49 protein-coding genes (1 of these 49 only partly in view) are annotated in these 57,439 nt (G+C 72.4%); 26 read left to right on the forward strand and 23 right to left on the reverse strand.

Features of this window, described 5'->3' with window-relative positions; translation table 11 throughout:
* Positions 1-138: 138 nt before the first annotated feature.
* The 3 genes from ACIBFB_RS15860 to ACIBFB_RS15870 are packed head-to-tail and all read right to left on the reverse strand — an operon-like array spanning position 139 to position 2,967.
* Positions 139-414: an Lrp/AsnC family transcriptional regulator gene (locus tag ACIBFB_RS15860; protein ID WP_397230641.1), complete on the reverse strand. Its 276-nt coding sequence runs from the start codon at positions 412-414 to the stop codon at positions 139-141.
* A gap of 50 nt (positions 415-464) precedes the next feature.
* Positions 465-1,229, reverse strand: coding sequence for a rhomboid family intramembrane serine protease (locus tag ACIBFB_RS15865; RefSeq protein ID WP_397230643.1), 765 nt, complete (start codon positions 1,227-1,229; stop codon positions 465-467).
* Entirely contained in the window at positions 1,207-2,967 is a 1,761-nt protein-coding gene (locus tag ACIBFB_RS15870) for a DEDD exonuclease domain-containing protein (protein ID WP_397230645.1), read from the reverse strand. Before ACIBFB_RS15870 ends, ACIBFB_RS15865 begins: the two co-directional genes overlap by 23 nt.
* 127 nt (positions 2,968-3,094) lie before the next feature.
* On the opposite strand from ACIBFB_RS15870, the gene ACIBFB_RS15875 reads away from it, so the two are divergent.
* The 5 genes from ACIBFB_RS15875 to ACIBFB_RS15895 all read left to right on the forward strand — a co-directional run bounded on the left by ACIBFB_RS15875 (position 3,095) and on the right by ACIBFB_RS15895 (position 8,661).
* Positions 3,095-3,373 carry a hypothetical protein gene (locus ACIBFB_RS15875; RefSeq protein ID WP_397230647.1) on the forward strand — a complete coding sequence of 93 codons (279 nt, stop codon included), beginning with the start codon at positions 3,095-3,097 and terminating at the stop codon, positions 3,371-3,373.
* On the forward strand, positions 3,370-4,764 hold the full coding sequence (locus ACIBFB_RS15880; protein ID WP_397230648.1) for an NYN domain-containing protein: 1,395 nt from the start codon (positions 3,370-3,372) through the stop codon (positions 4,762-4,764). Before ACIBFB_RS15875 ends, ACIBFB_RS15880 begins: the two co-directional genes overlap by 4 nt.
* 333 nt (positions 4,765-5,097) lie before the next feature.
* Positions 5,098-6,096 (forward strand): NlpC/P60 family protein, encoded by a 999-nt coding sequence (locus ACIBFB_RS15885; protein ID WP_397230650.1) that lies wholly within the window; start codon positions 5,098-5,100, stop codon positions 6,094-6,096.
* Between the two features lie 327 nt (positions 6,097-6,423).
* Entirely contained in the window at positions 6,424-7,470 is a 1,047-nt protein-coding gene (locus tag ACIBFB_RS15890; protein WP_397230652.1) for a C40 family peptidase, read from the forward strand.
* A gap of 51 nt (positions 7,471-7,521) precedes the next feature.
* The gene (locus tag ACIBFB_RS15895) at positions 7,522-8,661 is read left to right on the forward strand and encodes a glycosyltransferase family 4 protein (RefSeq protein WP_397230654.1); all 1,140 of its coding nucleotides are present in this window, start codon (positions 7,522-7,524) and stop codon (positions 8,659-8,661) included.
* Between the two features lie 7 nt (positions 8,662-8,668).
* Here the strand turns inward: ACIBFB_RS15895 and ACIBFB_RS15900 are convergent, their stop codons facing one another.
* The 4 genes from ACIBFB_RS15900 to coxB all read right to left on the reverse strand — a co-directional run bounded on the left by ACIBFB_RS15900 (position 8,669) and on the right by coxB (position 13,130).
* Complete coding sequence (locus ACIBFB_RS15900; RefSeq protein ID WP_397230656.1) at positions 8,669-9,967, reverse strand: Ig-like domain-containing protein; 1,299 nt, start codon at positions 9,965-9,967, stop codon at positions 8,669-8,671.
* 176 nt (positions 9,968-10,143) lie between these two features.
* Entirely contained in the window at positions 10,144-10,569 is a 426-nt protein-coding gene (locus tag ACIBFB_RS15905) for a cytochrome c oxidase subunit 4 (protein ID WP_397230658.1), read from the reverse strand.
* Between the two features lie 12 nt (positions 10,570-10,581).
* Positions 10,582-12,255: a cytochrome c oxidase subunit I gene (ctaD, locus tag ACIBFB_RS15910; protein ID WP_397230660.1), complete on the reverse strand. Its 1,674-nt coding sequence runs from the start codon at positions 12,253-12,255 to the stop codon at positions 10,582-10,584.
* A complete protein-coding gene (gene coxB / locus ACIBFB_RS15915; protein ID WP_397230662.1) occupies positions 12,252-13,130 on the reverse strand; it encodes a cytochrome c oxidase subunit II in 879 nt (292 codons plus the stop codon). The genes ctaD and coxB overlap by 4 nt, the downstream gene beginning before the upstream one ends.
* A gap of 520 nt (positions 13,131-13,650) precedes the next feature.
* Here coxB and ACIBFB_RS15920 point away from each other — a divergent pair.
* The gene (locus ACIBFB_RS15920; protein ID WP_397230664.1) at positions 13,651-13,899 is read left to right on the forward strand and encodes a sulfurtransferase TusA family protein; all 249 of its coding nucleotides are present in this window, start codon (positions 13,651-13,653) and stop codon (positions 13,897-13,899) included.
* 201 nt (positions 13,900-14,100) lie between these two features.
* Here the strand turns inward: ACIBFB_RS15920 and rpsD are convergent, their stop codons facing one another.
* The 8 genes from rpsD to ACIBFB_RS15960 form a co-directional block, all read right to left on the reverse strand.
* On the reverse strand, positions 14,101-14,712 hold the full coding sequence (rpsD, locus tag ACIBFB_RS15925) for a 30S ribosomal protein S4 (RefSeq protein WP_397230666.1): 612 nt from the start codon (positions 14,710-14,712) through the stop codon (positions 14,101-14,103).
* Positions 14,713-15,035: 323 nt separating this feature from the next.
* Entirely contained in the window at positions 15,036-16,007 is a 972-nt protein-coding gene (locus tag ACIBFB_RS15930) for a carbohydrate kinase family protein (protein ID WP_397230668.1), read from the reverse strand.
* A gap of 227 nt (positions 16,008-16,234) precedes the next feature.
* A complete protein-coding gene (locus tag ACIBFB_RS15935) occupies positions 16,235-16,582 on the reverse strand; it encodes an iron-sulfur cluster assembly accessory protein (protein WP_028649670.1) in 348 nt (115 codons plus the stop codon).
* A gap of 286 nt (positions 16,583-16,868) precedes the next feature.
* Entirely contained in the window at positions 16,869-17,978 is a 1,110-nt protein-coding gene (locus ACIBFB_RS15940) for a glycerate kinase (RefSeq protein WP_397230670.1), read from the reverse strand.
* Between the two features lie 97 nt (positions 17,979-18,075).
* Positions 18,076-18,666, reverse strand: coding sequence for a hypothetical protein (locus ACIBFB_RS15945; RefSeq protein WP_397230672.1), 591 nt, complete (start codon positions 18,664-18,666; stop codon positions 18,076-18,078).
* A gap of 33 nt (positions 18,667-18,699) precedes the next feature.
* Entirely contained in the window at positions 18,700-19,626 is a 927-nt protein-coding gene (gene htpX / locus ACIBFB_RS15950) for a zinc metalloprotease HtpX (RefSeq protein ID WP_397230674.1), read from the reverse strand.
* A 200-nt stretch (positions 19,627-19,826) separates the two neighbouring features.
* A complete protein-coding gene (locus tag ACIBFB_RS15955) occupies positions 19,827-20,105 on the reverse strand; it encodes a hypothetical protein (RefSeq protein WP_397230676.1) in 279 nt (92 codons plus the stop codon).
* Positions 20,102-20,860 carry a PspA/IM30 family protein gene (locus ACIBFB_RS15960; protein ID WP_397230678.1) on the reverse strand — a complete coding sequence of 253 codons (759 nt, stop codon included), beginning with the start codon at positions 20,858-20,860 and terminating at the stop codon, positions 20,102-20,104. The genes ACIBFB_RS15955 and ACIBFB_RS15960 overlap by 4 nt, the downstream gene beginning before the upstream one ends.
* A 117-nt stretch (positions 20,861-20,977) precedes the next feature.
* Between ACIBFB_RS15960 and ACIBFB_RS15965 the strand changes: the two genes are divergently transcribed.
* Entirely contained in the window at positions 20,978-21,619 is a 642-nt protein-coding gene (locus tag ACIBFB_RS15965; protein ID WP_397230680.1) for a DUF3043 domain-containing protein, read from the forward strand.
* A gap of 130 nt (positions 21,620-21,749) precedes the next feature.
* A complete protein-coding gene (locus ACIBFB_RS15970; protein WP_397230682.1) occupies positions 21,750-22,760 on the forward strand; it encodes an aldo/keto reductase family protein in 1,011 nt (336 codons plus the stop codon).
* A gap of 69 nt (positions 22,761-22,829) precedes the next feature.
* Here the strand turns inward: ACIBFB_RS15970 and ACIBFB_RS15975 are convergent, their stop codons facing one another.
* Positions 22,830-23,294: a hypothetical protein gene (locus tag ACIBFB_RS15975; protein WP_397230684.1), complete on the reverse strand. Its 465-nt coding sequence runs from the start codon at positions 23,292-23,294 to the stop codon at positions 22,830-22,832.
* Positions 23,295-23,334: 40 nt separating this feature from the next.
* Positions 23,335-23,541, reverse strand: coding sequence for a hypothetical protein (locus ACIBFB_RS15980; RefSeq protein WP_397230686.1), 207 nt, complete (start codon positions 23,539-23,541; stop codon positions 23,335-23,337).
* Between the two features lie 206 nt (positions 23,542-23,747).
* Between ACIBFB_RS15980 and ACIBFB_RS15985 the strand changes: the two genes are divergently transcribed.
* From ACIBFB_RS15985 to ACIBFB_RS16030, 10 genes are all read left to right on the forward strand, one after another.
* The gene (locus ACIBFB_RS15985) at positions 23,748-24,740 is read left to right on the forward strand and encodes a bifunctional adenosylcobinamide kinase/adenosylcobinamide-phosphate guanylyltransferase (RefSeq protein ID WP_397231115.1); all 993 of its coding nucleotides are present in this window, start codon (positions 23,748-23,750) and stop codon (positions 24,738-24,740) included.
* Positions 24,741-24,766: 26 nt separating this feature from the next.
* Positions 24,767-25,525: an adenosylcobinamide-GDP ribazoletransferase gene (locus ACIBFB_RS15990; protein ID WP_397231117.1), complete on the forward strand. Its 759-nt coding sequence runs from the start codon at positions 24,767-24,769 to the stop codon at positions 25,523-25,525.
* A gap of 306 nt (positions 25,526-25,831) precedes the next feature.
* Positions 25,832-27,346: a leucyl aminopeptidase gene (locus tag ACIBFB_RS15995; protein ID WP_397230688.1), complete on the forward strand. Its 1,515-nt coding sequence runs from the start codon at positions 25,832-25,834 to the stop codon at positions 27,344-27,346.
* Positions 27,347-27,483: 137 nt separating this feature from the next.
* A complete protein-coding gene (gene lpdA, locus ACIBFB_RS16000; RefSeq protein WP_397230690.1) occupies positions 27,484-28,860 on the forward strand; it encodes a dihydrolipoyl dehydrogenase in 1,377 nt (458 codons plus the stop codon).
* A 103-nt stretch (positions 28,861-28,963) separates the two neighbouring features.
* Positions 28,964-30,703 carry a 2-oxoglutarate dehydrogenase, E2 component, dihydrolipoamide succinyltransferase gene (sucB, locus tag ACIBFB_RS16005; protein ID WP_397230692.1) on the forward strand — a complete coding sequence of 580 codons (1,740 nt, stop codon included), beginning with the start codon at positions 28,964-28,966 and terminating at the stop codon, positions 30,701-30,703.
* Positions 30,704-30,861: 158 nt separating this feature from the next.
* Positions 30,862-31,425, forward strand: a complete 564-nt coding sequence (locus ACIBFB_RS16010; RefSeq protein WP_397230694.1) for an NADPH-dependent FMN reductase — start codon at positions 30,862-30,864, stop codon at positions 31,423-31,425.
* A 363-nt stretch (positions 31,426-31,788) separates the two neighbouring features.
* On the forward strand, positions 31,789-32,721 hold the full coding sequence (locus ACIBFB_RS16015; RefSeq protein ID WP_397230696.1) for a TIGR01777 family oxidoreductase: 933 nt from the start codon (positions 31,789-31,791) through the stop codon (positions 32,719-32,721).
* 10 nt (positions 32,722-32,731) lie between these two features.
* Positions 32,732-33,430 carry a lipoyl(octanoyl) transferase LipB gene (lipB, locus tag ACIBFB_RS16020; protein WP_397230698.1) on the forward strand — a complete coding sequence of 233 codons (699 nt, stop codon included), beginning with the start codon at positions 32,732-32,734 and terminating at the stop codon, positions 33,428-33,430.
* Positions 33,431-33,533: 103 nt separating this feature from the next.
* Positions 33,534-34,511, forward strand: a complete 978-nt coding sequence (gene lipA, locus ACIBFB_RS16025) for a lipoyl synthase (RefSeq protein ID WP_397230700.1) — start codon at positions 33,534-33,536, stop codon at positions 34,509-34,511.
* 191 nt (positions 34,512-34,702) lie between these two features.
* On the forward strand, positions 34,703-35,425 hold the full coding sequence (locus ACIBFB_RS16030) for a DUF4191 domain-containing protein (RefSeq protein ID WP_397230702.1): 723 nt from the start codon (positions 34,703-34,705) through the stop codon (positions 35,423-35,425).
* Between the two features lie 406 nt (positions 35,426-35,831).
* Here the strand turns inward: ACIBFB_RS16030 and ACIBFB_RS16035 are convergent, their stop codons facing one another.
* Together ACIBFB_RS16035 and ACIBFB_RS16040 are read right to left on the reverse strand one after the other, a co-directional pair.
* Complete coding sequence (locus ACIBFB_RS16035) at positions 35,832-37,280, reverse strand: LCP family protein (RefSeq protein ID WP_397230704.1); 1,449 nt, start codon at positions 37,278-37,280, stop codon at positions 35,832-35,834.
* Between the two features lie 278 nt (positions 37,281-37,558).
* Positions 37,559-38,029 carry a transporter gene (locus ACIBFB_RS16040; RefSeq protein WP_397230706.1) on the reverse strand — a complete coding sequence of 157 codons (471 nt, stop codon included), beginning with the start codon at positions 38,027-38,029 and terminating at the stop codon, positions 37,559-37,561.
* 331 nt (positions 38,030-38,360) lie between these two features.
* Between ACIBFB_RS16040 and glnA (ACIBFB_RS16045) the strand changes: the two genes are divergently transcribed.
* On the forward strand, positions 38,361-39,785 hold the full coding sequence (glnA, locus tag ACIBFB_RS16045) for a type I glutamate--ammonia ligase (protein WP_397230708.1): 1,425 nt from the start codon (positions 38,361-38,363) through the stop codon (positions 39,783-39,785).
* 138 nt (positions 39,786-39,923) lie between these two features.
* Positions 39,924-42,977 carry a bifunctional [glutamine synthetase] adenylyltransferase/[glutamine synthetase]-adenylyl-L-tyrosine phosphorylase gene (locus ACIBFB_RS16050; protein ID WP_397230710.1) on the forward strand — a complete coding sequence of 1,018 codons (3,054 nt, stop codon included), beginning with the start codon at positions 39,924-39,926 and terminating at the stop codon, positions 42,975-42,977.
* Between the two features lie 13 nt (positions 42,978-42,990).
* Here ACIBFB_RS16050 and ACIBFB_RS16055 read toward each other — a convergent pair whose 3' ends face one another.
* The 3 genes from ACIBFB_RS16055 to ACIBFB_RS16065 form a co-directional block, all read right to left on the reverse strand.
* The gene (locus ACIBFB_RS16055) at positions 42,991-44,859 is read right to left on the reverse strand and encodes a carbohydrate-binding module family 20 domain-containing protein (RefSeq protein WP_397230712.1); all 1,869 of its coding nucleotides are present in this window, start codon (positions 44,857-44,859) and stop codon (positions 42,991-42,993) included.
* Between the two features lie 397 nt (positions 44,860-45,256).
* Positions 45,257-45,595 (reverse strand): hypothetical protein, encoded by a 339-nt coding sequence (locus tag ACIBFB_RS16060; protein WP_397230714.1) that lies wholly within the window; start codon positions 45,593-45,595, stop codon positions 45,257-45,259.
* Positions 45,596-45,699: 104 nt separating this feature from the next.
* Positions 45,700-46,320 carry a hypothetical protein gene (locus tag ACIBFB_RS16065; protein ID WP_397230716.1) on the reverse strand — a complete coding sequence of 207 codons (621 nt, stop codon included), beginning with the start codon at positions 46,318-46,320 and terminating at the stop codon, positions 45,700-45,702.
* Positions 46,321-46,767: 447 nt separating this feature from the next.
* Between ACIBFB_RS16065 and ACIBFB_RS16070 the strand changes: the two genes are divergently transcribed.
* The 3 genes from ACIBFB_RS16070 (at position 46,768) to ACIBFB_RS16080 (ending at position 53,272) form a co-directional block, all read left to right on the forward strand.
* Positions 46,768-46,965: a hypothetical protein gene (locus ACIBFB_RS16070; protein WP_397230718.1), complete on the forward strand. Its 198-nt coding sequence runs from the start codon at positions 46,768-46,770 to the stop codon at positions 46,963-46,965.
* A 210-nt stretch (positions 46,966-47,175) separates the two neighbouring features.
* The gene (locus ACIBFB_RS16075) at positions 47,176-50,145 is read left to right on the forward strand and encodes an ATP-binding protein (protein WP_397230720.1); all 2,970 of its coding nucleotides are present in this window, start codon (positions 47,176-47,178) and stop codon (positions 50,143-50,145) included.
* A gap of 118 nt (positions 50,146-50,263) precedes the next feature.
* On the forward strand, positions 50,264-53,272 hold the full coding sequence (locus ACIBFB_RS16080) for an AAA family ATPase (RefSeq protein WP_397230722.1): 3,009 nt from the start codon (positions 50,264-50,266) through the stop codon (positions 53,270-53,272).
* Positions 53,273-53,372: 100 nt separating this feature from the next.
* Here the strand turns inward: ACIBFB_RS16080 and ACIBFB_RS16085 are convergent, their stop codons facing one another.
* Entirely contained in the window at positions 53,373-55,160 is a 1,788-nt protein-coding gene (locus tag ACIBFB_RS16085) for an NAD+ synthase (RefSeq protein ID WP_397230724.1), read from the reverse strand.
* 227 nt (positions 55,161-55,387) lie between these two features.
* Between ACIBFB_RS16085 and glnA (ACIBFB_RS16090) the strand changes: the two genes are divergently transcribed.
* The 3 genes from glnA (ACIBFB_RS16090) to ACIBFB_RS16100 form a co-directional block, all read left to right on the forward strand.
* Positions 55,388-56,749 (forward strand): type I glutamate--ammonia ligase, encoded by a 1,362-nt coding sequence (glnA, locus tag ACIBFB_RS16090; protein ID WP_397230726.1) that lies wholly within the window; start codon positions 55,388-55,390, stop codon positions 56,747-56,749.
* Between the two features lie 276 nt (positions 56,750-57,025).
* Positions 57,026-57,277: a metal-sensitive transcriptional regulator gene (locus ACIBFB_RS16095; protein WP_397231119.1), complete on the forward strand. Its 252-nt coding sequence runs from the start codon at positions 57,026-57,028 to the stop codon at positions 57,275-57,277.
* A 118-nt stretch (positions 57,278-57,395) separates the two neighbouring features.
* A protein-coding gene (locus tag ACIBFB_RS16100; protein ID WP_397230728.1) for a rhodanese-like domain-containing protein crosses the window boundary here: on the forward strand, positions 57,396-57,439 show its 5' portion. It continues 1,330 nt past the right edge of the window; the window shows 44 of its 1,374 coding nt (coding positions 1-44); its start codon is at positions 57,396-57,398; the stop codon falls past the right edge of the window.

The raw sequence follows: 57,439 nt of genomic DNA on the forward strand, positions 1-57,439 counted from the left end.
CGGCGGGGCGGGTGGGGCGCGGCGCCGCGGGGGGGGGCCGCCCCCGCCGGCGCGGGCGCGCCGGCCCCCCCCCCCCCCGCCCCCGGGCCCCCCCCCGCGCCCCCCCCCCCCCCCCCCCCCCCCGTCGTCGTCCGCGGCCTACCAGCCCAGGGCGAAGGCCGACTCCAGGTCGTGCTTGGAGTAGGTCTGGAAGGAGATATGGGTGTCGGAGGAGGTCACGCCAGGCACCTTGTTCACCCGGCCGGGAATGACCTCGGCCAGGTCCTCGTGGCGGCGGACCCGCACCATGGCGATGAGGTCGACGCCGCCGGTGACCGAGTAGACCTCGCTGACGCCGTCGATGTCGGCGATCGCCTCGGCGACCTCGGGGATGCGGTGGACGTCGGCCTTGATCATGACGATCGCGGTGATCACGGTGCCTCCATGGCGGATCGGCGCTGAACGGGTTGGGCGCGGGCGCACCGCTAGTAGACGTCGGAGAGCCGCGTCCCGGAGCGCCATCGCAGCCGGTAGACCACCAGTCCCGCGACCACTCCGGCGAGGAACCCGTACACGTGCGCGGCGTAGGCGACGTTGGACCCGCTTCCCGGGGTGGTGGACGTGGTGACGTAGAGAAGATACTGAAGGGCGAAGTAGCTGCCCACCAGGGCCCACCCGGGCAGGCGCATCGGGATGGCCCCGAACACCAGCGTGGTGACCTTGCTCCGGAACTGCACGACGAGGTAGGCGCCGAGCACCCCGGAGATCGCCCCGGAGGCCCCGACCATGGGGATGACGCCGTCGCTCTCGGCCAGCGCGTGCCCGTAGGCCGCCGCGAGCCCGGTGACCAGGTACAGGACGAGGAAGCGGAGACGGCCGATCCGGTCCTCGACCACCGGGCCGAGCACGAACAGGTAGACCATGTTGCCCATCAGGTGGGCGGCGCCTCCGTGCACGAACATGGAGCTGAACACCGACAGCCAGACGGACTTGCCCTCGACGGCGCCGCACTCGGGGGTCATCGGGGGCGCCAGGTCGGTGCGGCCGAGCATCTCGTCGGGGACCGCGCCCCAGCGCATGTAGTAGCCGTCGATGGCGCAGAACCGGTCGGCGAGCTCGGCCGGGTACCAGACGGCGGTCATCGCCAGCGGAGACGCCAGGTAGACGAGGACGTTCACCGCGATCAGCGTGTAGGTGACCACGGGGGCGCGGCGGACCGGGTAGTCGTCATTGAGCGGAAGCGCGGCCATGCGCCCAGTGTGTCATCCCGGCGTGGGCCTCCGCGCCGCGCAGGGGGCACGTCCACTCGCCCTCGATCTCGACCAGCCGGGTCCCGGGGTGGGCGAGCCAGTCCAGGATCAGTTCGGTCTCCTCGGCGGTCGCGCGTGGCGTGGGTCCCGAACCCGCGGGAACGCGCTCGGCCGTGGCGGTGAGGGACGCCAGGAAGGCCGCCGGGTCGGTGCCGGGGCGCAGGACGGCGCTGGCGGCCAGTCGCCCGTGGCGGACGACGACGGTCTCCCAGCCGGTGCCGCCGGGACGCGAGGCGACCAGGTGCGCGACGGCGGCGATCGCGGACAGGCGCTGGGCGCGCCGGGCCCCGCGCAGGAAGGCGACGAGCCGGTCGCGGAGGGTCGCCGCGTCCTCGTAGCGCAGGTCGGCGGAGAGCTCGGCGATGCGATCGGTGTGCGCGGTGACCACGGGCGCGGGGTCACCGGTCATGGCGGCGCGCGCGGACGCGGCGTGGACCGCGTAGTCGGCGTGCGTCTCGGTCCCGTCGCAGGGGGCGCCGCACCGGCCGAGCTGGGCGAGCACGCAGGGGTCGACCAGGCCGTCGCCCGCCCGGGAGGCGACCGGCCGCGATCCGGGCACGGGGGTGAAGGCGTGGGTGCACTGGCGCAGCGGGAACGCGTGGAGGAGCGCCTCCCTGGCCCGTTCGGCCTCCTTGGCCGACGCGTAGGGGCCGAGGAGGGGGGCGCCGTCGTCGCGGACCGCGCGCACCACCGACAGGCGGGGGTAGGCGTCGGTGGTGAGCTTGACCCAGAAGGCGCGTTCGGGGTTGCGGGACCTGCGGTTGTAGGGCGGCTTGCGCTCGGCGATCATCCGCAGCTCCCGGACCGAGGCCTCCAGTTCGGTGGTGCAGACGATCGGGGTGACGCCCTCCACGAGCGCGGCCATCTCGCGGATGCGCTGGCGGTTCTCGGCGGCGGTGAAGTACGAGCGCACGCGGCGGCGCAGGTTGACGCTCTTGCCGACGTAGAGCGTGGCACCGCGCGCGTCGGTGAACACGTACACGCCGGGCTCCTCGGGCAGGTCCTCGGCCAGGTGGCGGCGGGCCCGCTGGGCGCGGCTGGCCGGCTTGGCGACCGCGCGCAGCTCCTCCAGGCTCTGCACCCCGGCGGGGGCGAGGCGGTCGATGAGTCCGTGCAGGACGCCGACGGTGGCGCGGGCGTCGTCCAGGGCGCGGTGGGTGGGGGTGGCGGCCACGCCGAGGTGGGCGGCGAGCGTGCCGAGCCGGTGGTTGCGGACCTGGCCCCGGTCGAGCACGGCGCGGGCCAGGCGCAGGGTGTCCACCACCGGGACGTCGGGCCAGGGCTCGCCCAGCCGTTCGCAGGCGGCCCTGAGGAAGGCGGTGTCGAAGGCCGCGTTGTGCGCGACGAACACGGTGTCGGGGTCGGCGGTGAGCAGTGCCAGCAGGTCGGGCAGGACCTCCTCCAGCGGAGGGGCCGTGGCGACCATGGACTGGGTGATACCGGTCAGGAGGGTGACGTTGGCCGGGATGAGGACGCCGGGGTCGACCAGGGCGGAGAACTCGTCGACCACCCGGCCTCCGCGCGCCCGGACCGCGCCGATCTCGGTGATGCGGGACCGTGTGGCGCTCGTCCCGGTGGTCTCCAGGTCCACCACGACGAACGTCGTCGCGGCCAGCGGGGTGCCGAGGTCGACGATGCTGGTTTGGACGCCGGTCGACGCCGCGGACTGTGGAGCCACGCGGTCAGGGTAGTCGCAGCCGCCGACCGAACCGCCGACGAATACGGCCTGACCTGCCCGACATGGAAAGATGAGGGTGAAGGGGCGGAAGTGTCCATGCGTCCCGAGTCGACCAGAGGAGGAAACCGTGGGGATCGCGATGCCGGGTGACAATGAACGTTGGCGGTGCACCGGGTGCGGCAACCTCACGCGCTTCGACGTGACCCGCACGGTCCGTTCCGAGGACTTCGTCCACCAGGACCTGGCCGGCCGGGGCCTGGTCGAGGAGCGGTCCGTGCTCGCCGAGACGGTGGAGCGTGTCCGGTGCCGGTGGTGCGGCGCGACGGACAGCGTGGAGATCGTCGCCCGCCCTGACGCCGAGTCGGTCTCCGACTCCTCGGCTGAGAGCACGACGGGTCGGGCATGAGCGCCCGCCCGGAGGCGGGCGGCGACTCCGACGAGCCGCTCGGCCCTGACGCCGAGACGGCCGGTGACGCGCGGGAGGACTCCGAGGACGAACGGCTGCGGCGTCCTCTGCCGGAGCAGGTACGCGCACGGGTGGTCGAGTACGGGTCCGACGTTCTGGGCGGCATGCCCGCGACCGAACTGCCGCCGTTGCTGCGACGGGTGGCCAAGTTCGAACCGCGCCGCCGTGCCCGGCTCGCCGGACCGCAGATCGCCGCCCAGCTGGAGACGGACGGCGCGTTCCGCGAGCGCGTGGCCGCGCGGGTGGACCAGGTCTGGCCCGAGCTGGCCGAGGGGCTGCGCTCCGGCGTCGTGCCGCCCGCCGCCGACCCCGTGGCGGTGGCGGCCTGCGCCTACCTGCTCCGGCCGCCCGGGTGGGCGGAGATCATCGAGGGCGTCCACACGGAGTTGGAGCGCCAGAGCAGCGCCAAGGAGGCCGACGAGGCGGCCGGGGCGCTCGACGCGGCGCGCCGCCAGCTGGAGGAGGTCAGGCGTGGCCACCAGGCCGATCTGGAGCGCCTGCGCGGCCAGGTCCGGGAGCAGCGCGCCGAGATCTCCGAGCTCCGGCGCAAGGTGCACACCGAGCGCCAGCGCGCCAAGGAGGCCACGGCCGGCGCCGAGCGCGCACTGGCCGAGACCGCGGACCGGGAGAGCGAGTCGGCGACTCAGGTCAGCGCGCTGGAGTCGGAGAACCGACGGCTGCGGTCCCGGTTGGCCGAGGTCGAGGCGCAGGTCGAGAGCGCCCGGCGCGCGGTGCGCGCCGGGCGCAACGCCGACGAGGCGCGGCTGCGCGTGCTGCTGGACGTGCTCGTGGAGGCCTCGCACGGGCTGCGCCGCGAACTGGCCCTTCCCACGTCCCTGGCCAGCCCCGCCGACCACGTCGCCGAGGCCGCGCGGGAGCAGCGCCGGGTGCCGTTGGGCGGTCTGCCCGACGACGACCCGGGACTGCTGGAGCACCTGCTCACCGTTCCGCGCGTGCACCTTCTGGTGGACGGCTACAACGTCACCAAGACCGGTTACGGCACGCTGCCCCTGGCCGACCAGCGCACCCGGCTGCTCGCCTCTCTGGAGGGTCTGGCGAGTCGGACGAAGGCGGAGATCACGTGCGTGTTCGACGGGGCCGACGTCGACACACCGCCGGTCATCGCCCAGCCGCGCCGGATGCGGGTGCTGTTCAGCGCGCCCGGGCAGACCGCCGACGAGCTGATCGTGCGGCTGGTGCGGGCCGAACCCCCGGGACGGCCGATCGCCGTCGTGACCTCGGACCGGGAGATCGTCACCGCCGTGCGCTCGGTCGGCGCGCGGGCGGTGCCGTCGACGATCTTCCTGCGCCGACTGGAGGGACACGGTTGAGGCCGGTGGGATCCCCGCGCACACAGGTTCGTTACCTATTCGTGACCACAACCCGTGCGGATGTGCCTGCCTGGACGAACGCCGCCCGTGCGACCCGTGTGGCCGCGCGGGCGGTCGCGTGTTCCGTGGGGTTCGTGGTTGAGGGGCGCAGGTCCGTCCGCTAGGTTCTTCCAGGAGCGTGAGTGCTCTACCGGATAGAACGCGACACCTGTGTCCGCGGTCCCGGCCGGATCCCCCGACTCGCGCGCGTCCGCGCCCCACGCGGACGGCCTCCCCGTTGTCTCCTCCAGCACCCCCGTGCGGAAGTCCCTCACTTTAGGAGCGTGGACCGCCATGAAGAACCCCGGTGGTCGGCGTACGGCTCGCCGACTCACGACGACCGGACTCGGCGTGGTCGTCGCCGGAACCCTGATCTCCCCCGGAACCGCGTACGCGGAGCCGACCCAGGAGGAGGTCGAGGACCGCATCGAGGAGCTCAATCAGGAGGCCGACACCGCGGTCCAGGCCTTCAACGAGGCCGAGGAGGACTACGAGACCGCCAAGACCCAGTTCGAGGAGCTGGACGAGCAGGTCGGCAACGAGGAGGACCGCTACAACGAGCTGCGCGAGCAGGTCCAGCGGTTCGCCAGCGCCACCTACCAGTCGGGCGATCTGGACTCCACGGCGAGCATCCTGACCTCGGAGGGGCCCGAGGGCCTCCTGGAGCAGAACGCCGACCTGAACTACCTGTCCGAGCAGCAGCTCGCGCAGCTGAACGAGTTCGGCGAGTCCGAGCAGCGCCTGTTCTCCCTCCGGGACGAGGCCGAGCAGGCCCTGGAGGAGGCCGACGAGCGGCTGCAGGAGGCCGACGAGGCGCGGGAGGAGGTCGAGGAGGCCATCACCGAGCAGGAGGAGCTGCTGGCGCAGTTCCCCTCGGCCGACGCCTCCGCCGAGGGCGCCGACGACACGGCGGGCGCCTCCTACACCGGAAGCGCGTCCGGCAGCGCCGGGGCGGCGCTCGACTTCGCCTACGCCCAGGTCGGCAAGCCCTACATCTACGGCGGCACCGGCCCCAACGGCTACGACTGCTCCGGCCTGGTGCAGGCGGCGTGGCGCGCGGGTGGCGTCAACCTGCCCCGCACCACCTACGACCAGGCCAACGCGGGCCAGCGCATCTACGACATGGGCGCGCTCCAGCCGGGCGACATCATGTTCTTCAGCGGCCAGGGCCATGACGGGCTCTACGCGGGCAACGGCCAGATGGTGCACGCCCCGCGCACCGGCCGCAACATCGAGGTCGTGGGCCTGGCCGCCTACTGGGCCGGCCAGTTCGAGTTCGCCGTCCGCCCGTAGCCGCGCACTCCCCAGGCGTCCGTGAGGGCCGCCCCCGGTCATCCGGGTGGCGGCCCTCACGCCGTTCCGCGAAGGGAATTTCGGACAGTCCGCGCGCTTGGGCCAAAGGTAACGAAACAGTTGAGAGCGGAGCAACGAATGCACTAGTGTTCATCGCCGAGCGTGGTCGCTCCTCTTCACCACCCCCCTGGTGGTGACGGCCGCGCCCGGGTTGGGCACACCCCCACACCGTTTCGGCCGACGTCGTCGGCCGCCCGAGACCCACCCGGTGCAGCCCCTTGATTCCCCTGGCAGACCCGATCGAGGGGAGAAAGGTGTAACCCCATCGTGTCTGGATCCCGTCGTGGCCGCCGCGTAGCGGTCATCGCCTCCCTCGCCGTCGGCGCCCTCCTCGCCCCCTCCGCGGCCCTCGCCGAGCCGACCGCCGACGAGGTCCGCGAGGAGATCGAGTCCCTGGAGGAGGAGTTCAGCCGGCTCAACGCCGAGTACAACGAGGCCCAGGAGGCGCACGAGGCCGCCGAGGAGCGCCTCAACGAGATCACGACCAGCCTGGACGATTCCCGCGACGCGGTCGACGACCTGGGCGCCAGTGTGCGCGCCCTGGCCAACCTCGCCTACACCGGCGTCGACCTCACCTCCCCCGCCCAGCTCTTCGGCGCCAGCGGCCCCGAGGAGGTCCTGGCGCACGAGGCGGACCTGGCCTACCTCTCCGAGCAGAACGACCGGGACCTCGACCGCTACGTCGAGGAAGTGGAGTACCTGGAGTCGCTGGAGGCCGAGGCCAGCGCGGCCGAGGAGGAGGCCGCCGAGGCGCTGGAGGATGCGGAACAGGCCACCGGGGAGGCCGAGGAGGCCATCGCCGAGCAGGAGGCGCTCCTGGAGGAGCTCACCGCCGAGGAGCGCGCCCAGGCCACCGAGAACGTCGCCAACAGCGACGGGGGCACGACCTCGGGCGGAGGCGGTGGCAGCACCGGTTCGTCCGGGGGCGGCGGCACCGCCTACACCGGACCGGCCTCCGGCGACGCCCAGGTCGCCCTCCAGTTCGCCTACAACCAGATCGGCAAGCCCTACGTCTGGGGCGGAACCGGCCCGGGCGGGTACGACTGCTCCGGTCTGACCCAGGCCGCGTGGGCCGCCGCGGGCGTGAGCCTGCCCCGTACCACCTACGACCAGGTCAACGCGGGCACCCGGGTGTCGTGGGACAACATGCGGCCCGGCGACCTGATGTTCTTCTACGGGTCCAGCCCGAGCCACGTCGGCCTGTACGCGGGGGACAACGTGATGGTGCACGCCTCGACGTCGAGCAAGCCGATCGGCACCGTGACCCTCAACAGCTACTACCGGCAGAACTTCTACACCGCCGTCCGCCCGTAGCGCGGGGCGTTCGCGCGGCACGGACCGGGTGCGGGCCCTAGACTCGCGTCCGTGCCGCGAACGCTGATCATCACCAACGACTTCCCGCCGCGCTCCGGGGGCATCGAGTCCTTCGTGCACGAGCTGGCCCTGCGCCGCCCGGAGGGATCGGTCGTCGTGTACTGCTCCTCCCCCGCGCCCCGGGACGCCGCCGCCGACCCGGGCTTCGACCTGCGCCAGCCCTTCCCCGTCGTGCGCGACACCGCCCGCGTCCTCCTGCCGACCCCCCGCGTGGCGGCACGGGCGCGGGCCATCGCCGACCTGGAAGGGTGCGAGGCGGTCCTGTACGGCGCGGCGGCCCCGCTCGGTCTGGTCGCCGACTCCCTGCGCGACCACGGCGCCGTGCGCCGCCAGGTGGCGCTCACCCACGGCCACGAGACCGGCTGGTCGGCGCTGCCCGGCGCCCGCGAGGCGCTCCGGCGGATCGGGGACACCACCGACACCGTCACCTACCTGGGCGAGTTCACCCGCCGCCGGCTGGCCCGGGCCCTGTCCGCGCGGGCCGCGGACCGCATGCGCCGCCTCGCCCCAGGCGTGGACCCCGACCGGTTCCGCCCTGGCGCGGGCGGCACGCGGGTGCGCGCGCGGCACGGACTGGGCGGACGGCCCGTGGTCGTGTGCGTCTCACGGCTGGTGCGGCGCAAGGGCCAGGACACGCTGCTGCGCGCCTGGCCCCGCGTCCTGGCCGACGTCCCCGACGCGGCGCTGCTCATCGTCGGGGACGGGCCCGACGCCGACCGGTTGCGCTCGGCGGCGCGAGGCACGGACTCGGTGGTCCTCACGGGCCCCGTCGCCCCCGAGGAGCTGCCCGCTCACTACGACGCGGGCGACGTGTTCGCGATGCCGTGCCGCACACGGCGCGGCGGCCTGGACGTGGAGGGGCTCGGCATCGTCTACCTGGAGGCGTCGGCCACGGGGCTGCCGGTGGTCGCCGGGGACTCGGGCGGCGCCCCGGACGCGGTCCTGGCGGACGAGACCGGGTACGTGGTCGACGGCTCCCTTCCCGGGCCCACCGCCCGGGCGCTCGTCCGCCTGCTGCGCGATCCCGGGCTGGCCTCCCAGATGGGCGCGCGCGGCAGGGAGTGGGTCTCCCGGGAGTGGACCTGGGACCGGGTCTCCGAGCGCCTGGACGGCCTGTTGGAGGCGCCCTGAGCCGTCCCTACAGATCGTCACCGTGGACGGAGCCGGGCGTTCCGGAGCCGTCGGTCGCCTGGGGCTCGCCGGTGACGCTGTGCTCCAGCCACTCCTCCCACGGACGCTGGTAGAAGCCCCAGCCGTTGTCCCACTCCAGTTCACGCGAGGTTCCGGTGGTCACCAGGACGTCGCCCATCAGGGACGTCTCGTAGAACCACCGGGCGTCGGGGACCGACATGTTCGTACAGCCGTTGGAGGCGTTGGCCCGGCCCAGGTTGCCGAGGTTCCACGGCGCCGCGTGGGTGAACTCGCCGCTGTTGGACGTGCGCACCGCCCAGTCGACGTCGAGCCGGTAGTAGCCGGGCGCCCCCCGCGGAATGCCCACGGTCGCCGAGTCCATGACCAGGGTCGCGTACTTCTCCATGGTCAGGTGGATCCCGGAGGTCGTGGTGTTGAAGCGGCGCAGCCCCTTGCCGTTGCTCACCGGGATCGTGCGCACGGTCTCCCCGTCGATCGCCACCTCCATGCGGTGGTCGGGCACGTGCATCGTGGCGACCAGCTCCCGGCCGACCTCGAACTCGATCCTCCGGTCGCTCGTGCCGTACACGCCGTCGGCGGCCTCCACTCCGGTCAGCCGCAGGTCGACGGTGACCCGCTGGCGCGGTTCCCAGTACTCGCGGGGGCGGAACACGGCGGTCTCGTCGTCGACCCAGTTCCAGGCGCCCTCGGTGACCTCCTCGGAGGTGACCTCCATGGAGTTCTCCACCTGCCGCTTGTACCGCACGGGCCGGTCGAAGGCGACGACCACGGGCATGCCCACGCCCACGACGTCGCCGGTCCGGGGGAAGTTGGCGGCCAGTTCGAGCCGGTGCTCCTCGTCGACGTCCGCCGTGGCGAACTGCGAGACCACCTCGGTCTCCCGTCCCGTGCCGTCCTCGGCCGTGGCGTAGACGCGCACGGAGGCGCCCGGGCGCAGGTTCCAGTCGCTCACCCAGGACGTCCGGTCCTCGCTCAGCCTGCCCTGGGCGGCGCCTCCGTCCGGACCGCCGGAGCTCTGGTCCGCGGCCCCGGCCAGGTCCTCGTGGGCGACCTGCTCGATCCGCACGTCGGTGATCGCCCCGTCCTCGACCGACACCCGCACCGGGGTGTTGGGCGCGACCGCGACCGCGCCGGGCGCGGGGGTCACGGTGACGCTCGGGCCGCCTCCCCCGCCGGACCCCGTGCCGTCCCCGCCTCCGATGGTGCAGGCCGTCGCCACGAGGACGGCCGCCGCTGCTCCCGCCAGCGGTCGGCGCGACGCCGACCGCGATACCCAACCCCTCACGCCAGGACCTCCCGCGTCCGGATGCGTCGCCGCCGGGCCGCCGCACATGGCGAACCCCGGCGGCCGGTCGGACTCCGCTGACACGGAACCCTCCGGCCACCGGGGCGGCGACCTTCACATCCTACCCCGAGTGACGACTTCGATACAGAAAGCCATCATCCGGGCGGGTCAGGACATCAGTGCTGGAACTCCTTGCGGTAGTACTCGAAGACCCAGCCGATCGAGGTGAGGGTGACGCCCAGGGCGCCGATGAACACCATCCACCAGCCGATCGCCACGCCCACCGCCATGAAGGCGACGGCCAGCGCGACGAAGAGCGGCCACCAGCTGTGCGGGCTGAAGAACCCGTACTCGCCGGCGCTCTCGGAGATCTCGCCGTCCAGCCGCTCCTCCGCGGGAAGCCCGTGGAAGTGCTCGCTGCGGCGCGCCGCCTGCCAGAGCCAGAAGCCGATCATCCATCCGAAGCCGACGGACACCACCAGGGCGGTGGAGCCCGTCCACTCGATGGCGCCGGTGTCCTGGTACGACCAGTACATGTACAGCAGGGCGGCCAGACCGAAGAAGGTCGAAACGCCCATGAACAGATAGGCCTGCATCTTCATGATGTGTTCGCCCTACTCCTTCGTGACGCCCACCGGGACGGCGCCCGGGGCCGCGGCGTGCGGGTGGTTCAGGTCGAACGCCGGACGCTCGGACCGGATCCGCGGCAGCGACGTGAAGTTGTGTCGCGGCGGCGGGCAGGACGTCGCCCACTCCAGGGAGCAGCCGTGTCCCCACGGGTCGTCGACGGTCACCTTCGGCGCCTTCTTCGCGGTGACGTAGACGTTCCAGAAGAACAGCAGCGTCGAGGCGCCGAGCACGAACGACGAGACCGACGAGATCTGGTTCAGCTGGGTGAAGCCGTCGTCGGGCAGGTAGTCGGCGTAGCGGCGGGGGAAGCCCATCGCGCCGAGCCAGTGCTGCACGAGGAACGTGCCGTGGAAGCCCAGGAACAGCAGCCAGAAGTGGATCTTGCCGAGCCGCTCGTTGAGCATCCGCCCGGTGAACTTGGGCCACCAGAAGTAGAAGCCCGCGAACATCGCGAAGACCACGGTGCCGAACACGACGTAGTGGAAGTGCGCCACCACGAAGTAGGAGTCGGTGACGTGGAAGTCGATCGGCGGGGAGGCCAGCAGCACACCGGTCAGGCCGCCGAAGAGGAAGGTGACCATGAAGCCGATGGTGAACAGCATGGGCGTCTCGAAGCTGAGCTGCCCGCGCCACATCGTGCCGATCCAGTTGAAGAACTTCACACCGGTCGGGACCGCGATGAGGAAGGTCATGAACGAGAAGAACGGCAGCAGCACCGCACCGGTCGGGAACATGTGGTGCGCCCACACGGTCACGGACAGGCCGGCGATGGCGATGGTCGCGCCCACGAGGCTCTTGTAACCGAAGATCGGCTTGCGGCTGAACACCGGCAGGATCTCCGTCGCGATGCCGAAGAACGGCAGGGCGATGATGTACACCTCGGGGTGGCCGAAGAACCAGAACAGGTGCTGCCAGAGGATGGCGCCGCCGTGCTCGGAGTTGAAGACCTGCGTGCCGACCATGCGGTCGGCGCCCAGGGCGATCAGGGCCGCGGTCAGGACCGGGAAGGCGATGAGCACCAGCACGCTGGTGAGCATCGTGTTCCAGGAGAAGATCGACATGCGGAACATCGTCATGCCTGGGGCGCGCATGCACAGGCCGGTCGTGATGAAGTTGACCGCCGAGAGGATGGTCCCCAGACCGGACACCGCCAGGCCCATGATCCACAGGTCGCCGCCCAGGCCGGGCGAGCGGACCGCGTCGGACAGCGGCGTGTAGGCGAACCAGCCGAAGCTGGCCGCGCCGCCGGGGGTGAGGAACCCGCTGACGACGATGAGGCCGCCGAACAGGAACAGGTAGTACCCGAACAGGTTCATCCTCGGGAACGCCACGTCGGGCGCGCCGATCTGCAACGGCATGATGATGTTCGAGAACCCGACGAACAGCGGGGTCGCGAACAGCAGCAGCATGATCGTGCCGTGCATCGTGAACAGCTGGTTGAACTCCTCGTTGGACATGAGCTGCATGCCCGGGAGAAGCAGCTCGGCCCGCATCAGCAGGGCCAGGATGCCGCCGAAGAGGAAGAACGCGAACGAGGTGACCAGGTACATGTACCCGATGACCTTGTGGTCGGTCGACGTCATCCAGTTGACGATGATCGACCCCTTGCGCGACGGCGCCTCCTCGGCGGCTCGCGCGTTACTCACTGGCGTGGTCATGACTCGTCATTCTCCTCGGCGTCGTCCGCACCGGTGTCGCCCTCGGTGTCCTCCACCCGGGCCTCTTCACCGTCGTCGGTCGCCTCGGTCTCGGTCCCGGCCCCGGCGTCCGCCGCGGCCTCCTCGGCGTTCGCGGCCTCGGCCTGGGTCGCGGCCTCCTCCAGCGCGGCGTTCTCCTCGGCCGCGGCGGCCTCCTGCTCGGCGACCCACTGCTCGTACTCGTCCTGGGGGAGGACCTCGACGTTGAACAGCATGCGGGTGTGGTCGGTGCCGCACAGCTCGGCGCAGCGACCGACGTAGTCGCCGGCGGTGCCCTCGTTGACGTTCACCTGGAAGGCGTTCTCACGACCGGGGATGACGTCCATCTTGAACCCGAAGGCCGGGATCCAGAAGGAGTGGATGACGTCGGGGGAACGGAGGTCGAAGTGGACGATCGAGTTCTCGGGGAGGACGAGGGTCGGCTGCGAGTCACGGCCGGCGCTGCCGCCCGGGTCGGGGGTGCCGACCGTGGAGAACTGCGTCTGGCCGCCGTTCTCCAGGGTGTCGTCCAGGTAGTTGAACTGCCAGGCCCACTGGAAGGCCACGACCTCGACGTTGACGTCGGCGGGCTCCTCGGTCTCCAGCAGGTAGGCCTGGTCGCGCGCGGTGAAGTAGAAGAGCACCGAGATGACGACGATCGGCAGGATGGTGTAGAGCGCTTCGATGGGCATGTTGTACCGCACCTGCGGCGGCAACTGCTCAGAGCGCTTGCGGTGGAAGATGACCGACCAGATGATCAGTCCCCACACGAGAATGCCGACCGCGAACGCCGCCACCCAGGAGCCCTGCCAGAGCGAGAGAACCCGCTCCGCCTGCTCGGTGATCGGCTCCGGCATGCCCAAACGAGTGAGATCGTTCGACGCGCAGCCGGTCGCGGCCAGCCCCAGCACGGCGAGCGCGGCGCCGCGTGGTGCCCATCGGCGCGTCTTGGAGCGCCGATTCTCTTGGCGGGTCGGACTCACGGATTGCCTTCCCAGCGGTGAAGCCCGCGGATCGTCCGCGGGCGGCCTAAGTATCCAAAGCTTGTCAGGGGGAACATTATCGCGAACCGTCCAGCGCCCTGTTCATGGCCTGACCTGGTCAGCGTGTTGCCGAACAGGCCCTGCCGGACGCGCGGCGGCACACGGAGCCGGACCCGTTCGCCCGCGGAGGGATGCCCTCCCGGCTGGCTACGGAGCGCGGCCCGGCGTCCCCCCGGGCCCCCGTCCGCGACCGTTCGCCGTGACCGGCGGGCGGTGCGCGAGGCGGGACCAAGGCGAGCGTATCGCTGGGTTTACGACACCCTTAACCGGGTTCGCCTTAGCAGGAGGAGCGGGTCAAGATTGGGACACAGGACGACGACACCTGGGGGTGACCGTGCCCGAGTATCCGAACCAGCGGCCTCTGGTGACCGTGGAGGCGGTCGGCCGCAAGTGCCCGATCCCGATCCTCATGCTCGCCCAGCGCCTGCACGAGGTGCCGATCGGCGCCGTCATCGCCGTCACCGCGGACGATCCCGCCGCCCAGGCGGACATCCCCGCCTGGTGCCGGATGAAGATGCACGACTTCGTGGTGGAGGAGCCTCTGACCCGGGGTAGCGCTTATCACATCCGCCGCCGGTACTGAAAGGCCAGTCGGGGTTCCGGTTGCGTTGCGGTAACGATGTGGACTCCGCCGGGCCCGGCGGCCGGTGCACACCACGGCGCGGACGCGCCGGAGGCCGCGCGGACGACGAGGGTCCGCGCGGCCTCCGCACAGTTCAGGGTCCGGGGGACCCCTGCCCGTGCTTCGGGCCGAAGCCGAGCACGGGCCCGAAGCTCCTACGCCTTAGCGGGCGTAGAACTCGACGACGAGCTGCTCGTCGAAGGGCACCGGGATCTGCTCACGCTTGGGGCGGTCGACGACCGCGATGCGCAGGTCCGAGTGGCTGACGGCGAGGAATCCGGCGATCTTGTCGTCGGCGTGGACGCCCTCGGCGGCCTCGATGAACGGCACCATCTGGCGGGACTTGTCCCGAACGCTGATGATCTGGCCCGGCTTGACCTGGTACGACGGGATGTCGACCTTCTTGCCGTCCACGGTGATGTGGCCGTGGTTGATGAACTGGCGGGCCGCGTAGATCGAGGCGGCGAAGCCGGCGCGGAGCACGACCGTCGCCAGACGCAGCTCGAGCTCGGCGAGCATCTCCTCGCCGGTGCGGCCCGGGCGCTTCTTCGCGTTCTCGTAGACGCGCACCAGCTGCTTCTCGGTCAGGTCGTAGTACCAGCGCACCTTCTGCTTCTCCGCCTGACGAACGGCGAAGTCGCTGCTGTTGCGGCGAACACGGCGGCCGTGCTCGCCGGGCGGGTACGGACGCTTCTCGAAGTAGCTGACCGCCTTACGGGTCAGCGGGGTGCCGGCGCGCCGGGACAACCGCACCTTCGGTCCGGTGTAGCGCATGCGTAGTCCTTTCAGTGATTCAGGGAATCCCAGGTAAGGCTGGCCTAGATCTGGGAGGCGCGTGACGCGCCCGAGTCCCGCCGCCGGAGCGGTCGGGACGGGTTCCCACCGTCGCGGCGACCCCGCGCTGACGGCTTGGGCTGGAACCGGCACGCGTCTCAGCGCACCGGAGGGCACGGGGCTCCCCGTGCGGGTCGGCGAAGGCCGACCGTCGGGCAGCGGCCCGGCGTACCGGGTCGTGCGGGTCGCGACTACCTACTTTACGGCGTCCGGGACACCGCCCCGACCAGAACCGCGCGGTCGGGCCGGGGCGGCGGGGCGGATCACACGTACGCGGCGACCTCGGCGGCCGCGTCGGAGCCGTAGGAGCGCTCCAGGCGCTCGGTCAGCGTAGCGGCGGTCAGCGCGTACTCCTGGGGGCCGTCCGCCTCCAGGCAGTGCGCGGCGGTGGCGTTGCCGACCTGCGCGGCGCGTTCCAGGGACAGCCCCCAGGAGTGCGCGGCCAGGAACCCGGCGCGGAAGGCGTCGCCCATGCCCGTGGGATCGACGAGTTCGCCGACGGCGGCAGAGGGGACGTGGATGCTCGGCTCGCCCCTGCGGTCGATCCGCGCGCCCTTGGCGCCCAGGGTCGTGACGCGGGTGCCGACCCGGTCGAGGACCTCCTCGTCGGACCAGTCGGTCTTCTGCTCGGCCAGCGCCTTCTCGTACTCGTTGCTGAACAGGAAGGTCGCCCCCTCGATCAGGGAGCGGACCTGCGGGCCCTCCATGCGGGCGAGCTGCTGGGAGGGGTCGGCGGCGAAGGGGATGGACCGCGTGCGGCACTCCTCGCTGTGGCGGACCATGGCGGCCGGGTCGTCGGCGCCGATGAGGACGAGGTCGAGGCCGCCGAGGCGCTCGGCGATGGGCTGGAGCTCGATGTTGCGGGCCTCGGCCATGGCGCCCGCATAGAAGGAGGCGATCTGGTTCTGGTCGAGGTCGGTGGTGCAGATGAAACGGGCGGTGTGCCGCAGCTCGGAGATGTGGACCGCCGAGGTGTCGACGCCGTGGCGGTCGAGCCAGGAGCGGTACTCCTCGAAGTCGGCGCCCGCGGCGCCCACGAGCACGGGGTTCAGGCCGAAGCCGCCCATGCCGAAGCAGATGTTGGCGGCGACACCGCCGCGTCGCACGTCCAGCTCGTCGATGAGGAAGGAGAGGGACAACTGCTGGATCTGGTCCGGGATGATCTGCTCCGAGAACCGGCCCTGGAAGGACATCAGGTGATCGGTGGCGATGGATCCGGCAACCGCGATACGCACGGGACGAGGGCTCCTTGCTGGGGAGGCGTCGGTTGGCGTCGACCAGGTGGACGCGGCAGCGCCCGGTCGAACTGCCCCAGGGTATACAGGTGCCCGCCGCTCTCGGACGGAGGCGGACCGGATGGCGGCACGGCGGGGGGAGGGCGGACGCGTCCGCCCTCCCCCCGGGTATCGACGCCTACGGCGCAGTCCTCACCCTGCGACGGGCAGCGTCCACGGCACAGGCCCTAGTTGAAGGAGTCACCGCAGGCGCAGGAACCCGTCGCGTTGGGGTTGTCGATGGTGAAGCCCTGCTTCTCGATGGTGTCGACGAAGTCGATGGTGGCGCCGACGAGGTAGGGGGAGCTCATCCGGTCGGTGACGACCTCGACCCCGCCGAAGTCGGAGACCACGTCCCCGTCGAGGTCGCGCTCGTCGAAGTAGAGCTGGTAGCGCAGCCCCGAGCAGCCACCGGGCTGAACGGCGACACGCAGGCGTAGGTCGTCCCGGCCCTCCTGCTCCAGGAGCGCCCGGACCTTGGCGGACGCCTCGTCGGTGAGGATGATCCCCTCGGTGACCTCGCTCTGAACCGTCATGTGTAAAGCTCCTCTGGAAAGGGGTCGCGGCTGCCCGGCCACCCCGGGTCGCGTACGTGACCGGGCCCGCCCGTGCGGGTCCGCTCCTCCGGTGTCAACGTCCGGGGCCGATGCCGCATTCCGGCGCGCGGCGGCTGTGTTCTCCCTACTGCCGTGGCCCCTGGTGCTGGTGTGGCCACGGCCGCGCACGATGGCCTCGTGCGTTTCCAGGGTAGTGGTTGTTGAGCCGCCCGCCCACCCGTGACCGCCCTCGGCGGACGCCTCCGGCGCGGAGCGCCCCCGAGGGTCAGCGCGACCAGCGCCGGGCGACGGCTGCGGCCATCGAGCGCAGTTCCTCGGCCGAGCGGCTCATCGCCGCCTCCACCGAACCCGCCGAGTCCACGAGGGCGTGGGTCTCGGTGATCCCGGCCGCGGCGGCCTCGGCGCGGCCGACCTTGACCACGCCCGCGGTCACCACGCACGGCACGCCGTGTTCGCTGGCCAGGCTCGCCACGCCGTGGGGGAGCTTGCCGCGCAGGGACTGGGAGTCGAAGGAGCCCTCCCCGGTGATGACGAGGTCGGCGCCGGTGAGGCGGTCGGCCAGTCGCACCGCCTCCAGGACGCGCCGGACGCCCGACTCGACGGTGCCGCCGAGCAGCAGCAGTCCGAATCCGAGCCCGCCCGCTCCCCCGGCCCCCGGGGTCGCACGGGTCTCGCCCGTGGGGTCGACCCGGTCGGCGAACGCGGTCAGCGCGGCGTCCAGGCGCTGGACCTGGTCGGGGTCGGCGCCCTTCTGCGGACCGAAGACGGCGCTGGCCCCGTGGATGCCCAGGAGCGGATTGTCCACGTCGGTGGCGGCGATGAGACGGACCCCCTCCACGGCCCGGCGGGCCGGTTCGAGGTCGAGCGTCCCGGGGGTGTCCGCGAGCGGGCCGCCGCCGTGGCTGAGCGCGTCGGCCGGTCCGGCTCCGAGGGCGGCCAGCATGCCCGCCCCGGCGTCGTTCGTGGAACTGCCGCCCAGTCCGACGACGACGGTACGGGCCCCGGCGCCGACCGCGCGGGCGATGAGCTCGCCCACGCCGTGGCTGGTGGTGCGGCCGGGGTCGCGGTCGGCGGACGGGACCAGGTGGAGCCCGCACGCCTGGGCGCTCTCCACGTAGGCGGTGGCCGTCTCGGCGTCGAGAAGGTACTCGGCGGTGACGGGCGCGCCCAGGGGGCCCGTGACCTGGGCCTCGTGCACCTTGCCGCCCAGGGCGGCGTGCAGGACCTCCACGAAGCCCGGGCCTCCGTCGGAGAGCGGGAGCAGCTCCGTCGTGGCGGAGGGGTCGGTCCGGTGCCACCCGTCGGCGACGGCCTGAGCGGCCTCGACCGCGGAGAGGGTCCCGGCGAACTTGTCTGGGGCGATGACGATACGCACGTGGCCATTGTGCCGGTCAGCGCCCCGCCACACCAGACCTTGAGACCAAATTTATCCGTTTTGTGGATTCTATTTTCCGCATAATGAAATCTTGAAGCTAGGGGTGGAGCCCCGGCGCCCCGTACACCGGGAACCACCGGGACCGGTCCCGCTCCATCGGCAGGTCGGCCCCGACGGCGGCCTCCACCTGGAGTTCGAGCGCGTTGTCCCGTCGCTGACCGCCCAGCGGCGCGAAGGGGTAGAAGGTGCCCCGCTTGTACAGGTACACCAGACCCAGCGCACGGCGGCGGGTGTCGCTGAACCCCACGAGCGAGCACAGCAGGGAGGGCCCGTAGCCACCCGCCTCCAGCGTCGAGTTCACCGCGTGCAGGTCGGTGACCAGGCCGGAGACGTCGGGTTCGGCGGCCTCCGGGTCCGCGCGCACGACCAGCCAGGTGTACCCGTAGTCGTCGGCCACCTGCTCCACCGGCGGCCCCTCGTCCGCGTCGAGCAGGGCGGTCACGTCTCGCTCCAGGTCCGCGAAGGCGGCGCCCTCCGCGGCGCGGAAGGCCACCGAACCGGTTCCGGTCGGCGAGAAACCCGCCGCCGCGCGCAGCGTCAGCGCGGCCGAGGGCAGGCCGAACAGCGCGTCCAGGTCGGGTCGGGCGGGTGCGGTGCGGCCCAGGATCGCACGCCAGAGTCTCTTCACGGGCGTCTCGCCTCCGTGTCGGGGAGCGGTGGGTCAGGTCCCCTGGCCGAGCTGCCGGGAGATCTCCGCCAGCTGGGCCAGGCGCCGGTCCACCGGAGGGTGCGTGGCGACCAGCTGGCTCATGCTGAAGCCCTTGCGGGTGAAGGCGGGGGCGAAGAAGAACGCGTTGAACGGCTCGACCTGGCGCAGGTCGCGGGTGGGGATCCGGGCCATGTCGCCGGTGATCTTGGTGAGCGCGCTGCCCAGTGCGGAGGGCCGTCCGGTGAGGTAGGCGGCCGAGCGGTCCGCCGACAGCTCGCGGTAGCGGGACAGCGCCCGGGTGAGCAGGAAGCTCAGCGCCCAGGCGACCGCGCTGACCAGGACGACCAGGAGGGCGATCACCGCGGGCGCCGGTCCCCCGTTGCTGCTCCGGCCGCCGGCGGCCCCGCTGAACACGGCGAAGCGCAGCCCCGCCTGGGTGAGGAAGCCCGCGACGATCCCGAGGAAGCCGGCGACGGTCATCACCATGACGTCGCGGTGCGCGACATGGGAGAGCTCGTGCGCCAGGACCGCCTCCAGTTCCCGGCCCTCCAGACGCCGGAGGAGCCCGGTCGTGACGCAGACGACGGAACTCTTCTCGCTGTGCCCGGTGGCGAAGGCGTTGGGCACGTCGGTGTCGGCGACCCCGACACGCGGCTTGGCCATGTCGGCCATCGCGCAGAGGCGGTCGATCACGGCGTGCAGCTCGGGCTCCTGCTCGGGACCGACCTCGCGCGCGCCCATGGAGAACATGGCGATCCGGTCGGAGGCGAAGTAGGAGAAGAGGGCGAACCCCCCGACCACGAGCAGGACCAGCCAGACGCTCATGCCGACCAGGACCAACCCGACGACGAAGGCGACGTAGACCAGGCCGAGCAGGCCCATGGTCGTCACCATCCGCGTGGTGAGCCCCCGGTCCGGTCTGAACTTCGAACCCGCCATGACGACCCCCCTGGTCCGGAGTCTAGTTCGCCCAGGTCGGAAAGGGTTTGAGACACACCACGGCCGCCGTGACCCGGGGTCACGGCGGCCGTGGTCCACACTCGCGCGCGCTGGCGTCGGGCGCGCCGCCGCGGTCGGCGCGCTCCGTCCGCTGTCCGGGCCGCCCGCCTGGACGGACGGCGGCGTGCCCGGCAGTGGGGCTAGCCGGGGATGAGACCGTCGTCCTGGAGCATCTCCCGCACCTCGTCCATGGTGGCGTCGGCGGGCGGGAGGATGAACTGCGAGGGCTCCAGCGCGTCGGGCGGCAGGGGCTTGCCGTCCTCACGCACCCGGGCCAGCAGGTCGTGCAGGGCCTCGCGGAACGTGTCCTCGTCGCCGGACTCGATCGCCGCCTCCAGCGAGGCGTCGAAGGAGTTCAGGACGTCGAGGTCGGCGTCGGTGAGGTCGAGCTGCCCCTCACCCATGATGCGGACGATCATGAGCCCTCCCGGTTGCTGCCGCCCTCGATCTGCGGCGTGGAACCGCCGCCGTTGCCCTGCCCGAGCTCCAGCTTCATGCGCTCCAGCTCGGCCTCGACACCGGTGGAGCTGGCCATCCGGTCGAGTTCGGCCTGGATGTCGTCCTTGGCGGTGCCGGTGACGTCGTCGAGCGCCCCGGAGGCCAGGAGTTCGTCGACGGCGCCCGCGCGGGCCTGCATCTCGGCGGTCTTGTCCTCGGCACGCTGCACCGCCATGCCGACGTCGCCCATCTCCTCCGAGATCCCGGAGAAGGCCTCGCTGATCTGCGTCTGGGCCTGGGCGGCGGTGTAGGTCGCCTTGATCGTCTCCTTGCGGGTGCGGAAGGCGTCCACCTTCGCCTGGAGGCGCTGGGCCGCCATCGTGAGCTTTTGCTCCTCGCCCTGGAGGTTGGCGTGCTGCTCGCGCAGGCTCTCGATCTGGCTGCTCAGACCGGAGCGTCGCGTCAGGGCTTCGCGGGCGAGGTCCTCCCGGCCCTGGGTGAGGGCGGCGCGCCCCTGGTTCTCCAGCTTCCCGGACTGCTGCTCCAGCTGCTGGATCTGCAACTCGACGCGCTTGCGGGAGGTGGCGACGTCCGCCACACCACGACGAACCTTCTGTAGGAGCTCAAGCTGCTTCTGGTACGAGTAGTCGAGGGTTTCCCTGGGGTCCTCGACCGAGTCCAGGGCCTTGTTGGCCTTGGACTTGAAGATCATCGAAAGTCGCTGAAACACGCTCATCGGCGTGGCCGTCCCCTTCTCGGTGCGTACATCGGCTGTTCCCAGCGGGCGCTTCGCCCAACCCTACGCGGTCTGGCCCGCGGTCGCCATAAAGCTGTGACCGGCTACCCTGAGGGTGTGTTCCGACGTCGCTCCGCTTCCGCAGCCACGGATTCGCAGTCATCCGAATCCACCAGCCATGAGGCCACTGAGTCCACCCAACCTAAGGGATATACCCCCAAGAAGGGTGTCCCCACCCCAAAGCGCAAGGAATCCGAACGGGACCTGCGCCGACCGCTGAACGCCCCGCAGTCTCGCAAGGAGGCCTACCGGGCCTACCGCGAGCGCCTCGACCGCCAGCGCGGGCGCGCCGCCCGCGACGGAGGCGCCGCCAAGGGCGAGGAGCGCTACTTCCGCCCCCAGGACCACGGTGAGGCCCGGGCGTTCGCGCGTGACTTCGTCGACTCGCGCCGCAGCCTGAGCGAGTTCTTCCTGCCGCTGTCGGTCGTCATCGTCCTGCTGATGTTCGTGAACAACCCCACCGCGCAGATGGCCGTGGCCTACGTGCTGTGGCCGCTGATGATGGTCACGATCGTCATCGAGGGCGTCCTCGTGGGCCGCACGGTGAAGAAGCGCGCCGGCGAGTACTTCCCGGACGACCCCAGCGTGAAGGGGTCGGGCCTGTACGCGGCGATGCGTCAGATCCAGTTCCGCCGTCTGCGCCTGCCCAAGCCCCGGGTGAAGGTGCGCGAGGACCCCACGCCCCGCCACGCGCGCTGAGGCGGCTCCCCGAGCCCGCGAATGGGGCCGGTGCGTGCACCGGCCCTTCGTCCGACCCCCGCTGGGAGCGCTCCCAATCCAGGAGGCGTCCCTGTCGCGCCTCGGCCCGTGCCCCGTTACAGTGCTCCGCATGGACTTTCGGCATCTTGGCAACAGCGGTCTGGTCATCAGCGAGATCGCCTACGGGAACTGGATCACCCACGGATCCCAGGTCGAGGAGGAGACGGCCGCCTCCTGCGTGCGCGCGGCCCTGGACGCGGGCGTCACCACGTTCGACACGGCCGACGTCTACGCGCAGGGCAGGGCGGAGGAGGTCCTCGGCCGGGCGCTGAAGGGCGAGCGCCGGGACGGGCTGGAGATCTTCTCCAAGGTCTACTGGCCCATGGGCGAGGGCGCGAACGACCGGGGGCTGTCCCGCAAGCACGTCATCCGCGGCGCGGAGGACTCCCTCCGCCGCCTGGGCACCGACTACCTGGACCTGTACCAGGCGCACCGGTTCGACTACAGCACCCCGCTGGAGGAGACGATGCGGGCCTTCGAGGACCTGGTCCGCCAGGGCAAGGTCCTGTACGTGGGCGTCTCCGAGTGGCGGGCCGAGGAGATCGAGCGCGCGCTGAAGATCGCCGACGAGATGGGCTTCGACCGCATCGTCTCCAACCAGCCGCAGTACAACATGGTGTGGCGGGTCATCGAGTCGGAGGTGGTCCCCGTGTGCGAACGCGAGGGAATCGGCCAGATCGTGTGGTCGCCGATCGCCGGCGGGGTGCTCACCGGCAAGTACCGTCCCGGCCAGGCCGCCCCGAGCGGCTCGCGCGGGGCCGACCCGAAGAGCAGCCGCTTCGTCAAGGACATGACCGAGGACGAGGAGCTGCTGTCGAGGGTGGCCCGGCTGGAGCCGCTGGCGGCCGAGGCCGGACTGAGCCCGGCCCAGCTCGCGGTCGCCTGGGTCCTGCGCAACCCCAACGTGTCCGCCGCGATCGTCGGCGCCTCGCGCCCCGAGCAGGTCCGCGACAACGTCGGGGCCTCCGGTGTGAAGCTCGACGACGACCTGGTCGCCCGCATCGACGGGATCCTGGGCGACAGCGTCCGCCGCGACCCCGCGCTCACCCGCAGCCCGGAGGACGTCCACGACCTCGGCTGACCGCCTCGGGACGCCCTGGCCCCGGTCGCCTCGCGGCGGCCGGGGCTTCGCCGTCTCCGGGGCCGGAGGTCAGCGCGCCATGTCCCGGGCCAGGTGGGAGCGGTGCAGCCGCCCGGTCCGCAGGAGCCGCCGCAGGTCGGAGCGGGACTGGTGGGAGAGCTGGACGTGGAAGTAGTTGACGTGCTCCAGGACCGCGAACAGCCACAGTCCGAGTCCTGGCCACACCCGCGTCCACGGGTCACCGTCGACCAGGGCCCAGAGCACGACCGCGCCGCCGGCCGGCAGGAGCACCCCGTTGACCCGCCGCAGGACGCGGAAGACCGGCATGCCCGCCGGTCTCGGCGCACGCGCGCGCAGTTGGCGGACCTTGGCCCACCAGTAGGCGCTGCCCTCGACCAGCAGCAGCGCGAAGAGCCCGAACCCCGCCAGGTTGGCCGGCGAGGGCGGCACACCGAGCAGGCCGAAGAGGAGGAAGGCGAACAGGGGGACGTTGACGAGTTCGAGCACCGCGTGGCTTCGGAGGGTGGAGGTCATGCCCCGATGGTCCCGTGGCGCCGGGTCCGCCGTCACCCCGCTACTCGGCCGTCTCCAGGGCCATCGCGTAGACCTCCCGGTCGCCCTCCATGAGCGCGACCCGGTCCACTCCGCCCTCGGACAGCTCCCGCCAGTTCTCGCCCAGCCAGCTCTCCGCGTCGCCCCGGGAGGTGAACGCCTCGGCGGGCAGGTCCCCACCCGGCGGCGTCGCGCCGTCGGCCTCGATGTACCGCCAGGTCCACGCCATGTCAGGCCGCCCTTCGTCGCGGTTCGCCCGGTGTCGGTCACCGGCTCCCGCCCCGAGCTTAACCAAGGCGTGGCGCCCCATGCTGTTTACTTCTTCGGGTGCGTATCCGATTCCTCGGGACGGCGGGGCACGCGGGCTGGCCGGCCCCGCAGTGCACCTGTGCCTCCTGCAACCAGGCCCAGACGGAGCGCCGCCTGCCCCTGCGCGTGACCGTCGACGACCGCTTCCGCCTGCGCGAGGAGGGCGCCGTCGGTCCGGTGCCGCCGGAGTACACGGTCGCGCGCACGACGGACGGCCTTCTGGTCGAGGGCCCCGCCGGCGGTCGCCTGCTCTTCGCCCGCTCCGCACCGGGGCCGCTGCCGGGCGGCCCGCCCGCCGAGGCCCCGGGCGACGCGTCCGGCTACTCCTCGACGACCCCGCCCCAGCAGGTCGACATGGTGATCGTCGACGTGGCGCGGCGGCCGGAGGTGATCGGGGAGCTGCGCCGTTCCGGGGTGATCGGGGTGACGACGGCCGTCGTGGCGGTCGGCGGCGACCACCGGATCCGGTCCCCGCGCGAGTTCGCCCGCCGTGCCCGGCTGTGGGGCGCGTTCGCCCCCGGCGACGGCCACGTGATGTCGTGTCCGCCCGCGGTCTGGCCCGGGTCCCGCCCGCACGGCCCGCACCGCGTGCTCATCACCGGCGGGGTGCGGTCGGGCAAGTCCACCGAGGCGGAGCTGCGCCTGCTCGCCGAACCGCGGGTGGTCTACGCGGCCACCGGCCCCCTTCCCGATCCCGGGAAGGACCCCGAGTGGGCCGAACGGGTCGCGGCGCACGCCGGGCGCCGTCCGTGGTGGTGGCGCACCGAGGAGACCTCCGACCTGGTGGCGCTGCTCAAGGGCGCGCACGGCGCGGTCCTGGTCGACTGCCTGGGCACCTGGCTGACCGGGGTCATGGACCGGCACGGCGTGTGGGGGGACCCGCCCCCGCCCGAGGCCGAGGCCCGGGTGGAGGCCGAGGTGCTGAACCTGCTGGAGGCGTGGCGCAGCACTCCGGCCTACGTGGTGGCGGTGTCCAACGAGGTGGGCTCGGGCGTCGTCCCGCCGACCCGCGCCGGACGGCTGTTCCGCGACCACCTGGGCAGGCTCAACCAGTGGATCGGGGCCGAGTCCGAGGAGGTCGTCCTGGTGACGGCGGGGCGCGTACTGGAGCTGCCTTGACCGGCGACGCCGCGGCGGGCGCGCGGATGGCGGTGGGGACGTTCACCGTCCTGCCCGTGCGGGTGGAGCGCGCGGACCGCGCCGCCGCCGGATGGGCGATGTTCTGGGCGGCCCCCCTGGGCGCGGTGCTCGGCGCCGCCCTCGGGGCGGTGGCCGCGGCGGGTTCGGCGCTGGGGCTGTCGGATCCGCTGGCCGCGCTGGCGGCCGTCGGTCTGGGTGCGCTGCTCACCCGCGCGCTGCACCTGGACGGATTGGCCGACCTCGCCGACGGGCTCGGGAGCGGCCGGCCGGCCGAGGGCGCGCTGGAGGTGATGCGGAGGTCGGACATCGGACCGTTCGGCGTCGTCACGCTGGTGGTCGTGCTCGCCGCGCAGGTGCTGGCGCTCGGTCAGCTGGTCGGGGCGGGGCCCGGAGCCGCCGTGGTCGGCGCGTCCGCGGCGTGGTCCGCGGGACGGCTGGCGGTGGCCCTGGCATGCACGCCGCGCGTGCCCCCGGCCCGCCCCGAGGGACTGGGCGCCTGGGTGGCGGGGACGGTACGCCTCCCGCTGGCGGCGGGGGCGTGCGCGATCGTCGCGGCGGTGTGCGCGACGGGCCTGCTCGTCTCGCCGTGGTCGGCGGCGGGCTGTGCCGCGGGAGCCCTGGCGGGGCTGTGCGTGGCGGGAGCTCTCCTGCGGAGGTCGGTGCGGCGGCTCGGGGGGATCACCGGGGACGTGTTGGGGGCGCTGGTCGAGTCCGCGACCGCGGCGGCGCTGGTCGTGGCGGCGGCCGTCGCCTCCTGGGGGTGACGGGCGGCCCGCGAGGGGAGGCGCTTCGTGGCAACCTCCAACTCCCGGAGGGACTGGATGTCACCATCATCACATTTTTTCACACCGAGTTTCGCGGCCCGCCGACGCGGGCAGCCGCCGCCGCCCCGGGCGATCCCGTGCGGCACCCCCCACCGGCGGCCAGAGCGCCCCTCCCAGCGCGCGGCGGGCCTGGTCGCCCCGGGGAACGGTCCTGCTCCCGCCGCGCGCCGAGTGCCGCGTCAGGGCCCGCCGGAGCGCGGGGTGCCGCGTCGCCGCCGTGTTCACGGGGCGACTAGCATCGGGGACGTGAGCACGTCGTTGTCAGTACATACGGAGTCCCCCAGTTCGCTCGACGCCGACGCGGTTGTCGTCGGTTACCACTCCGGAGGCGACGCTCCGGAGCCCGCGTCGGGCGCTCATGACGTCGACGCCGCCTTCTCCGGCGGTCTCGGCGCGACCCTGTCGCTCCTGGGAGCGAGCGGCGAACCCGAGGAGGTGCACACCCTTGCCTCCCTCGGAGCCGTCCCGGCCCCGGTCGTCGTCGCGGTCGGCCTCGGCCCGGCGCCCGCCGACGGTCCCGTCGACTCCGACGCCCTGTCCCGCGCCGCCGGCGCCGCTCTGCGTTCGCTGTCCTCCCGCCCCGAGGGCGCGGGTCGCGTCGTCCTGGCCCTCCCCGCCCAGACCGCCGACCAGGCGGGCGCCGTGGCGCTCGGAGCCCAGCTGGGCGCGTACTCCTTCGACCGGTACCGCACCGGCGAGAAGGCGCGCAAGCGCGCTGACCGGACGCTCGACCTGACCGTGGCCTCCACCGCCTCCGGCGCCGCCGAGGCCGTCGAGCGGTCCAGGGTCCTGGCGGAGGCGGTCGCCCTCACCCGCGACCTGGTCAACGCCGCCCCCGCCGACCTGGTCCCCGAGGACCTGGCCGCGGCGGCCCAGGACATCGCCTCCGCGACCGGCCTCCAGATCGAGATCCTGGACGAGCAGGCGCTCGCCGAGGGCGGCTACGGCGGTCTGACCGGTGTCGGCCAGGGTTCGAGCAACCCGCCCCGCCTGGTCCGCCTGGCCCACACCCACCCGGAGGCCACGAAGACCGTCGCCTTCGTCGGCAAGGGCATCACGTTCGACTCCGGCGGCCTGTCCCTCAAGCCCGCGGCCTCGATGGACTGGATGAAGTCCGACATGGCCGGCGCCGCCTCCGTGCTCGCCGCCATGCGCGCCATCGCCGCCCTGGAGCTGAGGGTCAACGTCGTGGGCTACCTGGCCGTGGCCGAGAACATGCCCAGCGGCACCGCCCAGCGCCCCTCCGACGTGCTGAGCATCTACGGCGGCAAGACCGTCGAGGTGCTCAACACCGACGCGGAGGGCCGCCTGGTCATGGCGGACGCCCTGGTCCGCGCGCACGAGGACGAGCCGGACCTGATCGTGGACATCGCCACGCTGACGGGCGCCCAACTCGTCGCGCTCGGTACCCGGGTGTTCGCCGTCATGTCCAACGACGACGCGATCCGCGACGAGGTCGTCGCCGCGGCCCGCGCCGCCGGTGAGGCCGCCTGGCCGATGCCGCTTCCCTCCGAGCTGCGCTCGGGCCTGGACTCGGCCGTGGCCGACATCGCCAACGTGGCCGGGGAGCGCTGGGGCGGCATGCTCTCCGCGGGCGTGTTCCTCAAGGAGTTCATCGAGGACGGCGTCGGGTGGGCGCACCTCGACATCGCGGGCCCGTCCTTCAACCAGGGCGGACCGCACGGCTACACGGCCAAGGGCGGCACGGGTGCGGGCACGCGCACCCTGGTCCGCATCGCCGAGGAGTACACCACCGAATAGCACGACCCGGGGAGCGGCGGCGCCCATCCGGACCGCCGCCCCTCTCCGGCCCCCGCGGACCGGGCGCCGTCCCCCCACGTGCCGGTTCCGCGGCCCACCACCACGAATCACCAGCCACAAACAAGGAGTTCGTTCCCGTGAGTGAGAGCGGCGGCACATTCGACCTCGTCGTCCTTGGCGGCGGCAGCGGCGGCTACGCGGCGGCGCTGCGCGCAGCGGAGCTCGACATGAGCGTCGTCCTGATCGAGAAAGACAAGCTGGGTGGGACCTGCCTCCACCGTGGCTGCATCCCCACCAAGGCGCTCCTGCACTCGGCCGAGGTCGCCGACTCCGCCCGGGAGAGCGAGAACTTCGGTGTCAGGGCCACCTTCGAGGGCATCGACATCGAGGCGGTCCACACGTACAAGGACAAGGTGGTCAACGGCCTGCACAAGGGCCTGACCGGGCTGATCAAGTCCCGCAAGATCACCGTCGTCGAGGGTGAGGGCCGCCTCACCGGGCCGGACGAGGTCACCGTCGACGGCGCCGTCTACAAGGGCCGCAACGTCCTGCTCGCCACCGGCTCCAAGCCCAAGACCCTGGGTCTGGACATCGACGGCGAGAAGGTCATGACCAGTGACCAGGCCCTCGGTCTGGACCGCGTCCCCGAGTCGGTCATCGTCCTGGGCGGCGGCGTCATCGGCGTGGAGTTCGCCAGCGTCTGGCGGTCCTACGGCGCCGACGTCACCATCGTCGAGGCCCTCCCCCACCTGGTCCCCGTGGAGGAGGAGTCCAGCTCCAAGCTGCTGGAGCGGGCCTTCCGCAAGCGCAAGATCAAGTACGAGCTCGGCACCCCCTTCGAGTCGGTCAAGACCACCGACGCGGGGGTGACGGTCACGCTCCAGGGCGGCAAGACCCTGGACGCCGAGGTGCTGCTCGTCGCCATCGGCCGCGGCCCCGTCTCCGAGGGCCTCGGCTACGAGGAGCAGGGCCTCTCCCTGGACCGCGGCTTCGTCAAGGTGGACGAGAACCTGCACACCGGTGTGGGCAACGTCTACGCGGTCGGCGACCTGATCCCGACCCTCCAGCTCGCCCACGTCGGTTTCGCCGAGGGCATCTTCGTCGCCGAGCACATCGCCGGGCTCAACCCGCCCGCGATCGACTACGACGGCGTCCCGCGCGTCACCTACTGCGAGCCCGAGGTGGCCTCGGTCGGCCTGACCACCAAGGCGGCCAAGGAGCGCGGCCACGACGTGGTCGAGATGAACTACAACCTGGCGGGCAACGGCAAGAGCCAGATCCTCCAGACGCAGGGCGCCGTGAAGGTCATCGCCGAGAAGGACGGCCCTGTCCTGGGCGTCCACATGGTCGGCAGCCGCGTCGGCGAGCTGATCGCCGAGGGGCAGCTGATCTACAACTGGGAGGCGCTGCCCTCGGAGGTCGCCCAGCTCATCCACCCGCACCCGAGCCAGTCCGAGGCGCTGGGCGAGGCGCACCTGGCACTGGCGGGCAAGCCTCTGCACGTCCACGACTGACCGCACCACCCGGGGGCGGGCCGACGCGGCCCGCCCCCGCCACACCCGCGCCGCCCAGTCAAGGCGCTGGGCAGATTCCGCGCCCAGATCCAACGAGGAACCCATGCCGACTTCCGTTTCCATGCCCGCCCTGGGTGAGAGCGTCACCGAGGGCACCGTCACCCAGTGGCTGAAGAACGTGGGCGACACCGTCGAGGTGGACGAACCACTCCTGGAGGTCTCCACCGACAAGGTGGACACCGAGATCCCGTCCCCGGTCGCGGGCGTACTCACCAAGATCCTCGTCGACGAGGACGAGACCGTGGAGATCGGCGCGGAGATCGCGATCATCGGCGGCGAGGGCGAGACCGCCGACGAGTCCGAGAGCGCTCCCACGGTCGAGGCGTCCGAACCCGAGCCGGCTCCGGAGGCCGAACCCGAGGCCGCTCCGGAGCCCGCCGCCGCGCCCGAGGCGCCGTCCGCTCCCTCGGCCGGCGGTCCGGAGACCCCGGTGACCATGCCCGCCCTGGGTGAGAGCGTCACCGAGGGCACCGTCACCCAGTGGCTCAAGAGCGTCGGCGACACCGTCGAGGTGGACGAACCACTCCTGGAGGTCTCCACCGACAAGGTGGACACCGAGATCCCGTCCCCGGTCGCGGGCGTACTCACCAAGATCCTCGTCGACGAGGACGAGACGGTCGACATCGGCGCCCAGATCGCGATCATCGGCGGCGAGGGCGGGGCCGCCGCCCCCGAGGCCCCGGCCCCGGAGGCCGAACCCGCGCCGAAGCCCGCGCCCGCCCCGGAGCCGAAGGCCGCCGAGCCCGAGGCTCCCGCCCCGGCCGCCCGGGCCCGCAGGACCGACGAGGTCCCGACCGTGGACATCGAGACGCTCAGCGGCACCGGCCGCGCGTCGGGCACCGACGCCGTGACCGAGGCGTACGTGACCCCGCTCGTCCGCAAGCTCGCCGCCGACAACCGCGTGGACCTGAGCCGGGTCCGGGGCACCGGCGTCGGCGGTCGGATCCGCAAGCAGGACGTGCTCCGGGCCGCCGAGGAGCAGAAGGCGGCCGCCGCGCGTGCCGCGGCCCCCGCCGCGGCGTCCACGACGGTGCGCAAGGGCGCCACGGACACCTCCCTGCGCGGCCGCACCGAGAAGATGAGCCGCCTGCGCCGGTCGATCGCCGACCGCATGGTGGAGTCGCTCAACACCGCCGCCGAGACCACTCAGGTGATCGAGGTCGACGTCACCAAGATCGCGCGCCTGCGCGAGCAGGCGGGCGCCGGCTTCGCCCAGCGCGAGGGCGTTGCGCTGGACTTCTTCCCCTTCTTCGCGCTCGCCGCGGTGGAGGCGCTGAAGAGCAACCCGAAGCTCAACGCGGTCATCGACGGCGACAACAACGAGGTCAGCTACCACGACGTCGAGAACCTCGGCGTCTCGGTGGACACCGACCGCGGTCTGCTCGTCCCGGTGATCCGCGACGCGGGCCGCCTGGGCCTGACCGACCTGGCGCGCAACATCACCGCGCTGACCGAGCGGGCGCACACCGGGCTGCTGAGCCCCGACGAGCTCGGCGGCGGCACGTTCACCATCGCCGACACCGGGAGCAGCGGCGCCCTGTTCGGCACGCCGATCATCAACACCCCGCAGGTGGCGGTCCTCGGCACGGGCGCGGTCGTCAAGCGTCCCGTGGTGGTGGAGGACCCGGCGATGGGCGGTGAGGTCATCGCCGTACGGTCGATGGCCTACCTGTCCCTGTCGCACGACCACCGCCTCATCGACGGCGCCGACGCGGGCCGTTTCCTCCAGGCCGTGAGGGAGCGCCTGGAGGAGGGCGCGTTCGAGGCCGACCTGGGTCTGTAGGCCCCCGGCTCCTGCCGTCCCCGCGGGGCCGGACGCCGTTCGCGGTGTCCGGCCCCGCGGCGTCCGGGACGCGCGGCGCACCCCGGTTTGACCTCAATGCGGGTTGAGGTTCTACCGTGGACGCTGTTCACCCCCCATCAGTGGACACGAGGACGTACATGGACAACCTTCGTATCGCGGTCATCCTGGGCGGCAACCGGAACGGCCTGACGGGCCCGGCGGTCACCCGCTGGTTCCTCGACCGGGCGCGGGAGCACGGAGGCGCCGAACTCGACGTGCTGGACGTCGCCGACCTCGGTTCCGCCGAGGGCCACGGCGAACCGGTCAGCGACTTCGGCGCCCGGATCGAGGCCGCCGACGCCTTCGTCGTCCTCACCCCCGAGTACAACCACGCCTTCCCCGGACCGCTGAAGGCGGCGATCGACTCCGCCCGCCGCGAGTGGACCGCCAAGCCGGTCGGCTTCGTCTCCTACGGCGGACTGTCCGGCGGCCTCCGGGCGGTCGAGCAGCTCCGGCTGGTCTTCAGCGAACTGCACACGGCGACCCTGCGCGACACGGTGAGCTTCCACAACGCGCAGACGCTGTTCGCCCCGGACGGCTCCCCCAAGGAGGACATGTCCGCCACCGAGGCGGCCGTGGACACCCTGCTCGACCTGTTGCTGTGGTGGGCGCGGGCCCTGCGGTCGGCCAGGGAACGCGATCCCTACCCGGGCCGCCCCTGACCCGCCGGGACCGGCGCCGGGTCGAGCGCCGTGGCGGCCACGCCGTGGACGGACCCCAGCGCGGCCGCGAACGCGGGACGGGGCGGCGCCGACGGCGCCGCCCCGCTTTTACCCCACCAATCACCATCCCCTGATGATCCCCATCATCAAAGGTCTGAGGGCGGGCGAGCACGACCGGACCGGCAGTGCGTCGCCCACGGTAGCTCCGCGTTGACGCGGAGTTCCATGTCCCATCTTCAACCTAGAAGACCGCGGCGCTTCCCGCAGGTCTTTCGCCGAAAAAGGCCGGGAAATTGCGGGCGGCCGCCTCCTCCGCGGGGCCCCGGCGGTCCGCGGGCGCCCGCCGGGGGTAGGCCTGAGGTCATGAGAGTCGCGATCACAGGAGCCTCCGGGCTCATCGGCGGCGCGTTGGCCGCCTCCCTGCTCGCGGACGGCCACTCGGTGATCCGGTTGGTGCGTCACGCTCCGCGCGCGGAGCGCACCGCGTGCCTGGAGGAGGCGGAGTGGCGCCCCGAACAGGGCAGGGTGGACACCGTCGCCCTGCACGGCGCCGACGCCATCGTGCACCTGGCGGGCGCGCCGATCGGCCACACCCCGTGGACCCGGCGCAGACGTTCGCTCATCCGGCGCAGCCGGGTCCGGGGCACCCGGCGGCTGTGCCGCGCGGTGGCCGCCATGGACGCGCCTCCCCCACGCCTGCTCAGCGGATCGGGGCTGTACTTCTACGGGGACACCGGAGGGGCCGTGGCCACGGAGGCCTCCCCGCCCGGCACGGGGTTCCTGTCCGAGGTCGCCCAGGGCTGGGAGGCCGCCACCGCTCCCGCCGAGGAGGCGGGTGTGTCGGTGGCGCACCTGCGCACGTCGGTCGTGCTGGACCGCTCCGGCGGCCTGCTGCGGTCGGTCCTGCCGCTGTACCAGGCCGGGCTCGGCGGACGGCTCGGGTCGGGCGCCCAGTACATGAGCTGGATCGCCCTGCGGGACCACGTGGGGGCGCTCCGCTTCCTCCTGGAACACCCCGAGATCACCGGCCCGGTGAACCTGTGCGCTCCGGAGCCGGTGAGCAACGCCGCCTTCTCCGAGGCGCTCGGGCGGGCGCTGGGACGGCCCACCCTGCTCCCCGTCCCGGCCACGGCGCTGCGCGCGACGCTCGGCGACGTCGCCGAGGAGACCGCTCTGCTGGACCTGCGGGCGGCCCCCGAACGCCTTGTGAAGGCCGGTTATTCCTTCACGTTCCCCACCATCGACAGTGCGCTATCCGACATCCTGGCCAGACCGCACCCCCGCGCCGGGGCGTAAGGTGGTGGGCGTGAGTGATCTCGTTTATGCATGGATGGGCGACTCGCCAGTCCCGTTCCACCAGGGCTGGGATCTCCAGAAGCGGCTCCACGAGCGCCGCGTCGCCGACGAGGTGGCCGACACGGTCCTTCTCCTGGAGCACGAGCCCGTGTACACCGCGGGCAAGCGCACCGGGAGGTGGGATCGTCCCATCACCGATCCCGGCGCCCCGGTCGTCGACATCGACCGCGGCGGGAAGATCACGTGGCACGGGCCCGGCCAGCTGACCGTGTACCCCATCGTCCGGCTGCGCGACCCCATCGACGTGATCGCCTACGTCCGCATGCTGGAGGAGGCCGTCATCCGCACGATCGCGGAGTACGGCCTCACCGGGAGGCGGGTCGAGGGCCGCACCGGAGTGTGGTTGGACGCCGACCCCGGCCGCGGCCTGACCGAACGCAAGATCGCCGCGATCGGCTGCCGTATCGCGCGCGGGGTCGGGATGCACGGGCTCGCGGTGAACTGCGATAATGATCTGTCGTGGTTCGACCGGATCGTCCCGTGCGGCATCTCCGACGCCGGCGTCACCACGATCACCGCCGAGGTCGGGCGCGACGTGACCGTCGGCGATGTCCGGCCGCGCATCGAGCGACACCTCGCGGACGTCCTCGGCGCGGACGGGTACAGCCACACCGACGGCGCCGCGCTGCTCTCCGGCGCCACCGCCTGAGGACGACCACCCAGACCAGCCACCGGTCCCCCACCGGGACCCAGTGCCCCCATGAGGGGCGGAGCCGTCCCCGTCACGGGGCACAGAAGGGAACGGGTTCACGTTGACCGTCGCTCCTGAGGGCCGCAAGCTGCTGCGCGTGGAGGCGCGCAACAGCGAGACCCCCATCGAGAAGAAGCCGCCGTGGATCAAGATCAAGGCGCACATGGGGCCCGAGTACTCCGAGCTCCAGTCCCTCGTCAAGAAGGAGGGCCTGCACACGGTCTGCCAGGAGGCCGGGTGCCCCAACATCTACGAGTGCTGGGAGGACCGGGAGGCCACCTTCCTCATCGGCGGCGACCAGTGCACCCGCCGCTGCGACTTCTGCCAGATCGCCACGGGCAAGCCCACCGCGCTGGACCGGATGGAGCCGACCAAGGTCGCCAACTCGGTGAAGACGATGGGGCTGCGGTACGCCACCGTCACGGGCGTGGCCCGCGACGACCTGGAGGACGGCGGCGCGTGGCTCTACGCGGAGACGGTCCGCAAGATCCACGAGCTCAACCCGGGCACCGGCGTCGAGCTGCTCATCCCCGACTTCAACGCCGACCCCGACCAGCTGGCCGAGGTCTTCGGGTCGCGTCCCGAGGTGCTGGCGCACAACACGGAGACGGTGCCGCGCATCTTCAAGCGCATCCGCCCGGGCTTCCGCTACGAGCGCTCCCTGGAGGTGATCACCCGCGCCCGCGAGGACGGTCTGGTCACCAAGTCGAACCTGATCCTGGGCATGGGCGAGACCCGGGAGGAGATCAGCGAGGCCATGCGGGACCTGCACGAGGCCGGATGCGACCTGCTGACCATCACCCAGTACCTGCGCCCCTCCAAGCTGCACCACCCCATCGACCGCTGGGTCAAGCCGGAGGAGTTCGTGGAGCTGGGCGCGGAGGCCGAGGAGATCGGCTTCGCCGGAGTCATGTCCGGACCGCTCGTGCGCTCGTCCTACCGCGCCGGACGCCTGTACAAGCAGGCCAGGGAGAAGCGTGACGCGCAGGGCGCCTCCGGGGCGAACCGGGTGAGTTCGGACGCCACGGCACAGTCGTAACCAAGCTGGAACGGTGGCCCTCGGGCCACCGTTCCGCAGTCGTGGGGTCGCCCGCCTATCCTGGTGGGGAGAGGCGCCCCGCTGGCGGCGCCGGATGGCGCCGCACGTAGGTCGACCGCGAAGAGGAGGCAAGGCAGCCCAGGGACGCCGTTCCCCGCCGACCCCGTCGGCGCACGCTGCCTGAGAGCACGATGGCGAAGAAGCCCAAGGGTTCCGAGAAGACGACCCCCGCCAAGGGCCAGGCCGACAAGCAGCCCGGTCGGCTCAAGCAGATCGGCATGGTCGCCAAGGTCGTCCACCAGCAGAGCCCGCGCAGTATCCCGATCGCCGCGGCCGTCGCGGTCGTCGTCCTCGCCGTCGCCGTGGGGATCGGCGCCTGGACCGGATCCTGGCTGGTGTGGACGCTCACGGGGCTCCCCGTGGCCTTCCTGGCCGGCTTCATCATCTTCACCCGTTCGGCCCAGCGCGTCCAGTACACGATGCTGGACGGCCGTCTCGGGGCGGGGATGGCGATCCTGGAGAACATGCGCGGGAACTGGATCGTCGAGCCCGGCGTGGCCGGGAACAAGCAGATGGACGTCGTCCACCGCGTGGTCGGCCGTCCCGGCGTGATCCTCGTCGGCGAGGGCGACCCGGGGCGTCTGCGCCCGCTGATCGCGGGTGAGAAGAAGCGTGTCGCGCGCGTGGCGCACGACATCCACATCTACGACTTCAAGGTCGGCAACGGCGAGGACCAGGTTCCGCTCGACAAGCTCCAGCGGACGCTGGTCAAGCTGCCGAGGCTGCTGGACAAGCCGGACATCGCCGAGCTGAACTACCGGCTCAAGGCGCTCCCGCCCGCCATGCAGATGCCCAAGGGCCCGATGCCCAAGGGCGCCAAGCTCCCCAAGGGGATGCGCGGCCGGATGGGCTAGCGCGAGCCCTGGCGTTCGAGGGGGTCGTCCCGGCGCGGGACGGCCCCCTCGCGCGTTCGCCGTCCCCGGACGGGGAGAGCGGCGGGCCCGGCTCCCGCGCACCGGACACGCGTGATCGGAGCACACCGCCCCGCTCCGGTGTCCAGACCCGCCCCGGGCGGAGCCGTCCACCGGTTCACGGGCCGGGACGTCCACGACCAGGCAGCGCGGCACGTTCGCCGCCGTCGCCCCGCCCGTGCCGAGGAGACGCGTCGGGGAGCCGCGGGGCGCCGATCCGGTACGGGACGGGGGTGTCCGACGGGGGATCCGTGCCCGGGGCACGCGGCGACGAACGTGTCGGCCGGTCGCCGCGCGACCGGCGCGACCGCGGCGGGAACGCGACCGGAGCGGCCCTCCTCGGCCGGGGTCAGCAGGGGCTGTCCTGCGCGGCCTCCGCCGTGGTGCCGCCCAGCTCCTCCGTGACGGAGGCCTGCGACCCGCCGGAGTCCCCGCCCCCGACACCGGCCCAGCCCTCGCCGAGGACCAGTTCGAGGTCGGCGGTCAGCCCCTCGGCCTCCTCGACCGCGGCCTCCCCCAGGGCGGCGGCCAGGACCGAGGCCGCGGCCTCCTGGCCGGGCGCGTGGTAGACGGTGGTCGCGCCCGGGAAGCGCAGCTCGGGGTTGCCGGTGTTGGTGACGACGAAGCCCTCCGCCTCCAACTGCGCCTGGACCTCGGTCGCCAGACCGGTGACGCCGGTGTTGTTGCGGACGTCGACCGTGATCTCCGAGGGCGCGGGGCCGCTCTCGTCGCCGTCGGAGTCGTCGGAGTCGTCGGAGTCCCCGGACTCCTCCTCCTCGTCGTCGCCGGTGAGGTCCTCGCCGTTGTTGATCGCCTGGAAGAGCTCCGAGGCGGCGGGCTCGCTCATGATGAGGCGGTTGGCGTCGTTGGGGCTCTGGCCGTTGGGGACGGTGAGGAACTGGACGTTGCCCAGATCGACCTCGCGCATGGAGATGGCGAGGTCGGTCATGATGTCGACGGTCAGCTCGCGGTCGGTCGAGATCGAGTCGGTGACCGCGCCGAGGAAGTTCGTGACGGTGACCGGACTCGTCATCACCTCGCTGCTCAGCACCTGGCGCAGCATCGCGCCCATGAACTCCTGCTGGCGCTCGATGCGGGACAGGTCGCTGCCGTCCCCCTGTCCGTAGCGCGAGCGCACGAAGCCGAGCGACTCCTCGCCGCTCAGGGTCTGCAGTCCGGCGTCCAGCTCCAGGTGGGCCCTGGGATCGTCGACCGGCTCGGGGATGCACATCTCCACGCCGCCGATGGCGTCCACCATGTCCCTGAACCCGGTGAAGTCCATCATGACGAAGTGGTCCAGGTGCACCCCCGTGACCTGCTCGACGGTGCTCCACTGGCAGCCGACGCCGCCGAAGGTCATCGCGGAGTTGAGCATGCCCGTCTGCGGAGCCATCCCCTCGTGCCCCTCGGCCGGCTCGCACCCGGGCAGCTCCACGACCAGGTCGCGGGGCAGGTTCACCAGGGTCGCGGTCCCGTCGTCCACGTTGATGCTGGCGATGAGCATCGTGTCGGGGCGCTCGCCCTCGGCCTCGCCGTAGTTCGCGTTCTCCCCCGAGCGGATGTCGGAGCCCAGGATGAGCAGGTTCATCACGCCCTCGACGCTCACCGGCCGGTCCCACGCGTCGGTGTCCACGTCATGCGTGGTGATGTTGCCGACGATCCCCTGGTACCACCCGTATCCGCCCAGGCTGGCGATGACGGCCAGCGCGGTGGCCGCGCACGCCACCCACTGACCGGCGGAGATCCGCGCACGGTCGAGCACACGTGGGGAGCGGGGGGCGGAGCGTCTTCCAGCCATACCAACCTTCGGGACGGTGCGTTGCGACCCGGGGCGGGGTCATGGGACCCATGGGTCAAGAATGTTCCCAGGGAGAGTAATGAACGGATGTTAACAGCAGCTAAGAAGGGGTGCGTCCCTCCCTGCGCGGAGTTTCGGACAGGAGTCAGGGCACCCGTGGACATCCGTCCGACGCCCCCGGACGTGAACAGCGGCGGAAGCGCTGGTGAGAGCGGGACGACGGCGAGGAGAACACACGCCCGCCGACCGCCGGCCCGAGGGATTCCTTAACAGGATCCTCACAGGCGGGTCGCCACGGTGCCCGCGGCGCGGTCGTGCAGGCCGCGGGTGTCGCGGTCGTAGACGACCGCGGGGACGACCAGGCACAGCAGCAGGGTGCGGACGGTCATCGACACGAACCACGGCCAGGAGCGCTCACCCGTGGCGGTGATCCCGACCCCGACCGCGCGGCGGCCGACGGACGTGCCGAAGAGTGTGAGCAACACGATGCTGACGGCGGCGTACACGACCAGGGCCGTGTTGCTGATCAGCGGGGCGACCTCCGCCTGCCCGGACAGACCGGAGCCGATCAGCCCCGCGCGGTAGGCGGCCCAGGCGAGCAGCATCGCCAGGGCCCAGTCGAGCGCCAGACCGGCCAGACGGCGGCCGACGCCGGGCACGGAACCGGCGCCGCTCTCGGGCAGCCCCAGGCGGTTGCCCCGGTAGCGGAATTCGTCCTCGGCCGTGCCGCCGCTCCTGTCCTCGCTCATACCCTTCACGGTATCGGTCCGGTCGAGGCGACCGCCCCGGGCGCGTGGTGGGCGGGCCCGCACACGGAACGCGCACGGGCGTGGCACCCGTCACGGGAACCCTCCGCAGGACGTCCGGATTCCTCCCGTTCCGTGGTGGAATCACCAGGTAACACGGGTTGGTCTGCGAAAACGGCGGGCTCCGTAACATGCAGGAAACAATCGAGACATGGCATGGAAACCACCCGCTCCTAGCTTCGATGGCGAAGCCGGGAGGCGGCGTGCGCTCCAGGACATCCGCGACGGAGCGGACGGGAGCCGGCCGTCTCAGCCACCTGCACGGAGGTTCGTTTTGTTCAGCAGCGTCGACGAGGTGCTCGCCTACATCCGAAACGAGGACGTCAAGTTCCTCGACGTCCGGTTCACGGACCTGTTCGGAGGCGTGAACCACGTCACCCTCCCGACCGAGAACGTCGACGAGTCGACGTTCACCGATGGCCAGATGTTCGACGGGTCCTCGATCCGCGGTTTCCAGGCCATCCACGAGTCCGACATGCTGCTGCTCCCCGACCTGAGCACGGGCGTGGTGGACCCGTTCCGCAAGCACAAGACGCTGAACATGACGTTCTTCGTGCACGACCCGCTGACGCTGGAGTCCTACAGCCGCGACCCGCGCAACGTCGCGCGCAAGGCCGAGGCGTACCTGCGCGGCTCGGGCGTCGCCGACACCGCGTTCTTCGGTCCCGAGGCCGAGTTCTACATCTTCGACGACGTCAAGTTCGAGACCCGGGCCAACACCGGCTTCTACGAGATCGACTCCATCGAGGGCGCCTGGAACACCGGTTCCTCGATCGAGGGCGGCAACCGCGGCTACCGCCCGCGCTACAAGGGCGGCTACTTCCCCGTCGAGCCGGTCGACCACTACAGCGACCTGCGCTCCGACATGGTCCGCACCCTGATCGACTCCGGCCTGGAGGTCGAGCTCCAGCACCACGAGGTCGGCACCGCGGGACAGGCCGAGATCGGCATCAAGTTCGGCACGCTGCTCCAGCAGGCCGACCGCGTCCAGCTGTACAAGTACATCGTCAAGAACGTCGCCAACGCCGCGGGCAAGACGGCCACGTTCATGCCCAAGCCGCTGTTCGGCGACAACGGCTCCGGCATGCACTGCCACCAGAGCCTGTGGAAGGACGGCGCCCCGCTGTTCTTCGACGAGTCCGGTTACGGCCAGCTCTCCGACACCGCGCGCTACTACATCGGCGGTCTGCTCAAGCACGCGCCGGCGCTGCTCGCCTTCACCAACCCGACGGTGAACTCCTACCACCGCCTGGTGCCGGGCTACGAGGCCCCGATCAACCTGGTCTACAGCCAGCGCAACCGCTCGGCCTGCATCCGCCTGCCGCTCACCGGTTCGAACCCGAAGGCCAAGCGCATCGAGTTCCGCGTGCCGGACCCGTCGGCCAACCCGTACCTGGCCTTCTCCGCGATGCTCATGGCGGGCATCGACGGCATCAAGAACAAGATCGAGCCGCCGGAGCCGGTCGACAAGGACCTCTACGAGCTGCCCCCGGCCGAGGCCCAGGCGATCAAGACCGTGCCCGCGTCGCTGGACGAGGCCCTGGAGGCCATGGAGGCCGACCACGAGTTCCTGCTCGAGGGCGGTGTCTTCACCAAGGACCTGCTGGAGACCTACGTGGACTTCAAGCGCACCGAGGAGATCGACTCCCTGCGCCTGCGTCCGCACCCGCGCGAGTTCGAGCTCTACTACGACATCTAGGTCGTCGGACAGCTCCCGGGGGTGCGCGCCCGGCGCGCACCCCGCTCGGGGCCGGTATCCGCTCGGATACCGGCCCCGACCCGGTTCCGGGGTCCGCCCGGCTACCGTTGACGCGTGGTAAGGGACGGTAGGACCAACATGACAGCAGGCGCGCTGGCCAGGCGTGGCTTCAGCGACAGCACCCGGGCCCTGCGACTGGTCGAGCAGGCCGGTCTGGACCCCCGGGCCGACACCGACGTCGTCGACGCCCTCGCCGAGGCCCCGGACCCCGACCAGGCCCTCCTCGGCCTGATCCGGATCCTGGAGACCGCCCCGGACGCCGACGAGGTCCTGGCGGTGCTGCGCGAGGACCCGGACCTGCGCACCCGGCTGTGCGGCGTGCTCGGCACCAGCACCGCGCTCACCGACCACCTGGTCCGCCACCCGGGCGACTGGCGGGAACTGCGCGGTGCCGACGCCGCCCGCTCCCCCGAGCCCGAGGAGCTGCGCCGGGGCCTGCTGCACACCGTCGGCGCCGACCCCGACTCTCCCGCGCCGACCGCCGCCGTGTTCGACGGCGGCTCGCTGGACGGCCTCCGGCGGACGCTGCGCGTGGCCTACCGCAGGCGGGTCCTGCGCCTGGCCGGACGCGACCTGACCGGGCTGTGCACCGTCGACGAGGTCGCCGCCGAGCTGGCCGACCTGGCCGCCGCGACCCTCGACGCGGCGTTGGCCGTCGCACGCGCCGAGCACCCCGGGGACGCGGCGCGGTGCCGTCTGGCCGTGATCGGGATGGGCAAGTGCGGCGGTCGGGAGCTGAACTACGTCAGCGACGTCGACGTGGTGTTCGTGGCCGAGCCCGCCGCGGTCCCCGAGGGCGGGGAGCCGGTGGACGAGCAGGCGGCGATGCGCGCCGCCACCCGGCTGGCGACCGCCATGATGCGGATCCCGTCCGAGACCGACGCCGAGGGCGTGCTGTGGGAGGTGGATCCGGCCCTGCGCCCGGAGGGCAAGAACGGCCCCCTGGTCCGCCCGCTGGCGAGCCACCTGGCCTACTACGAGCGGTGGGCCAAGACCTGGGAGTTCCAGGCGCTGCTCAAGGCACGTCCCATCGCGGGGGACGCCGAGCTGGGCGCGGCCTACCGGGAAGCGATCTCGCCGCTGGTGTGGGAGGCGGCCGGGCGCCGCGACTTCGTGGAGGACGTGCAGGCGATGCGCCGCCGCGTGGTGGCGCACATTCCGGCCGGACAGGCCGAGCGCGAGCTGAAACTGGGCCCGGGCGGGCTGCGCGACATCGAGTTCTCGGTGCAGCTGCTCCAGCTGGTCCACGGACGCACGGACGAGCGGCTGCGGTCGGGGCACACCCTGGACGCGTTGGCCGCCCTGTCCGAACACGGGTACGTGGGCCGCAAGGACGCGGCGGGCCTGGCCGACGCCTACCGGTTCCTGCGCCGGGTGGAGCACCTGCTGCAGCTGGAGCGGCTCCGGCGCACGCACATGATGCCCGACCCCGCCAGCCCCGACGGGCCCGGGCAGCTGCGGCGGCTCGGCCGGGCGCTGGGCTACACGGCGGACCCGGTGCGCGAACTGACCGAGGCCAGGCGCAAGGTGTCCGCCGAGGTGCGGCGGCTGCACGAGAAGCTGTTCTACCGTCCGCTGCTCAACGCCGTGGCGCGCCTGCCGGAGGAGGAGGCGCGCCTCTCTCCCGACCAGGCGCGGGCGCGGCTGGAGGCGCTGGGGTTCGCCGACCCGGGCGGGGCGCTGCGGCACCTGGAGTCGCTGACCTCGGGGGTGTCGAGGCGCGCGGCGATCCAACGGACGCTGCTCCCGGTCATGCTCGGGTGGTTCTCCGACGCACCGGACCCGGACGCGGGCCTGCTGGGCTTTCGGCAGGTGAGCGACGCCCTGGGCACGACCCCGTGGTACCTGCGGCTGCTGCGCGACGACGTGCGGGTGGCCGAACGGATGGCCTGGCTGCTGGGGACCAGCCGGTACGTCACCGACCTGCTGCTCCGGGCCCCCGACGCGGTCGCGATGCTGGCCGACGACGCCGACCTGGAGCGCCGTGCACCGGAGGTGCTGGCCGGCGAGGCCGAGGCGGCGCTGCGGCGCTACGACTGGTCCGAGGAGTCGGTGTCGGCGGTCCGGGCGCTGCGCCGCCGCGAACTGCTGCGCACGGCCGCCGCCGACCTGTTGGAGGTGTCGTCGGTGCAGGAGGTCGGCGCGGCGCTGACCGACATCGCCGCGGTGACCATCGAGGCCGCGTTGAAGGCGGCGTGCAACCGGGTGGTCGCCGCGTCCGGGGACGAGCCGCTCACGCGGGTCTGCGTGGTCGCGATGGGGCGGTTCGGCGGCGGAGAGCTCACCTACGCCAGCGACGCCGACGTGATGTACGTGCACGACCCGCTGCCGGGCGCGGACCCGGGCGCGGCGACGCGGCAGGCGCTGGCGATCGTGCGCGAGCTGGCCCGGCTGCTGGAGATGCCCGCCGCGGAGCCGCCGCTCAAGGTCGACACGGACCTGCGTCCGGAGGGGCGGAGCGGGCCGGTGGTGCGCACGCTGGAGTCCTACGCCGCGTACTACGGGCGCTGGTCGCAGGTGTGGGAGAGCCAGGCGCTGCTCAGGGCGCGGCCGATCGCGGGCGATCCGGAGCTGCGCGCCTCGTTCACCGCGTTGATCGACCCGATCCGGTACCCGGCGGACGGCCTCGATGCGTCCGCGGTCCTGGAGATCCGCAAGCTCAAGGCCCGTATGGAGGCCGAGCGGCTGCCGCGCGGCGCGGACCCGACGCTGCACACGAAACTGGGCCGGGGCGGGCTGTCGGACGTGGAGTGGGTGGCCCAGCTGATGCAGCTGCGGCACGCCCACGCCTACCCCGACCTGAGGACCACGGGCACGTTGGAGGCGTTGGAGGTGGCCGTGGCCCACGGGTTCCTCGGCGCCGACGACGGGGCGGTCCTGGAGCGGGCCTGGCGGTTGGCCTCGCGGGTGCGCGGCATGGTGATGCTGGTGCGCGGTCGCGCCGGTGACTCGCTGCCCACCGATCTGCGGGTGCGGGCGGCGCTCGCGGAGGCGATGGGGTGCCGCGGCGGAGCGGAGGCCGAGGACGGCGAGGAGGTGGCCGAGGGGCCCGCCGAGCGGTTGACCGAGGTGTACCTGCGGACCACCCGGCGGGCGCGGTCGGTCATGGAGCACGCGTTCTACGACGACTGAGCGGTCCGGTCCGTCAGCGCCAGTACTCGGTGAAGACCTGGGTGCAACCGCCGCCGCTGTCGTCGCCGGTGGCGACGCGGTTGCCGCCGACCTCCCACTCGACGTTCCCGGCGCCGTCGGTCTTCACGTACTTGTACTCGAACTCAGTGCCGACGGGGAGGCCGGTCGACCCCGTCCACCAGGGGTAGGAGCCCTCGTCGGTGCTGAGGCGGACGCCGTTGGCCGGGTCCCAGGAGCCCAGCTCGGGGAGGGAGCCCACGAGGTACACCTCCTGGCCGAGATAGGTCTCGGCCTGGACGTGGAACTCGGCCGCGACGGTGGTGCAGTCGTCGCCCCCGCACTCGGCGGGGTCGTCGCACACGCCGCCGACGTGCAGCGCGACGGCGCCGTTCGCGGGGACGGTCACGGCGACCCGGCCGCCGGAGACGGTGAACGCGCCGTCGCCCGCGGCGTTCTCGTAGACGCCGTCGGGCAGAGCGGTGTCCGTGGTCAGGTTCCAGGTGGCGCCGCTCGCGTTGAAGGCGGCGAATCCGCGGGAGCCGCGGTCGAAGGCCAGGCGGGAGTCGCCGTCGGTCGCGCGCTGGACCACGGCCGTGTCACCGGTGGCGTTGCGGAAGGCGGCCATGCCGGCGACCGTCGGGTTCCGGTGCTCGCACACCCAGGCAGCGCTGGAGCAGTCGGTGTCCTCGGTGATCCAACCCGCCGGGTTGCCGTCGACCTCCCCGACGCTGGGCGGCCCCTGGGCCTCCTCGTGGAACTCATAGCTCGACATCACCTTCGGCTGCCCGTAGGGGTGGGCGAGCATGAACGCGGTGGCCAGGTAGTAGCGGTCGCCGTCCTTGTGGGTGAGGGTGGGGGCCGAGCGCTGGGTGTCGTGGTTGTCGATGAAGACGGTGGCCTGGTCGTCGGCGAGGCCTCCGTAGTCGGGCAGGTTCGCCAGGCCGGAGATGGCGCCGTCGGCGAACCTCGCGGCGATGTCGCGCTGGTAGTCGAAGTTGGTGACCCGCCCGGAGGGGGTGTACTGGGTGTAGGGGATCGTCGCGTCGCCGATGACCTCCTGGTAGACGTCCGGCTGACCTCCGAATCCGGGCACGTCGTTCAGGTCGGCGAAGATGTCCTGGACGTGCGCCTCCGGGACGTGCTTGGCGGCGTCCACGCGGAACCCCGCCACGCCCATGTCCACCAGGCCGTTGAGGTAGCGCCGGATCCGCTCACGGACCTGGGGGTCGGCGGTGTTCAGGTCGGACAGCCCCAGGAGCTGGCAGTTCTGCACCTCCCACTTGTCGTTCCAGTCGGAGACAGGCTCGTAGCAGGGTCCGAAGTCGGCGCGGTCGTAGGCGGCCGACCCGTCGCCGAACAGGTCGGGGTAGGCGTAGTACTCCCACTCGGTGCCCGCGCTGCCGGTGCCGGAGCCGGGGCCGGTCATGTGGTTGATCACGGCGTCGACGTAGATCCGCACGCCGTTGTCGCGGCAGGTGTCGACCATCGCCTGGAACTCGGCGGCGGTGCCGCGCCGGGTGTTGTCGATCCGGTAGGAGACGGGCTGGTAGTCCTGCCACCAGGGGTACTCGCCGCCCTCCGCCGAGGGGACGACCACGTGCTCCTGGGGCGGGGAGACCTGGACTCCGCCGAATCCCTGGGGGCCGAGGAAGTCCTCGCACTCGGCGGCGACGGAGTCCCACGTCCACTGGAAGAGGTGGACGACCGTCTCGCCGTTGGCCACGGCGGCCGCGGGCGCCTCGCGGGGGACGGCGGTCGGGGGCTGGGCGGCCGGCGCCGCCGAGGCGGCCGCGGGGGTCGCAGCCAGGACCGGGGCGGCCAGTGTGGCGCCGAGGAGGAGGGCGGAGGCGGCCCCGCCGAACCGGTGCCGTGTCGAGCTCATGTGTGCTCCTTGGGGGGATTCCCGGCGAGGCCGCGGTGCCCCGCCGACGCCCTCTTGCATGGACTGCAAGAGTTTGCGTTGGAGTGATGAACCTAACAGAATCGACGGAGCTTGTGAACGGGGTGTTCTCCGCGTGTTTCGATGGTGACGAGAAGCGACGAATGTAGATGTGACGTGCAGGAACGTCGGATCTGTCGCGGGTCTGGGATGCGCGCGAGCCGGATGGGTACGGGCGTGACCTGCGGCGGGATCGTGGCACGGTACCCGCAAGACCGCGGAAGACCAGCGCAAGACTCTGCAAGAGGACACAAGAAACCGGCGGCCGCGGGGGTCCACACCCCGCCGCCGCCGGTGTTCGCGCGGACCGTGCGCCCCGGAGGGCGGGCCCCCGGACTCCCTACCAGAACACCGCCACGCCGATGTTGAGGATCGCGAGGACGCCGGCCGCGGTGGCCAGCCGGTTCGAGGGCTTGCGCAGGTTGAGCACGCCCAGGACCACGACCGCCACGGCGACGACCAGCTTGACGCCGACCTTGACGTGGTCGAGCTCCGGGTCCCCGGCCATCTCGGCCACGCCGACGAGGGCCAGTCCGGTGACCAGCTGGAGGAGGGAGCTGTGCAGCAGGACCTTCGTCGACTTGGGGTTGCCGGAGATGACCTGCATGAGGAAGCCCGCGATGATGCCGGCCAGGCCGATCATGTGCAGGAAGACGAGCGCGGAGTAGAAGATGTCCATGGCGCCAGACTACTACGGCGTGTAGTTTTCAGGTCCATTTTAATGACACACCGACGTAACGATACGCACAGGAGGCGCATCGGCACCGTCCGCCCCGTGCCGTCTCAGGGGCGGGGCCTCCGCGCACGCCACAGCAACCAGATCAGGGCCAGGCCGAGTGCCGCACCCGCCACCTGCACCGACCCCGCGCCCACGAACGCGTTCACCCGGGACAGCACGGTGGGTTCGCCCACGACCAGCGTGTCGCTCGCACAGGAGGTGGGATCGGCGTCCCGGTCGAGCAGGAGGCACGCCGTGCTCATCAGCCGGTTCCCGGCGTCGGCGCTTCCGGGCACCCGGACGCGCAGCACGAACTCGGCGTGCTCCCGCCCGGCCACGTCCACCCGCCAGTTCGCGATGCCCCCTTCGAGCACCCCTTCGCCGCCGACCTCCACGATCTCCAGCTCCGCGGGCACGTGCTGGGCGAGCAGCGCCCCCTCCACCGGGAACGCGCCGTCGTTGGCCACGGTCGCCCGGAACTCCGCCTCCTCGCCCGGCAGCGGGGACTCGTCCGGCGCGGTCAACACCAGGCGCACGAGCGCGGCCCGGTCGAGTTCGGCGAGGACGGACTCGCGTCCCGCTCCGCCGCCCCCCTCGTCCGCCCAGACCGGCGCCGCCCCCGACGCCGCGACCGCCAGCGCCGTGGTAGCCGCGGCCCGTCGGCTCCCCTGCGCGATCCAACCCATGTCTCCCCCTCGGTCTCACTCCTCGACAGCACCAGACAACTACGGGTGACCACCGATCCGCGTGCGGTGACACGCCCGGACGGCGACGCACGTTCCTCCCCGCCGTCGCGCTCCGGCCCCGGACCGTCCTCCGGCCGTCCGCCGGGTCGGTTCCCAGGGGCCTGCCCGGGGAGTCCCCACAGGCTCCCGCGGCGGTCTCCCCGCGGGTCCGCCCCACGGCGACCCGCGGGCTCCGCGAGCGCCCTCTCGGGGACTTCCCGGAGGTCGGTGGCTTCTTAGCGGCCTTCTTAGCCGGACTGCCCCCTGTCTTAGGCGGGTCTTAGGGATCTGGGGGCCGCCAGGCGGAGAAGACTGGGATTCCTCCCCATGTGCGCCGGGTGTTCTTAGCGCGATCGTTGTTTCCAGACGGCGGAACACCGGGTTCCGCCGGACGGGGAGAGAACCACCATGTTGCACAGCGACCTCATGTACGCCAACGCCCGGTCCATGACGGAGGAGCGGCTGCGGGAGATCGAGCACGTACGCGCCGCGCGTGCGGCCCGGGCCGAGGAACGGGCCAGACGCCGGGAGGAGCGTCGCCGGGCCCAGCGCGCGAGCGCCACGAACCGGGAGGACCGCAAGGGACGCTTCGGCCGGGCCGCGTGAGCGCCGACGGGCCCCGGCCCGGAGCGTCGGGCGCGGCCTGACGGGTAGCGGGTCCGGGTCAGCGGTCGCGGCTCCGGCCACCACAGCGTCCGAACCGAGGGAGGAGGCACCGTGTCCGCATTCGGGGGCGACACCGTGCCCGGTGCCGCGCCGGACGCGGGGGCGCCCGCGGGGCGGGAGGTTCGTCCCGTGCTCGGCATAATGGACGACATGTCCAACCCCGCCGGAACCAGCCCCGTCGTCATCGGCCGGGAGGCACAGATGCGGCTGCTGGCGGAGCACGCCGAGCGGTCGTGGTCGGAATCGTCCGGGACGGTGCTCGTCGGCGGGGACGCCGGGGTGGGCAAGACGCGGCTGGTCGCCGAGTTCGCCAGGTCACGCCCGGCCGGAACGGTGTTCGTCGGCGGCTGCCTGCAACTGGGCGTCGACGGCCTGGCCTACGCACCGTTCACCGCGCTCCTGCGTCAGTTCCTCCGCGCTCACGACCCGGGCATCGTGGAGCGGTCGTTCCCGGGCGGCGCCGGTGAGCTCAGCCGGCTCCTGCCCGAGCTGGGCGACCCGCCGCAGGGCCGCCAGGAGGCGCGCGGCATCCTCTTCGAACAGGTCCTGCGCCTGGTCCAACGGGTCGCCGACGAGCGCGGGGCCACGTTGGTGCTGGAGGACCTGCACTGGGCCGACGGCGCCACCCGCGACCTGCTCGTCTACCTGGTCCGCAACCTCGACCTGCCGGGCGTGCAGATCATCGCCACCTTCCGGTCCGACGACCTGCACCGCACCCACCCGCTGCGCCGGCTCCTGCCGGAGCTGGAGCGGCTGCCCGAGGTCACCCGCCTGGACCTGGCCCCGCTCACCCGGGAGGAGGTGGCCGCACAGGTGACGGCCATCACCGGAGCCGCGCTCACCGCCACGCGCCTGGACGGCCTCTACGAACGCACCGACGGCATCCCCCTCTTCGTCGAGGCGCTCGCGGCCTCCGGGGTGGACCGCGCGCTCGGATCCGACGCCGTACCCGACCATTTCCGTGAACTCCTGCTGGCCGCCCTGCACGGGTTGGCCGAGACCGCGGTCGCGGTCCTGCGCGTGGCCTCGGTCGGCGCGGTCTCCGGGGAGATCGGGCACGCGACCCTGGTCCGCGCCTGCGACCTGCCGGAGCACGAGGTCGAGGATGCCCTGCACGCCCTGGTCGACGCCAACCTGCTCCGGGTGCACGGAAGCGGCTACCGGTTCCGGCACGCGCTGCTGCGGGAGGCGGTGCACGACGAGGTGCTGCCCGGACCGCGCGCCCGGCTCCACCTGCGCTTCGCCCAACTCCTCGACGAGGCCCCCGACGCGGTCCCCGCCGACCGCCGGGCAGCGGAGCAGGCCCACCACTACCAGGCCGCGTACGACCTGCCCCGGGCCCTGCAGGCCGCGTGGTCGGCCGCCGAGCGGGCCGGTCGGTCCCTGGCCCACGCGGAGCAGCTGACGATGCTGGAGCGGGTGCTGGGGCTGTGGGACCAGGTGCCCGACGCGGTGGAGCGCACCGGGGGCAACGCGCGCGCGGAAGTGCTCTCGGCCGCGGGGCTGGCCGCCCTCGCCGCCGGACGGCCGCGCCGGGCGTGGGAGCTGTGCGACGAGGCCCTGTCCACCCTCGCCGCGCCCGAGGACGACCACGCCCGGACGGTCCGCGCGGTCCTGCTCCGCTGCCGGGGCCAGGCACGGACCCAGTGCGTGGATCTGGGTGCCGTCGAGGACCTCGCGGAGGCGCTGCGCGTCCACCCGCCGCATATGCCCGGGTACGGGGTGATGCTGTCCATCCTGGCCCGGGAGACCATGTTCCGGCCGCGCGACCAGCTGCACCTGGGCACCTCCTCCACGGAGCTGGCCCAGCGGGCCCTGGACGTCGCCGAGCGGACCGGGGACCGCTCCGCCGAGGCGGCGGCGCTGGTCACCCTGGGCTCGATCCGGATGAGCCGGGGCGACCAGCGGGAGGGCCGCGCGGTCATCGAGAGGTCCATCCTGGTCTCGCGTGAGATCGGCGACACGGCCATGGAGGCGCGCGGCGTCAACAACCTGTCCCACTTCCTCCGGGAGCAGGGCGAGCACCGGGAAGCGCTCCAGCTCCTGGACGCGCTCCTGCGGAACCGCCGCTCCTGGGGAGGGGTGCACAGCAGCTTCATGCACCAGAACCGCGCCGAGATCCACTTCGAGCTCGGCCGCCTCGACGCCACCCGCTCCATCGTGGACGCCTCCCTGCACCGCAGCGCCTCGCCCATGCACCGGGTCTTCCTCCTGGTGCCGTGGAACCGGGCGGCGGTCGCCCAGGGCGACCTGGCCGCGGCCCGCTCCGGATCCGCGCACGACGACCTGGCCGCGGCCCGCTCCGGCATCGCCGGGGTGGACCGGTCGGCGGTGCTGAGCATGGAACGCCTGGACCAGGCGCAGCAGGCCGTGACGGCCTGGCTGGACCTGCTCCTGGCCGAGGGGGACGACGCGACCGCGCTGGACTACTCCGCCCAGGTGCTCGACCGGTTGCCGCTCGCCGACTCGCCGGGATACGGGTGGGTCGTGCTGGAGCAGATGGCGGAGGCGGTCCGGAGGCAGGACGCCGACGGGAGCGACGCGGTCGACCGCCCCGTCCGTCGCCGGGTGGGCGACGTCCTCGCCGCCATGCCCGTGCACGGACCGGTACAGGCCGCGACCCGGGCGGGCGTCCGGGCCCGGTTGGCCGAGGCGTCAGGAGCTCCCGGGCAGGTGCTGGAGGCCTGGGGCGAGGCGGTCACCGGGTGGGAGCGCACGCCCATGGTGCTCCACCTGGCCCGAGCACGGTGGGAAGCCGCCCGCGCCGCCTTCGCGGCGGGCGACGCGCACACCGCGCGTACCTGGGTGGGCCAGGCGCACGTGACGGCCGTCGAGTGCGGAGCGGACCCGTTGGCGCGGGCCGCCGTCGGGCTGGCGCACCGCCTCGGGGTCCCGCTGGAGGGCGCGGCGACGCCGCCCGCCGCCCCCGCCGGGCTCACCGTACGCGAGACGCAGGTCCTCGGACTGCTCGCCTCGGGCCGCACCAACGCCGAGATCGCGCGCGAGCTGTCGATCACACCCAAGACCGCGAGCGTGCACGTGTCGAACATCCTCGCCAAGCTGGGCGCGGCCAACCGCACCGCCGCCGGGGCACGTGCCCGGGAACTGGGCCTGGTCTGAGCCCCGACGGGAGACGGCGGCCGGGGACGGTCGGGCTCGGACAGGTCCGCTCGTCATCCGCGCACCGGCCGGACCGGGCCTGTGGACAACGCCGGTCGGAACGGTCGCGGACGGCATAATGAGCGTTATGCCCCTACTCGTAGAGACCAGTGCCACCTTCGTCGGCCGCGAGACCCAGCTCCGCCTCCTCCACGAGCACGCCAGACGAGCCCACACGGAGGCACCGGGCGCGGTCCTGATCGGCGGTGACGCCGGGGTCGGGAAGAGCCGCCTGGTCAGCGAGTTCGTCGCCACCCGCCCGGAGGGGACGGTCTTCGTCGGCGGCTGCCTCCAGCTGGGCGTCGACGGTCTGGCCTACGCGCCGTTCACGGCGGTGCTGCGCCAGTTCCTCCGCGAGCGCGGGCGCGCGGTGTTCGAGGCGGCTGCCCCCGGCGGGGTCGGCGAGTTCGCCCGGCTGCTGCCGGAACTGGGCGAGGTCCCGGTGGAGCGGCGGGAGAACCGGGGCATCCTCTTCGAACAGATCCTGCGGCTGCTGACCCAGGCGGCGCGGGACGGCGGGGTCACGGTCGTCCTGGAGGACCTGCACTGGTCCGACGGCGCCACCCGCGACCTGCTGGTCTTCCTGGTCCGCAACCTGGACCAGCCGGGGGTCCAGTTCGTGGTCACCTACCGCGGCGACGACCTGCACCGCACCCATCCGCTGCGCCGGCTCCTGCCCGAGCTCGAACGTGTCCCGGGCGTCCACCGCCTCCAGCTGGAACCGTTGAGCCGGTACGAGGTCGGTCTCCAGGCCGCGGCCATCCGCGGCACCCAGCTGGCGCCGGGCGAACTCGACGAGCTCTACCGGCGCACCGAGGGTTTCCCGCTCTTCGTGGAGAGCCTGGCCGGCGCCGTGGATCCCACGCCCGGAGAGGGCCCCGACGTCCCGGACCACTTCCGCGACCTGCTCCTGGAGCCGCTGCACCGGCTCGACGAGACCGCCCTGTCGGTCCTGCGGGTCGCGTCGGTGGGCGCGGTGTCCGGCGGCGTCGAGCACGAGATGCTCTACCACGCCGCCGAGCTGCCCGAACGCGAGCTGGAGAACGCGCTGCACACGTTGGTCGACGCCAACGTGCTCCGCGCCGGCCGCACCGGCTACCGCTTCCGGCACGCCCTACTGCGCGACGCCGTCCACGGCGAGCTGCTGCCCGGCCCGCACGCCCGGCTCCACCTGCGCTTCGCCCAGCTCATCGACGCCTACCCCGAGTCGGTGCCGGCCGAGCGCCGCGCCGCCGAACAGGCCCACCACTTCATGGCCGCCCAGGAGCTGCCGCGCGCGCTCCAGGCGTCCTGGTGGGCGGCCGTGCGGGCCGGGGAGGCCCTCGCCTCCAGTGAGGAGCTGGCCATGCTGGAGCGCGTCCTGAGCCTGTGGGCCCGGGTTCCGGACGCCCGGGAACGGGTCCAGGGCCACACCTGGGCCGAGGTGATGAGCCTGGCGGCGGGGGCGGCCCTGGGCGCGGACCGCTACGGACGGGCCCGGGAACTCGCCGACGAGGCACTGGCCGTCCTGCCGCACAACGACGACGACCACACCCGGATGGTCCGGGCGGTACTGCTGCGCCGACGCGGCCAGGCGCGCGCCCACGACCCCAACGGCGGGGGCGTCCTCGACCTGGCGCGGGCCCTGGAGCTGCACCCGCCGCACATGCCCGGGTACGGGTTGCTGCTGTCCATCCTGGCCCGGGAGAGCCTGCTCTACCGCGTCGACCGAGATCCGGGGCCGGACCAGCGGCAGCTGGCCGATCTGGCCGACGCCGGGCTGACCGCGGAGGAGCTCGCGTGGTCGGCCCTACGGCTCGCCGAGCGTTCGGGCTCCTCCGGCGACAGCTGCGCGGCCACCGACGCCCGGATCACGCTGGGCGGGCTCCTGATGTCCTTCGGCGACCCGGAGCGGGGGCGGCCGATGCTCGAGGAGGGCATCCGCCGGGCCGCGGACGACGCGGACCCCGGGCTGGAGGCCCGCGGCGCGGGCAACCTCGGCCACTTCCTGCGCGAGCTCGGGCGGCACCGGGAGGGCCTGGAGGTGCTGGAGGAGTCGCTCGCACGGCACGCCGCGCTCGGGTGGGCGTCGGTGCACAGCACGTTCAACAACCAGAACCGGGCCGAGATCCTCTTCGAACTCGGCGACCTGGCCCGGGCCCGCGAGATCGTCGCCGCCACCCGGCACATCACCCTGGACTCCAAGTTCCGCTGGTACATCCAGCCCGTGGCGGCGAGGACCGCCGCGGCCATGGGGGATCTGGCCGCGGCCCGGCAGGCGGCCGGACCGGAGGAGCGATGTCGGGTCCTGACCGCCCAGCGTATGAACGTCATCCAGTTGTCGGCGCTGGCGCAGCTGGAGACGGACCTGCTGGAGGGCTCCGTGGACGCGGCCCTCGACCTGTCCGAGAAGGTGTTGGAGCAGGTGGCGCTGGCGGCCGTTCCGGGGTACTCGTGGCCGCTGGTCGAGGTGATGGCCGAGGCCGCGCAGCTCGGCCTGGATCCCGGAAGGTCTCCCGAGACCGCCGAGCGGGCCCGGCGGGTGCGCGCGCTGGCGGGCGAGGTCGTGGCCGCGATGCCGGTCACGGGGCCGGTGCAGAGAGCCCACGCCGCCTCGTGCGCGGCCCGCTTCGCGGTGATCGACGGCGCCGATCCCGAGCAGGCGCTGGCGGTCTGGCGCGCCGCCGTGGCGGACTGGGAGCGGACGCCGATGCGGCTGCACCTGGCGCGCGCACGGCTGGGCGCGGCCGAGTCGGCCGTACAGGCCGGTGACCGCGCCTGGGCGGCGGCTCGCGTGCGCGAGGTCCACGCCGTGGCCGCCGCGTGCGGCGCCGAACCGCTGGCCCGCGCCGCCGCCGACCTGGCGCGCAGGCTGGGCACGGCGCTGTCCGATGGTGCGGAGCCGCCCGCCGCTCCGGCCGGACTGACCACACGCGAGACGGAGGTGGCGCGGTTGCTGGCGGTCGGAAGCACCAACGCGCAGATCGCGGAGGCGCTGTTCATCACCCCCAAGACGGCGAGCGTCCACGTGTCCAACATCCTGGGGAAGCTGGGGGTGACCAACCGGGCCGCGGCCGGTGCGCGCGCCCGCGAACTCGGCCTGGTCTGACCGCCCCGCCGCCCGTCGAACTCCGGGACGCGCCAGGGGCGGGTGGAGGAGAACCCGGCAGGCCCGCCGGATTCCGTGTGAGGCAGGGGGAGGCCGGACCTCAGACGGTCCAGCGGTTGGTGATGGGCAACCGGCGGTCGCGGCTGAGGTTGCGGGAGCTGATCTTGGTCCCGGGCGCGGACTGGCGCCGCTTGTACTCGGCGCGGTCGACCAGGCGGATGACCCTGCGGACGAGTTCGGGGTCGTACCCCGCGAAGACCAGTTCCGCCTCCCCCTTGTCGGTGCCGATGTAGGCGTCCAGAACCGCGTCGAGGAGGTCGTAGTCGGGCAGCGAGTCGCTGTCGAGCTGGTCGGGCCGCAGCTCCGCGCTGGGCGGCTTGGTGATGGAGTTCTCCGGGATGGGCGGGATCTGGCCGCGGCGCGCGGCGTCGGCGTTGCGCCAGCGCGCGAGGTCCCACACGAGGGTCTTCCAGCAGTCCTTGATCGGCGCGAACCCGCCCACGGAGTCGCCGTAGAGGGTGGAGTACCCGGTGGCGGACTCGCTCTTGTTGCTCGTGGCCAGGACCAGGTGGCCCTCCTGGTTGGACAGGCTCATGAGCAGGGTTCCGCGCACACGCGCCTGGAGGTTCTCGGCGGCCAGTCCGCCCAGCGGCGCCTCGGCGTCCGCCGACGCCCGCTCGAAGGCCGAGACCATGGGGGCGATGGGGACGGTCCGGGTGGCGAACCCCTGCCGCTCGGCGAGTTCCTCCGCGTCGCTGACGGAGTGCCCGCTGGAGTGCGCGCTGGGCAGGAGGAGTCCGTGGACCCTGTCGGAGCCCAGCGCGTCCACCGCGATGGTCGCGACCAGCGCGGAGTCGATGCCGCCGGAGACGGCGACCAGGACGGAGGCGAACCCGTTCTTGGCGACGTAGTCCCGCAGTCCCACGACCAGCGCTTGGTACACCTCGCCGGTGTCGGACAGCGGATCGGGCCTGGGTGTGACGGTGTTCTCCCGCGGCGGGTAGGGCGTGACCGGCGTGTCGGAGAGGGTGCGGCGGACCACCCGCAGGCCGTCCGCCTCGGCGCCGTCGGGCACCCCGGCGTCGGGCCGGTCGGGCAGGTCGAGATCGGCCACGAGCAGCGTCTCGACGAACTGGGGGGCGCGCGCCAGGAGTTCGCCGTCGGCGTCCACGACCAGGGAGTCGCCCTCGAAGACGAGGTCGTCCTGGCCGCCGACCATGTTGACGTAGGCGAGCGCGGCGCCGGTCTCGCGCGCACGCCGCTGGCACAGTTCGAGGCGCACGTCGTCCTTGTGCCGCTCGTAGGGCGAGCCGTTGAGGGAGACGACGAGGTCGACCCGGGCGGCACGAGCGGCCGTGACCGGTCCGGACTCGCGCCACAGGTCCTCGCACACGACCAGGGCCACGTCGACCCCGTGGACGCGCAGGACGGGGAGGGTGTCGCCGGGGACGAAGTTGCGGAACTCGTCGAAGACGCCGTAGTTGGGCAGGTGGTGTTTGGCGGAGGAGAGCACCGACCGTCCCCGGTGCAGGACGGCCACCGCGTTCTGCGGGGCTCCGGCGGGCAGTCCGCCGTGCGGCGCGAACCCGGTGGGCGCCGCACCCTCCCGGCGGGAGAGGTGGCCCACGACGACCGGGAGGTCGCCCAGGCCCGCCCGGTCCAGGTCGGCGGCGAGTTCGCGGGTGGCCCGGATGGAGGCGGACACGAAGGAGTTGCGCAGGGCCAGGTCCTCGACCGGGTAGCCGGTGACGACCATCTCGGGCAGGGCCACGAGGTGGGCGCCCTCGCCGGCGGCCCGCCGGACGGCCTCGACGACCAGGCGGCGGTTCCCCGCCAGATCGCCGACGGTGGGGTTGACCTGGGCGAGTGCGATTCTCAGCTGTGCCACGCCTTCGAGGGTAGCCGCCGCGTGTTACGCCTGTGGACCACGGTTCCGCGGGCCCGGGAGCGGTCATAATGCGAGTGTGGGGGCGCGATGTCACCGCCCGGGACGACACGTGCGGAAATACCCCGGAAATATGCGCGCGGCAGACTGGGTCTGGGACACTGTGTCCGGCTTGGCTCCGCGCTCGGCGGACCGGGATCGGGACTGACCGGCATCGAGGAAGGTTGATCGTGAATCGACAGCAGGAATTCGTGCTCCGCACGTTGGAGGAGCGCGACATCCGGTTCGTGAGGCTGTGGTTCACCGACGTGCTCGGGTACCTCAAGTCCGTGGCCGTGGCGCCCGCCGAACTGGAGGCCGCCTTCACCGAGGGCATCGGTTTCGACGGCTCGGCGATCGAGGGATTCGCCCGTGTGTACGAGGCGGACATGCTCGCCCAACCGGACCCCTCGACGTTCCAGGTTCTGCCCTGGCGCAACGAGCCGCACGGCACCGCCCGCATGTACTGCGACATCCTCATGCCGGACGGTTCGCCGTCGTCGGCGGACCCGCGGCACGTGCTCAAGCGGCAACTGGGCAAGGCCTCGGACCTGGGGTTCACCTTCTACACGCACCCCGAGATCGAGTTCTACCTGCTCAAGAAGTTCCCCGAGCACGGGGAGTTCCCCGAGCCGAACGACTCGGGCGGCTACTTCGACCACACCCCGCACAACAGCGCGCACGATTTCCGGCGCAACGCCATCAACATGCTGGAGGCCATGGGCATCTCCGTGGAGTTCAGCCACCACGAGGGCGGCCCGGGCCAGCAGGAGATCGACCTGCGCTACGCCGACGCGCTCACCACCGCCGACAACATCATGACCTTCCGGCTCGTGATGAAGGAGGTGGCGATGGAGCAGGGCGTGTACGCCACGTTCATGCCCAAGCCGTTCACCGAGTACCCGGGGTCGGGCATGCACACCCACCTGTCCCTGTTCGAGGGTGACCGCAACGCCTTCCACGAGCCCGGCGCGGAGTACCAGCTGTCCAAGGTGGGGCGCGGGTTCATCGCCGGTCTGCTGCGGCACGCCGACGAGATCACCGCCGTGACCAACCAGTGGGTGAACTCCTACAAGCGGCTGTGGGACGACCCGGCCGCCTCCGCCGGAGCCGGTGGCGAGGCGCCCGCCTACATCTGCTGGGGCCACAACAACCGGTCCGCCCTGGTGCGCGTGCCGATGTACAAGCCCGGCAAGTCCAACTCCAGCCGGATCGAGATCCGCTCCATGGACACCGCCTGCAACCCGTACCTGGCCTACGCGGTGATCCTGGCGGCCGGCCTCAAGGGCATCGAGGAGGGCTACGACCTGCCCCCCGGCGCCGAGGACGACGTGTGGGCACTCACCGACTCCGAACGCCGAGCGCTGGGCATCCGCCCGCTGCCGCAGAGCCTGGACGAGGCGCTGCGCATCATGGAGAACAGCGAGCTGGTCGCCGAGACGCTGGGCGAACACGTCTTCGACTTCTTCCTGCGCAACAAGAAGGCGGAGTGGCACGCCTACCGCCGCCAGGTCACGCCGTACGAGCTCCAGCGGTACCTGCCGACGCTCTGAGGCGGCGGCCGTCCTCGTGTGGCCCGGCGGTCCGGTGGGACCGCCGGGCCCTGTCGTGTCCGACGGAGCCGCGGGGGCGGACGGGCCCTGGTCGATCCGTCCGGCGGCCCGTCGGCCGCGTCCCACCGGAGGCCGTGGGGCGGGCAGCGGCGTCCGTCGCCCGGGCGCCCGCTCCGGGGGCATGGGAGACGTCACCTGACCCGCGGGACGGACTGGGTACGGGTGGGGGTATGTTGTCATCAACGGAGGTGGTCAAGAGTGGAACTGAAGCCGGAGATGGTCAAGGACGCGCTCACCCGGCTGCGCCGCGCGCGGGGGCAGCTGAACGGTGTGATCTCGATGATCGAGGAGGGCGAGGACTGTGTGGACGTTCTCCAGCAGCTCGCCGCCGTCTCCAAGGCGCTGGACCGCGCCGGGTTCAAGATCGTGGCCACGGGGATGCGCCACTGCAACGCCGCCCGCGAGCGCGGAGAGGAGCCGCCCATGACCGAGGAGGAACTGGAGAGGCTCTTCCTGGCACTGGCCTGACGGCCGGGGCGCCCCCACCGACGTCCGCCCCGGCGGACCTCTCTGAAATTCTCATACCCCCGGGTGTATAAGTCGCTTGCATATACCCCCGGGCGTGTCTGAATCGCAAGGAGCATCGATGATCTTCACGCAGTACTACCTCGACTGTCTGTCCCAGGCCTC

The organism is Nocardiopsis sp. NPDC050513, from assembly GCF_044457925.1.
In the GTDB taxonomy this organism is placed as follows: Bacteria; Actinomycetota; Actinomycetes; order Streptosporangiales; family Streptosporangiaceae; genus Nocardiopsis.

What these genes read in the sequence shown, in the direction of transcription:
- ACIBFB_RS15865 (WP_397230643.1), bottom strand. Translation starts at nt 1,229, where the DNA reads ATGGCCGCGCTTCCGCTCAATGACGACTACCCGGTCCGCCGCGCCCCC.
- ACIBFB_RS15880 (WP_397230648.1), top strand. Translation starts at nt 3,370, where the DNA reads ATGAGCGCCCGCCCGGAGGCGGGCGGCGACTCCGACGAGCCGCTCGGC.
- ACIBFB_RS15885 (WP_397230650.1), top strand. Translation starts at nt 5,098, where the DNA reads ATGAAGAACCCCGGTGGTCGGCGTACGGCTCGCCGACTCACGACGACC.
- ACIBFB_RS15905 (WP_397230658.1), bottom strand. Translation starts at nt 10,569, where the DNA reads ATGAAGATGCAGGCCTATCTGTTCATGGGCGTTTCGACCTTCTTCGGT.
- ctaD (WP_397230660.1), bottom strand. Translation starts at nt 12,255, where the DNA reads ATGACCACGCCAGTGAGTAACGCGCGAGCCGCCGAGGAGGCGCCGTCG.
- coxB (WP_397230662.1), bottom strand. Translation starts at nt 13,130, where the DNA reads ATGCCGGAGCCGATCACCGAGCAGGCGGAGCGGGTTCTCTCGCTCTGG.
- rpsD (WP_397230666.1), bottom strand. Translation starts at nt 14,712, where the DNA reads ATGCGCTACACCGGACCGAAGGTGCGGTTGTCCCGGCGCGCCGGCACC.
- ACIBFB_RS15935 (WP_028649670.1), bottom strand. Translation starts at nt 16,582, where the DNA reads ATGACGGTTCAGAGCGAGGTCACCGAGGGGATCATCCTCACCGACGAG.
- htpX (WP_397230674.1), bottom strand. Translation starts at nt 19,626, where the DNA reads ATGGCGGGTTCGAAGTTCAGACCGGACCGGGGGCTCACCACGCGGATG.
- ACIBFB_RS15955 (WP_397230676.1), bottom strand. Translation starts at nt 20,105, where the DNA reads ATGATCGTCCGCATCATGGGTGAGGGGCAGCTCGACCTCACCGACGCC.
- ACIBFB_RS15960 (WP_397230678.1), bottom strand. Translation starts at nt 20,860, where the DNA reads ATGAGCGTGTTTCAGCGACTTTCGATGATCTTCAAGTCCAAGGCCAAC.
- ACIBFB_RS15970 (WP_397230682.1), top strand. Translation starts at nt 21,750, where the DNA reads ATGGACTTTCGGCATCTTGGCAACAGCGGTCTGGTCATCAGCGAGATC.
- ACIBFB_RS15975 (WP_397230684.1), bottom strand. Translation starts at nt 23,294, where the DNA reads ATGACCTCCACCCTCCGAAGCCACGCGGTGCTCGAACTCGTCAACGTC.
- ACIBFB_RS15980 (WP_397230686.1), bottom strand. Translation starts at nt 23,541, where the DNA reads ATGGCGTGGACCTGGCGGTACATCGAGGCCGACGGCGCGACGCCGCCG.
- ACIBFB_RS15990 (WP_397231117.1), top strand. Translation starts at nt 24,767, where the DNA reads ATGGCGGTGGGGACGTTCACCGTCCTGCCCGTGCGGGTGGAGCGCGCG.
- sucB (WP_397230692.1), top strand. Translation starts at nt 28,964, where the DNA reads ATGCCGACTTCCGTTTCCATGCCCGCCCTGGGTGAGAGCGTCACCGAG.
- ACIBFB_RS16010 (WP_397230694.1), top strand. Translation starts at nt 30,862, where the DNA reads ATGGACAACCTTCGTATCGCGGTCATCCTGGGCGGCAACCGGAACGGC.
- ACIBFB_RS16015 (WP_397230696.1), top strand. Translation starts at nt 31,789, where the DNA reads ATGAGAGTCGCGATCACAGGAGCCTCCGGGCTCATCGGCGGCGCGTTG.
- ACIBFB_RS16030 (WP_397230702.1), top strand. Translation starts at nt 34,703, where the DNA reads ATGGCGAAGAAGCCCAAGGGTTCCGAGAAGACGACCCCCGCCAAGGGC.
- ACIBFB_RS16035 (WP_397230704.1), bottom strand. Translation starts at nt 37,280, where the DNA reads ATGGCTGGAAGACGCTCCGCCCCCCGCTCCCCACGTGTGCTCGACCGT.
- ACIBFB_RS16040 (WP_397230706.1), bottom strand. Translation starts at nt 38,029, where the DNA reads ATGAGCGAGGACAGGAGCGGCGGCACGGCCGAGGACGAATTCCGCTAC.
- ACIBFB_RS16050 (WP_397230710.1), top strand. Translation starts at nt 39,924, where the DNA reads ATGACAGCAGGCGCGCTGGCCAGGCGTGGCTTCAGCGACAGCACCCGG.
- ACIBFB_RS16055 (WP_397230712.1), bottom strand. Translation starts at nt 44,859, where the DNA reads ATGAGCTCGACACGGCACCGGTTCGGCGGGGCCGCCTCCGCCCTCCTC.
- ACIBFB_RS16060 (WP_397230714.1), bottom strand. Translation starts at nt 45,595, where the DNA reads ATGGACATCTTCTACTCCGCGCTCGTCTTCCTGCACATGATCGGCCTG.
- ACIBFB_RS16065 (WP_397230716.1), bottom strand. Translation starts at nt 46,320, where the DNA reads ATGGGTTGGATCGCGCAGGGGAGCCGACGGGCCGCGGCTACCACGGCG.
- ACIBFB_RS16070 (WP_397230718.1), top strand. Translation starts at nt 46,768, where the DNA reads ATGTTGCACAGCGACCTCATGTACGCCAACGCCCGGTCCATGACGGAG.
- ACIBFB_RS16075 (WP_397230720.1), top strand. Translation starts at nt 47,176, where the DNA reads ATGTCCAACCCCGCCGGAACCAGCCCCGTCGTCATCGGCCGGGAGGCA.
- ACIBFB_RS16080 (WP_397230722.1), top strand. Translation starts at nt 50,264, where the DNA reads ATGAGCGTTATGCCCCTACTCGTAGAGACCAGTGCCACCTTCGTCGGC.
- ACIBFB_RS16095 (WP_397231119.1), top strand. Translation starts at nt 57,026, where the DNA reads ATGGTCAAGGACGCGCTCACCCGGCTGCGCCGCGCGCGGGGGCAGCTG.